Origin of the sequence: Coraliomargarita parva (assembly GCF_027257905.1) — a bacterium.
Lineage (GTDB): Bacteria > Verrucomicrobiota > Verrucomicrobiia > Opitutales > Coraliomargaritaceae > Coraliomargarita_A > Coraliomargarita_A parva.
On record NZ_JAPZEI010000015.1, the window covers coordinates 1 to 57,671 of the forward strand.

Annotated in this window: 45 protein-coding genes; 28 read left to right on the plus strand and 17 right to left on the minus strand. The window is 55.8% G+C overall.

Translation table 11 applies throughout. The features are described from left to right. The first annotated feature begins 478 nt into the window (after positions 1 to 478). A complete protein-coding gene (locus O2597_RS17610) occupies positions 479 to 3,217 on the plus strand; it encodes a valine--tRNA ligase (RefSeq protein ID WP_269526945.1) in 2,739 nt (912 codons plus the stop codon). Between the two features lie 676 nt (positions 3,218 to 3,893). Here the strand turns inward: O2597_RS17610 and O2597_RS17615 are convergent. The 6 genes from O2597_RS17615 to O2597_RS17640 form a co-directional block, all read right to left on the minus strand. Beyond that, on the minus strand, positions 3,894 to 5,330 hold the full coding sequence (locus O2597_RS17615; protein WP_269526947.1) for a SpoIIE family protein phosphatase: 1,437 nt from the start codon (positions 5,328 to 5,330) through the stop codon (positions 3,894 to 3,896). An 11-nt stretch (positions 5,331 to 5,341) separates the two neighbouring features. Then, on the minus strand, positions 5,342 to 5,857 hold the full coding sequence (locus O2597_RS17620; protein WP_269526949.1) for an STAS domain-containing protein: 516 nt from the start codon (positions 5,855 to 5,857) through the stop codon (positions 5,342 to 5,344). 21 nt (positions 5,858 to 5,878) lie between these two features. Continuing rightward, a complete protein-coding gene (locus tag O2597_RS17625) occupies positions 5,879 to 8,698 on the minus strand; it encodes an aconitate hydratase (RefSeq protein ID WP_269526951.1) in 2,820 nt (939 codons plus the stop codon). Positions 8,699 to 8,743: 45 nt separating this feature from the next. Further along, positions 8,744 to 9,217 carry a redoxin domain-containing protein gene (locus O2597_RS17630; RefSeq protein WP_269526952.1) on the minus strand — a complete coding sequence of 158 codons (474 nt, stop codon included), beginning with the start codon at positions 9,215 to 9,217 and terminating at the stop codon, positions 8,744 to 8,746. Positions 9,218 to 9,626: 409 nt separating this feature from the next. Then, complete coding sequence (locus tag O2597_RS17635) at positions 9,627 to 10,493, minus strand: EamA family transporter (RefSeq protein WP_269526954.1); 867 nt, start codon at positions 10,491 to 10,493, stop codon at positions 9,627 to 9,629. Positions 10,494 to 10,554: 61 nt separating this feature from the next. Further along, on the minus strand, positions 10,555 to 11,382 hold the full coding sequence (locus tag O2597_RS17640) for a FecR family protein (RefSeq protein ID WP_269526956.1): 828 nt from the start codon (positions 11,380 to 11,382) through the stop codon (positions 10,555 to 10,557). Between the two features lie 690 nt (positions 11,383 to 12,072). Here O2597_RS17640 and O2597_RS17645 point away from each other — a divergent pair. Beyond that, positions 12,073 to 12,345, plus strand: coding sequence for a hypothetical protein (locus O2597_RS17645; protein WP_269526957.1), 273 nt, complete (start codon positions 12,073 to 12,075; stop codon positions 12,343 to 12,345). Between the two features lie 1,032 nt (positions 12,346 to 13,377). Here the strand turns inward: O2597_RS17645 and hisA are convergent. After that, a complete protein-coding gene (gene hisA / locus O2597_RS17650; protein WP_269526958.1) occupies positions 13,378 to 14,163 on the minus strand; it encodes a phosphoribosylformimino-5-aminoimidazole carboxamide ribotide isomerase in 786 nt (261 codons plus the stop codon). Positions 14,164 to 14,682: 519 nt separating this feature from the next. On the opposite strand from hisA, the gene O2597_RS17655 reads away from it, so the two are divergent. Continuing rightward, the gene (locus O2597_RS17655; RefSeq protein ID WP_269526960.1) at positions 14,683 to 15,681 is read left to right on the plus strand and encodes a GDP-mannose 4,6-dehydratase; all 999 of its coding nucleotides are present in this window, start codon (positions 14,683 to 14,685) and stop codon (positions 15,679 to 15,681) included. A 1,812-nt stretch (positions 15,682 to 17,493) separates the two neighbouring features. Further along, a complete protein-coding gene (locus tag O2597_RS17660; protein ID WP_269526962.1) occupies positions 17,494 to 19,362 on the plus strand; it encodes a TonB-dependent receptor plug domain-containing protein in 1,869 nt (622 codons plus the stop codon). A gap of 904 nt (positions 19,363 to 20,266) precedes the next feature. Here the strand turns inward: O2597_RS17660 and O2597_RS17665 are convergent. Next, positions 20,267 to 20,605 (minus strand): HepT-like ribonuclease domain-containing protein, encoded by a 339-nt coding sequence (locus O2597_RS17665; RefSeq protein WP_269526964.1) that lies wholly within the window; start codon positions 20,603 to 20,605, stop codon positions 20,267 to 20,269. Then, entirely contained in the window at positions 20,595 to 20,885 is a 291-nt protein-coding gene (locus O2597_RS17670; protein WP_269526966.1) for a nucleotidyltransferase family protein, read from the minus strand. Before O2597_RS17670 ends, O2597_RS17665 begins: the two co-directional genes overlap by 11 nt. A gap of 1,234 nt (positions 20,886 to 22,119) precedes the next feature. Between O2597_RS17670 and O2597_RS17675 the strand changes: the two genes are divergently transcribed. Beyond that, the gene (locus O2597_RS17675) at positions 22,120 to 22,668 is read left to right on the plus strand and encodes a GbsR/MarR family transcriptional regulator (protein WP_269526968.1); all 549 of its coding nucleotides are present in this window, start codon (positions 22,120 to 22,122) and stop codon (positions 22,666 to 22,668) included. 875 nt (positions 22,669 to 23,543) lie between these two features. On the opposite strand, the gene O2597_RS17680 is transcribed toward O2597_RS17675, so the two are convergent. The 4 genes from O2597_RS17680 to rfbB form a co-directional block, all read right to left on the minus strand. Next, complete coding sequence (locus O2597_RS17680; RefSeq protein ID WP_269526969.1) at positions 23,544 to 25,055, minus strand: MraY family glycosyltransferase; 1,512 nt, start codon at positions 25,053 to 25,055, stop codon at positions 23,544 to 23,546. A gap of 1,548 nt (positions 25,056 to 26,603) precedes the next feature. Then, positions 26,604 to 26,990, minus strand: coding sequence for a type II toxin-antitoxin system VapC family toxin (locus O2597_RS17685; protein WP_269526971.1), 387 nt, complete (start codon positions 26,988 to 26,990; stop codon positions 26,604 to 26,606). After that, positions 26,987 to 27,235 carry a type II toxin-antitoxin system Phd/YefM family antitoxin gene (locus O2597_RS17690; protein WP_269526973.1) on the minus strand — a complete coding sequence of 83 codons (249 nt, stop codon included), beginning with the start codon at positions 27,233 to 27,235 and terminating at the stop codon, positions 26,987 to 26,989. The genes O2597_RS17685 and O2597_RS17690 overlap by 4 nt, the downstream gene beginning before the upstream one ends. Before the next feature lie 147 nt (positions 27,236 to 27,382). After that, the gene (rfbB, locus tag O2597_RS17695; protein WP_269526975.1) at positions 27,383 to 28,567 is read right to left on the minus strand and encodes a dTDP-glucose 4,6-dehydratase; all 1,185 of its coding nucleotides are present in this window, start codon (positions 28,565 to 28,567) and stop codon (positions 27,383 to 27,385) included. A gap of 749 nt (positions 28,568 to 29,316) precedes the next feature. Here rfbB and O2597_RS17700 point away from each other — a divergent pair. From O2597_RS17700 to O2597_RS17725, 6 genes are all read left to right on the plus strand, one after another. Further along, positions 29,317 to 29,529, plus strand: coding sequence for a hypothetical protein (locus tag O2597_RS17700; protein WP_269526977.1), 213 nt, complete (start codon positions 29,317 to 29,319; stop codon positions 29,527 to 29,529). Positions 29,530 to 29,572: 43 nt separating this feature from the next. Next, the gene (locus O2597_RS17705; protein ID WP_269526979.1) at positions 29,573 to 29,770 is read left to right on the plus strand and encodes a hypothetical protein; all 198 of its coding nucleotides are present in this window, start codon (positions 29,573 to 29,575) and stop codon (positions 29,768 to 29,770) included. 857 nt (positions 29,771 to 30,627) lie between these two features. After that, complete coding sequence (locus O2597_RS17710) at positions 30,628 to 32,226, plus strand: O-antigen ligase family protein (protein WP_269526980.1); 1,599 nt, start codon at positions 30,628 to 30,630, stop codon at positions 32,224 to 32,226. A 51-nt stretch (positions 32,227 to 32,277) separates the two neighbouring features. Continuing rightward, positions 32,278 to 32,406 (plus strand): hypothetical protein, encoded by a 129-nt coding sequence (locus O2597_RS17715; RefSeq protein ID WP_269526981.1) that lies wholly within the window; start codon positions 32,278 to 32,280, stop codon positions 32,404 to 32,406. An 854-nt stretch (positions 32,407 to 33,260) separates the two neighbouring features. Continuing rightward, positions 33,261 to 33,473, plus strand: a complete 213-nt coding sequence (locus tag O2597_RS17720; RefSeq protein ID WP_269526982.1) for an addiction module protein — start codon at positions 33,261 to 33,263, stop codon at positions 33,471 to 33,473. Beyond that, entirely contained in the window at positions 33,473 to 33,763 is a 291-nt protein-coding gene (locus O2597_RS17725) for a type II toxin-antitoxin system RelE/ParE family toxin (RefSeq protein ID WP_269526984.1), read from the plus strand. Before O2597_RS17720 ends, O2597_RS17725 begins: the two co-directional genes overlap by 1 nt. A 493-nt stretch (positions 33,764 to 34,256) precedes the next feature. Here the strand turns inward: O2597_RS17725 and O2597_RS17730 are convergent, their stop codons facing one another. Further along, positions 34,257 to 34,682, minus strand: a complete 426-nt coding sequence (locus tag O2597_RS17730) for a type II toxin-antitoxin system VapC family toxin (protein ID WP_269526986.1) — start codon at positions 34,680 to 34,682, stop codon at positions 34,257 to 34,259. Continuing rightward, positions 34,679 to 34,966 (minus strand): AbrB/MazE/SpoVT family DNA-binding domain-containing protein, encoded by a 288-nt coding sequence (locus O2597_RS17735; RefSeq protein WP_425603765.1) that lies wholly within the window; start codon positions 34,964 to 34,966, stop codon positions 34,679 to 34,681. The genes O2597_RS17730 and O2597_RS17735 overlap by 4 nt, the downstream gene beginning before the upstream one ends. Before the next feature lie 453 nt (positions 34,967 to 35,419). Between O2597_RS17735 and O2597_RS17740 the strand changes: the two genes are divergently transcribed. The 17 genes from O2597_RS17740 (at position 35,420) to O2597_RS17820 (ending at position 53,978) form a co-directional block, all read left to right on the plus strand. Beyond that, positions 35,420 to 36,556 (plus strand): glycosyltransferase, encoded by a 1,137-nt coding sequence (locus tag O2597_RS17740; RefSeq protein WP_269526990.1) that lies wholly within the window; start codon positions 35,420 to 35,422, stop codon positions 36,554 to 36,556. 14 nt (positions 36,557 to 36,570) lie between these two features. Continuing rightward, the gene (locus O2597_RS17745; RefSeq protein WP_269526992.1) at positions 36,571 to 37,638 is read left to right on the plus strand and encodes a glycosyltransferase family 4 protein; all 1,068 of its coding nucleotides are present in this window, start codon (positions 36,571 to 36,573) and stop codon (positions 37,636 to 37,638) included. After that, positions 37,635 to 38,819: a glycosyltransferase gene (locus O2597_RS17750; protein ID WP_269526994.1), complete on the plus strand. Its 1,185-nt coding sequence runs from the start codon at positions 37,635 to 37,637 to the stop codon at positions 38,817 to 38,819. The genes O2597_RS17745 and O2597_RS17750 overlap by 4 nt, the downstream gene beginning before the upstream one ends. A 222-nt stretch (positions 38,820 to 39,041) precedes the next feature. Next, the gene (locus O2597_RS17755) at positions 39,042 to 40,082 is read left to right on the plus strand and encodes a glycosyltransferase family 2 protein (protein ID WP_269526996.1); all 1,041 of its coding nucleotides are present in this window, start codon (positions 39,042 to 39,044) and stop codon (positions 40,080 to 40,082) included. A gap of 148 nt (positions 40,083 to 40,230) precedes the next feature. Next, positions 40,231 to 41,544 (plus strand): lipopolysaccharide biosynthesis protein, encoded by a 1,314-nt coding sequence (locus O2597_RS17760; protein ID WP_269526998.1) that lies wholly within the window; start codon positions 40,231 to 40,233, stop codon positions 41,542 to 41,544. Continuing rightward, positions 41,541 to 42,194, plus strand: coding sequence for a class I SAM-dependent methyltransferase (locus tag O2597_RS17765; protein WP_269527000.1), 654 nt, complete (start codon positions 41,541 to 41,543; stop codon positions 42,192 to 42,194). Before O2597_RS17760 ends, O2597_RS17765 begins: the two co-directional genes overlap by 4 nt. Beyond that, on the plus strand, positions 42,194 to 43,570 hold the full coding sequence (locus O2597_RS17770) for a flippase (protein ID WP_269527002.1): 1,377 nt from the start codon (positions 42,194 to 42,196) through the stop codon (positions 43,568 to 43,570). The genes O2597_RS17765 and O2597_RS17770 overlap by 1 nt, the downstream gene beginning before the upstream one ends. 5 nt (positions 43,571 to 43,575) lie before the next feature. Next, positions 43,576 to 44,391, plus strand: a complete 816-nt coding sequence (locus O2597_RS17775) for a sulfotransferase domain-containing protein (protein ID WP_269527004.1) — start codon at positions 43,576 to 43,578, stop codon at positions 44,389 to 44,391. A gap of 32 nt (positions 44,392 to 44,423) precedes the next feature. Next, positions 44,424 to 45,611, plus strand: a complete 1,188-nt coding sequence (locus O2597_RS17780; protein WP_269527006.1) for a glycosyltransferase family protein — start codon at positions 44,424 to 44,426, stop codon at positions 45,609 to 45,611. A gap of 155 nt (positions 45,612 to 45,766) precedes the next feature. Further along, positions 45,767 to 46,855, plus strand: coding sequence for a glycosyltransferase family 4 protein (locus O2597_RS17785; RefSeq protein ID WP_269527008.1), 1,089 nt, complete (start codon positions 45,767 to 45,769; stop codon positions 46,853 to 46,855). A gap of 84 nt (positions 46,856 to 46,939) precedes the next feature. Next, positions 46,940 to 48,421, plus strand: a complete 1,482-nt coding sequence (locus O2597_RS17790; protein WP_269527010.1) for an O-antigen ligase family protein — start codon at positions 46,940 to 46,942, stop codon at positions 48,419 to 48,421. A 47-nt stretch (positions 48,422 to 48,468) separates the two neighbouring features. Further along, complete coding sequence (locus tag O2597_RS17795; RefSeq protein ID WP_269527012.1) at positions 48,469 to 49,578, plus strand: glycosyltransferase; 1,110 nt, start codon at positions 48,469 to 48,471, stop codon at positions 49,576 to 49,578. 134 nt (positions 49,579 to 49,712) lie between these two features. After that, on the plus strand, positions 49,713 to 50,135 hold the full coding sequence (locus O2597_RS17800; protein WP_269527013.1) for an LbetaH domain-containing protein: 423 nt from the start codon (positions 49,713 to 49,715) through the stop codon (positions 50,133 to 50,135). Next, positions 50,122 to 51,108: a sulfotransferase family protein gene (locus O2597_RS17805; RefSeq protein WP_269527015.1), complete on the plus strand. Its 987-nt coding sequence runs from the start codon at positions 50,122 to 50,124 to the stop codon at positions 51,106 to 51,108. The genes O2597_RS17800 and O2597_RS17805 overlap by 14 nt, the downstream gene beginning before the upstream one ends. Next, positions 51,105 to 51,932 carry a glycosyltransferase family 2 protein gene (locus O2597_RS17810; protein WP_269527017.1) on the plus strand — a complete coding sequence of 276 codons (828 nt, stop codon included), beginning with the start codon at positions 51,105 to 51,107 and terminating at the stop codon, positions 51,930 to 51,932. The genes O2597_RS17805 and O2597_RS17810 overlap by 4 nt, the downstream gene beginning before the upstream one ends. Before the next feature lie 21 nt (positions 51,933 to 51,953). Then, positions 51,954 to 53,189: a glycosyltransferase family 4 protein gene (locus tag O2597_RS17815; protein ID WP_269527019.1), complete on the plus strand. Its 1,236-nt coding sequence runs from the start codon at positions 51,954 to 51,956 to the stop codon at positions 53,187 to 53,189. Positions 53,190 to 53,210: 21 nt separating this feature from the next. Further along, entirely contained in the window at positions 53,211 to 53,978 is a 768-nt protein-coding gene (locus tag O2597_RS17820; protein WP_269527021.1) for a glycosyltransferase family 2 protein, read from the plus strand. A gap of 28 nt (positions 53,979 to 54,006) precedes the next feature. Here O2597_RS17820 and O2597_RS17825 read toward each other — a convergent pair whose 3' ends face one another. Both O2597_RS17825 and O2597_RS17830 read right to left on the minus strand, forming a co-directional pair. Next, positions 54,007 to 54,939 carry a glycosyltransferase family 2 protein gene (locus O2597_RS17825; RefSeq protein ID WP_269527022.1) on the minus strand — a complete coding sequence of 311 codons (933 nt, stop codon included), beginning with the start codon at positions 54,937 to 54,939 and terminating at the stop codon, positions 54,007 to 54,009. Between the two features lie 1,156 nt (positions 54,940 to 56,095). Beyond that, positions 56,096 to 56,698 (minus strand): hypothetical protein, encoded by a 603-nt coding sequence (locus O2597_RS17830; protein ID WP_269527024.1) that lies wholly within the window; start codon positions 56,696 to 56,698, stop codon positions 56,096 to 56,098. Between the last annotated feature and the right edge of the window lie 973 nt (positions 56,699 to 57,671).

Genomic DNA, 57,671 nt, shown 5'->3' on the forward strand with positions numbered 1-57,671 from the left:
GCTCTTTAAGGCAAAATTCATGCGTTCTTCTATCATTTTGGTTTCTCTCCATGGCATCACCCTTTCTGGCCGAAAGTGTTACCCATGTCCTGAACCTTTTTTGGTACCTATGTCCTGAACCTGTACCGGCGGGGTTCTTGACGATCATCCGGCTGACGCGCTTCTGCGCGTCCATTGCGGGGAGTGTTAAGGGACAGGCTATACGTCTCCTTTTTTTGGGCCTGAAGGCGTTTGGGGGATACGGGATGCGAGATACCGGATGTTGTACCTGTCAGATATAAGCTCCTCCTCTGCTTGCAGGGGAGGGGGACCGCGAAGCGGTGGAGGGGTTCAAGGGAATTCTCAGGTCTCAAGTTTCAGCCCTCCTGAGGCCTTCCCTTAGACAAGCTGAGGACAGGCCGGCCTCCGGCCTCTACCTTTCTGGCTTGAAACCAGCGCCGGGGGCGGCACGGTAGGCAGCTTTCCCGATTTTTCTGCCATGTCTGAGATCGCAAAAGCCTACGAACCGAAAGAAGTCGAACAACGCTGGTACGCCAACTGGCTTGAAGCCGGATGCTTCAAGGGGCAGGTGGATGATGCCCGCGAGCCCTATGCGATCATGATCCCGCCGCCCAATGTGACCGGCATGCTGCACATGGGCCACGTTCTGGACAACACCCTGCAGGACATCTTCATCCGCCGCGCCCGCCTCGAAGGCAAGGCGGTGCTCTGGCAGCCCGGCACCGACCACGCCGGCATTGCCACCCAGACGAAGGTGGAAAAGCAGCTGCGTGCCTCGGAAGGCAAGTCGAAGTACGATCTTGGCCGTGAGGCATTTGTCGAGAAGGTCTGGGAATTTCGCGAAGAGTCGGGGGGCGTGATACTCAAGCAGCTGCAAAAGCTTGGCGCTTCCTGCGACTGGGACCGCACCAGCTTCACCCTGGACGATCACTACTCCAAGGCGGTGCTCACCGCATTTGTCGACTTCTACAAGCGCGGCTACATCTACCGCGGCAAGCGGATGGTTAACTGGTGCCCGGCCACGCACACCGCGATCTCCGACGAGGAGGTCAACATGAAGCCGCAGAAGGGCTACTTCTACAAGATGCGCTACGAGCTGGTCGAGCCGGACGGCGAGCGCACCCATCTGGAAATTTCCACGACCCGCCCTGAGACCCTGATGGGGGATACTGCGGTTGCGGTGCACCCGGAAGATGAGCGCTACAAGCATCTGATCGGCAAGACGGTCTGGCGTCCCTTCCCCAAGGCTCCGATTCCGATCATCGGCGACGAATATGTCGACCGCGAGTTTGGTACGGGTTGCCTCAAGGTGACGCCCGCCCACGACAAGAATGACTTTGAAATCGGCCAGCGTCACGGGCTGGAGGTCATCGAGGTGATCGACCACGACGGTAAGCTGAATGCCCTGGCGGGCGAAGACTTTGACGGCATGGAGCGCTTCGAGGCCCGCAAGGTGGCGGCGCAGAAGCTTGAGGACATGGGTCTGCTGATCGAACGCGAACCCTACGAAAACACCGTCGGTTTCTCCGAGCGGGGCGATGTGCCGATCGAGCCGCGTTTGTCCGAGCAATGGTTCCTTAAGTACCCGAAGGTCGAGGAAGCCAAGCGCGCGGTGGAGAGCGGCATCATCAAGTTCCACCCGGACCGCTGGAAGAAGACCTATCTGCACTGGCTCAACGGCATTCAGGACTGGTGCATCAGCCGCCAGCTTTGGTGGGGCCACCGTATCCCGGTCTGGTACAAGAAGGGGCTCGAGCGCAGCACCCTCGATTTCAACGATCCGGAGCAGGTCCACGTCTCGGTCGAAGGGCCCGCCGATCCTGAGAACTGGGAGCAGGAGGAAGACGTTCTCGATACCTGGGCCTCTTCCTACCTCTGGCCCATGGCCAACCTGGGCTGGCCGGAGCCGACTGAAGCGCAGCAGAAGGAACTCGATTTCTGGTACCCGACTTCCACCCTGGTCACTGGCTTCGATATTATCTTCTTCTGGGTCGCCCGTATGATCATGGCCGGGCTCGAGCTCTACGGCGAAGATAAGGCAGAGCTGACCGACGCGGAGATCGCCGCCCGTATCCCCTTCAAGAATATTTATATCCACGGCCTGATCCGCGACGAAAAGGGCCGCAAAATGTCCAAGTCGCTGGGCAATTCCCCGGATCCCCTCGACCTGATCGAGAAATTCGGGGCCGACGGCCTGCGCTTCGGTATCTGCAACATCGCGCCGACCGGTTCCGATATTCTTTTCTCCGAGGACCGTATCCAGATCGGACGTAATTTCTGCAACAAGCTGTGGAATGCCGCCCGTTTCCGGCAAATGTCCGGCGAAATGGCCGACAACTCCGGCCTCGAGGCCATCCTTGGACGTATCGATCCGGCCAAGTGTGACGACTACGACCACTGGATCCTGGGCCGTCTGGCCCAAGTCACGGAGGACGTCGAGAAGTGCTTCACCGGCTACGAGCTCGCGCCGCTGACCCACAACATCTACGCATTCTTCTGGAGCGATTTCTGCGACTGGTATGTGGAGGCCTCGAAGGGCAAACTGAAGGACGCCTCGCTGCGTGACAACTGCCTGGCGATCCAGGACCTGGTCCTGCGTCAAGTCCTGCAACTGGCCAACCCGGTCATGCCGCACATCACGGAAGAGCTGTGGAAGGGCTTGGGCTACGATGCCTCGCAGGCCTTTATCCAGAACGCACGGATTCCGCATGCCAGCGAAGTCGTGGCCGGGATCGAGGTGGATGCCGGCGCGGTCGAGCGTGTGGCCAACCTGCAGGAGCTGATTTCCCAGGCCCGCGCACTCAAGGCCCAGTACAATCTGGCCAACAAGCGAGACGTCGAGGTGTTCTACGGAGCCGAAGGCGAGGCCGCCCAGGTCATCGCCGACAATTCCGCCCTGATCCAGACCCTCGCCGGTATCGGCAGCCTGAATACGATCGGCGGGAAATCCACCGACGGGCTTCCCGCAGTGGTGACGCCGCTCGGGCCGCTCTATCTCGACCTCAGCAGTGCGATTGACGTCGACGCGGAAAAGGCCCGCCTGAGCAAGGAGCTCGAAAAGCTCAACAAGCTCGTGGCAGTCGGTGAAAACAAGCTGAAGAACCCGAAATTCGTCGATGGTGCTCCGGCCCAGGTCGTCGAAGGCGCCCGCAAGCAACTCGCCGAAACCACCGAGAAGCGTGACGAGACCCAACGCATCCTGAACAGTTTGGGGTAGGCAAGCCCAGAGGGCTTGCTGGAGGGCTGAAACTTGAAAGCTGAAACCTGAAGGTTTTTTGAGGCCTGACGAAGCGCGGCAGCCCTGAGCTTTGCCTGCCATGAGCTTGTCGAATGGTCGAAGCGGTTGCGGCGTTGTAGGTCGAAATCGCATCCCTCCAGGGCATCACGCCTGTCTTCATGGCTCGCGAGCAGTGTGGGTAGGGACGGATATCCCTATCCGTCCGCTGCGGAGTTGTACGTCTTCCACCGTCGAAATCGCTGTCGCGCTTTCGCTACACCGGTATCGTGCACGATCCACCTCTCGCCGTAGGAACGAAAGCGAAAGCGGTAATAAGCGGTTTAAAGAAACGGGGAATTCTAAGGGACAGGCTATAGGATAGGCTATAGGATCTTTCCCATGTCACCGGTATGGGTTCCGCATTAGCCCTCGGCGGACGCGCGGAAGCGTGTCCGTTGCGGCGTTGTAAGTCGAAATCGCATCCCTCCAGGGCATCACGCCTGTCTTCATGGCTCGCGAGCAGTGGGTAGGGACGGATATCCTTATCCGTCCGCTGAGGAGTTGTACGTCTTCCACCGTCGAAATCGCTGTCGCGCTTTCGCTACCGGGGAATTATGCGAGCTTCAGGTCTCAGGTCTCCGCCTTCATCCTTCCAGGCGGCACAGCCGCCTGCCGCCTACGCGTGCTTGATCGCGATAAGGGTGAGGTCGTCGGGCTGGCCGACATCGCCGCAGAAGCGGCCGACGCCTTCGAGGACGCCGTCCACGATATCCTGGGCGGTGCCTTCGCCGAGGTTGCGAAGGGTGTGGGTCAGGCGCTTGCCGGAGTATTCCTCGCCTTCGGCATTCACGCTTTCCGTGACTCCGTCGGTATAGAGCAGGAGGGCGTCTTTCACGCCGAACTCGATTTCGGTGTCCTGGATGGTCAGGTCGAAAATTTCCGGTGGCACCATGCCGACGGCCATGCCCTGCGAGCGCACGGGGATGACTTCGACGCGGCCGTCTTCCTGGGTGTCGTAGAAGAGTGGTAGTTCATGGCCGGCCCGCGCGATCGTGACCTTTTCGGTTTCCAGGTCGATGATGGCGTACACGATGGTGATGAACATGTCCTTGCGCATGGACTCGGACATGGCGGCATTGATCGCGCTCAGGACTTTGGAAGGGGAACGGTGCAGCTTGGAAAAATGCCTCAGGTTGGTCTGGCAGATGGCCATGAGGATGGAGGCCGAAATCCCCTTGCCGGACACGTCGGCCACCGCGACCCCGATGGTCTTCGAATTCAGGGCGAAGACATCGTAGAGGTCCCCGCCGATCTTTTGAGCCGGCGTGCAGTGGGCGGCGAAAGCCAGCTTTTCGGACGGGGGGAAGGCTTTCGGCAGGAGCAGGCCCTGGATGTTGCTGGCCAGCTCGATATCCAGATCGAGCTTGTTCTTCTCGATCTGCAGCTGCATGGCATCGCTGTTGTGCACCGCCAGCCCGACCTGTTCGGCCAGCGACTCGACCAGCGAGAAATCGGTTTCCGTGAAGGACAGGCCGTCCACCGGGTTGGTCACCGCGAGCACCGCGATCAGTTCGCCCTGGAAGAGTACCGGTGCGACGATGATGGAGCGGATCTGCAGGGAGCGGTCCTTATGCTGGATCACGCGCGGGTCTTTTTGGGCGTCCGCGATGAGCAGGGCGCGTCCGGACTTGGCCACCTGGCCAATGAGGCCCTCGCCCATCTTGTAGCTTTCCGCCTTGAGAATGTTTTCCAAGAACTGGGTGCGGGTGGCCAGTTTCGAGCTGATTTCGTCCGGCAGTTTCCGCTGGGGCGGGAACAGCCCCTCCACCGCGATGCCCTTCAATGTGTTGTCCGGCCGCTTCTCGAAGATACAGGCACTCATCGCGCCGGTACTGAGGATGGCGGCGTGGATGATGCGCTGGAACATGGCCTGCCGGTCGCCGCCTGTGGCCACGGCCTCGACCATGTTGTGCATGAACTCGACGACGATCTGCTTCTCCTGTTGCAGCAGTTGCTTCTCTTCCTCGATCAGGGTCCGCTTGCGGCGCTGGCGCGCATAGACCGCCCACATGCCGAGTAGCCCCAGTACGACGCCAATGAAGAACGACATCATAGGCAACCGGGTCAGGACCCGTTTTCGTCTTCGACCTGGTTGCGGAGGAAGGCGATCACGTCCTGGAACTTGGCGGCGTTCTGGTCGTCCGCTTTGACCAGGTTTTCATGTGCCTTCAAGACGTTGCGGGCGTCCGACACCTCGACGTTCTGGAGGCCGGAGAATTCAGTGGTTGATTTGTTGGATCCCTCCGGCAGGTCTTCTGCGATGGTCAGGAGGTTTTGCAGTCCCAGATTGCAGATGAGCTCGTAATTCCGCTCGCTCAACTGGCAGAGCACCAGTACCCCCGGCGTGGGCTGCTTGCGCAGCTCCAGCGCCGTCCCGGCCAGAATGCCGAGAAAGGTACTGTCCATCCCCGTGCAGCCTTCGAAGTCCAGTACGAACTGGCTACTGCCGTCCCTGAGCATGGTTTCGATGAACTCCCTGAAATCATTGCAGTTCAGGTAATTCGCCTTGCCGTTGATGCGAACCACGACGGGCTCGCTATAAGCACTCACCAAGAAGGTCGGCTGTTTCGGGGGATTCATGCAGTGGGTCGTGCGGGCAAATCAAGAAGCATTCAGGATGTCACGCAGCACATATTGCAGGATGCCGCCGTGACGGTAATAGTCGACTTCAATCTCTGTATCGATCCGCAGCGTGACGTCAACCGTCTGGCTGCTGCCGTCCGTCTTCGTGATCGTCAACGGCAGCGACTGGCCGGGCTTGACCGCGTCGGAGAGGCCGGTGATGGAGAACGTCTCCGTGCCGTCCAGACCGAGGCTTTCGTCGCTCATCCCTTCATTGAACTGCAGGGGAAGCACGCCCATGCCGATCAGGTTGCTGCGGTGGATCCGTTCGAAGCTCTTGGCCACGACGGCTTTCACGCCGAGCAGGGCGGTGCCCTTGGCGGCCCAGTCGCGCGAGCTGCCCATGCCGTAGTCTTCGCCCGCGATCACAATCAGCCCGTCACCGCGCTGTTTGTAGGTCTGGCAGGCATCATAGATGTCCATCGGCGTGTTTTCCGGCATCAGCTTAGTGTAGCCGCCTTCCTTGCCTTCCGCCATCTTGTTCTTGAAGCGGACATTGGCAAAGGTGCCGCGGGTCATGATCCGGTCGTTGCCGCGGCGCGAGCCGAAGCTGTTGAAGTCCTTCTTTTCCACCCCGTTGTCCTTCAGGTAGCGGCCGGCCGGGCCGTCTTCCTTTATCGCACCGGCCGGGGAGATGTGGTCGGTGGTGATGGAGTCGCCCACGATGGCCAGCGGGCGCAGGTCCGTGAGGTCGCCGATCGTGCCGGCTTCCATCCCGAAGCCTTCGAAGAAGGGCGGGTTCTGGATGTAGGTGGACTTGGCGTCCCACTCGTAGATGCTGCCGGTGGAGGAGGTCACGGCGTTCCACTCCGGATTTGCGGAGGTCAGGTCGCCGTACTTGGACTGGAACATCTCGGGCTTGAGGCCGGAGAGCACCAGGCTTTCGATCTCTTCATTGCTCGGCCAGATGTCCTTTAGATAGACCGGTTCGCCGTCGCTGCCGGTGCCGATCGGGTCGGAGCTCAGGTCGATGTTGACTGTGCCGGCGAGGGCGTAGGCCACGACCAGCGGCGGGGACATGAGGAAGTTCGACTTGATCGCACCGTGGACACGGGCTTCGAAGTTACGGTTGCCGGAGAGCACGGAGGCCCCGACGATGTCACCTTCCTTGAGGGCTTCCTCGATGGCCGGGTCGAGCGGGCCGGAGTTGCCGATACAAGTGGTGCAGCCGTAGCCCACGAGCTGGAAGCCGAGGGCGTCGAGATCCTTTTGCAGGTCGGTTTCCTCGAGATACTCGGTCACCACGCGGGAGCCCGGTCCGAGGGAGGTCTTGACCAGCGGGTTGACCTTGAGGCCCTTTTCGAGGGCCTTGCGGGCCACCAGGCCGGCGGCGATCATGACAGAAGGGTTGGACGTGTTGGTGCAGCTGGTGATCGCCGCGATCAGCACCTGGCCGTGTGCGAGTTCGGGCAGGTCGGTCAAGTTGTGGATTTCGCCCATGCTCGGTGTGGCCGGGCGGTTGGCGACCATTTCGGCCTCATCCATCGGGGCATCCCCGTGACCGTTGAGGTTGGCGATCCCGCCGGCCGGCTCGTCGCGGCCTCCGGCTGCGACCGGTGCCTTGACGCGCACGGTCTTGCTTTGGGCGTCCTGGGCCACGCCGAAGCCGCCTTCGGCCACCGGCATGTCCATGAGCTGCTTGAAACGTGTCTTGAGCGAAGGCACCTCGATGCGGTCCTGCGGACGCTTTGGGCCGGCCACGCAGGGCACGATCCCGCTGATGTCCAGTTCCAGGCTCTTGGTGTACTCGATCTCGCCCTTGCGCGGGATGCCGAACATGCCCTGGGCTTCGTAGTAATCCTTCACGCGCTGGATCTCGGCTTCGCTGCGGCCGGTCAGGCGGAGGTAGTCGAGGGACTTTTCGTCGACCGGGAAGAAGCCCATGGTGGCACCGTATTCGGGGGCCATGTTGGCAACCGTCGCACGGTCGGCCAGGCTCAGCTTGGCCGCGCCTTCACCGTAGAACTCGACGAACTTGCCGACCACCTTCTCGGCGCGGAGCATTTCCGTGATGCGGAGGGTCAGGTCGGTGGCGGTGGCGCCTTCCGGCAGCTCTCCGCTCAGGTGCACCCCGATCACTTCGGGGGTCTTGAAATAAACCGGTTGGCCCAGCATGCCGGATTCGGCTTCAATGCCGCCCACGCCCCAGCCCACGATGCCGAGACCGTTGATCATGGTGGTGTGGGAGTCGGTGCCGACCAAAGTATCCGGATAGAGGATACCGTCCTTTTCGAAGACCACGCGGGCCAGGTACTCAAGGTTCACCTGGTGCACGATCCCGATGGCCGGAGGCACCACGCTGAAGGTTTCAAAGGCCTGCTGGCCCCACTTGAGGAACTGGTAGCGCTCCTTGTTGCGGGAAAACTCGATCTTCAGGTTTTCCAGGAAGGCGTTGGCCGAGCCGGAGCGGTCCACTTGTACGGAGTGGTCCACCACGAGGTCGACCGGTACCAGCGGTTCGATCACCGAAGGATCCTTGCCCAGTCCCTTGACCGCATCGCGCATGGCGGCGAGGTCCACCAGCAGCGGCACACCGGTGAAGTCCTGCAGGACCACGCGGGAGACCACGAAGGGGATTTCCTTGTTGCTTTCCTCGGTCGGGCTCCAGGCGGCGAGCGCCTTGACATCGTCTTCCACGATCCGTTTGCCGTCGCAGTTCCGGAGCACGGACTCCAGCACGATGCGGATACTGACCGGAAGCTTCGAGATGCCGCTGAGGCCGGCTTCGCTTTCAAGGGCGGGAAGGCTGTAGTATTTGCAGCCGTTGAGTTCTTTGATGACGTTAAACGGATCGTTCATGAGAATGTGTTGCGTAGTACGGGATGCGGGATGCGTGATGCGGGCTTAGCCCTTCAGGGCCGCCTTGATGGCTTCGAAGTCCGGCAGTTGCTTCGGGTCGTCCGAAGATTCGCTGTAAACAATGCTGCCGTTTTCATCGATCACGAAGGCCGAGCGCTTGGATACGCCCTTGAAGCCTAACAGGTCTTCGAACAGCACATCGTATGCCTTCGAGACCTCCTTGTTGAAGTCGCTCAGCAGTGGGAATTTCAACCCGTCGACCTGCGCCATCTTCTCCTGCGAGAAGGGGCTGTCCACCGAGATCCCGTACACCGCCGCGTTCAGGCTGGTGTAGTCCTGGATGCCCGAGCTGACCGAGCACATTTCTTCCATGCAGACACTGGTAAAAGCGAGGGGGAAAAAGAGAAGAACAGTCTTCTGCTTGCCGTAGTTGTCACTCAGGGTGACGTCCTGGAGGCCGTCGGCGTTTTTGGTCTTCAGTGTGAAATCGGGTGCTTGGGTGCCGGTTGCAAGTGCCATAGTGCGTTTCGATTGGTTGTGATTGGTAGTCGTAAATCGAGTAAGGGAGTAGAGTTAAGCCGCACCCGTGTGGCTTGTAAAGAGCCGGATTCCGTTTTTAGAGGGCGCCACCGCAGGCGGCGGGTGTTGCTTGTTGAACGTGCTGACAGCGACGTTTCTTTTGGGAGTGCTGGCAACGCTGGTGATTTGGAACCACGAATGCACACGAATTGACACGAATGCTGACAACCCTGCATTCTATTTTGATGTTTAGATACTGCTGAGCACACAACCCTCGCAAAATAAACCGGCGTGCTCGCGCCCCGCCTCGGGGGGGGGGGCGCGTCCGTTGCGGTGTAGTCAGTCGAATCGCTTTCAACAAACAACCTTCAACAAACAACGCTTCGTCAGCCTTCAGCCCTCCGGAGGCCTATGGCCTCCGTCCGCCGCGTTCTGCCAGCCAGACGGCGACGCCGATGAGGACGGTGCCGAGGGCGAGGCGCAGGAGGTCGGTGAGGGTAATGCTGTGCCATTCGCCGAAGACGAAGAGCGAGCAGAACATGCCGATCGGGATGACGGCGTTGTTGAAGGCGGCCAGCGTGCCGGCGCGGCTCAGGCTGGCGCCCTTGTTCCAGAGGAAGAAGCCGAGTCCGGAGGCAATCACGCCGAGATAGAGCAGCACGACGACTTGCTCCGGGCTGGGGGCGAAGCTGCTCCAGTCGCTGGCGAAGAAGCTGTAGCCGAAGGCGGCGGCGCAACCACCGGCATAGGGCAGGGCAAAGATCCGGGCGTCCTGGATCCTTGGATGTGCTTGCTTCCAGTCGCGGTAGTACACCTGCCCGAAGGCAAAGGCGATGCCCGAGAGCTGCATGAGCAGGAATCCGGTCCACAGGTCCTCGTAGCTGCCGGCCTCGATCTTGATCACGGCGGCACCGGCGATGGAAAGCAGGGCGGCGGCGAAATGGCGGCTCTGGAAGCGAAGCGAGCGCAGTTCATGGATGATCACCACGTAGAGCGGGGTGGTGATGGAAAACAGGGCCACGAGGTGTGAGGGCAGGTAGCGGAAGGCCTGTATGTAACACAGGTACATACAGCCGAACTGGATGCTGCCGCAAAGCAGGAGGCGGAGCGTGTCGCCGGTGCGCAGTCCCCGTGGGCGAAAAAAGGGCAGAAAGACCAGCAGGGCCAGGAGCAGGCGCAGGCATGTGATCTGGACGGAATCCATCCCGGCCAGACGGTTGCCGATCAGGCCGAAAGAGAAAGCCCAGAACAGTGAAACAAGCGCGAGATAGTACATACCGGTCAAAGAAAAACCCCGGAGCGAGTCCGGGGTTTTGTCAAATTGCTGGAGCCTCCGCTTAATCGGGGGTCGGTAGCTCGATTTCCGGGCTGACCACGATCACGCCGGGATCTTCCGGAGTGAGTTCCGGGGTCGGCAGGGTGATGATTCTCGGAGCACGCCCGCCGGTCGGGAAGTAGTTTGTCAGGACATCCACGATCTCATCATAGTTCGGATCCTCCTTGGAGAGATGCATGATGATGATGTGCTGGTTGGGGATGTTGGAGACTCGGGTGGTTTCGGCACGCGAGTCGTAGCCCATGCTGGCTGCGCCGCCCTTGAATTCCATGGCACCGGCAAACTTGGTCATGAGGTCGACTTCACCCTTAATGTTCATCACGCGGAGCTCAAGTTGGCCAGCCTCGGCGTTGTAGATCAGTTCGATCCAGAACACGGTGCCGCGGATGGCGGCGGTACCCAGCGGGGTTTCGACGTTGAAATTGGAACCGTTGGCCAGCTTCTTGACCTCGCCCTTCACCTTGCCGTAGTTGAGCTCCAGCATGGTTTGCGACTGGCTCGGATCTGCTTCGAGCTCTTCGTAGCTCTTGCCGCCGGCGAAGCTTTCCTGCTTCATTTCGCGGAGGGTCAGGCTGGTGTTCGGCTCGACCGTAATGATCGAACCGTTGGAGAAGACCAGCTTCGCGCCGCTGAGTTGGGAGGAACTGACGGAGTCGCCCTGATGTAGAATGTCGCCTGCCTGCAGGGGGCGTTCGGCATCACCCGAATAGAGAGTCACCGAGCCGGATACGGACAGGACTTTGGCGGAGGCGAGTTCAGCTGCTTGCAGGGTAAGGGCACCGATTAAGAAGAAACCAATGAGTGCGACGCGTAGAGAAAGATGTTTCATAACAGAAGCTTTGTTTAGTAGTCGAATGCCCTAACTTATTCAGACACAGCGCAGATTCAAGCTTTTTCACGCCCGGGCTTTATTACAAGTATGTGAAAATTCCGCCGCCGGAGGCGGCCTTTTGAGGGAGGAGGGCGTCTCGAGGGCTGAGGGGCGCTGGCCCTCGGCCAGCGGAAGGATGAAGGCGGAGACCTGAAACCTGAAGGGGGGGGGGCGGGGGTCGAGGCCTAAAGTATGGTCCGGTCATCGACGTGACCGCCGATGCTACACCGCAGGCATCCAGTGTAGCATCCGGCGTAAGGCGGATGATTCCTATATCTTGTATACGGGTTCGATGTATGGATAGGTGCAAGTATCCAAGTTTGTTGGCTTGCATGAGGCCTCTAGGCGTCCGCAAGCGGGACACGCCACGCCGTAGGTACGAAGGCGGGACACGCCACGCCGTAGGTACGAAGGCGGGACACGCCACGCCGTAGGTACGAAGGCGGGACACGCCACGCCGTAGGTACGAAGGCGGGACACGCTTCCGTCTATCCTGAGCTTAAGCCGAAGGGCGCGTCCTTAAAAAAGTCCTTCAGGTTTCAGGTCTCATCCTTCCAGAGGCCTCCTTCCAGTTGCCTCCGGCCTCTGTTTTTTTCATTGGCAAGCATGGACGAAGCCGCCATGCACTCAGGCTTCCCTAATCAGCCCATGGAATTACTGAACATCGGTTTCGCTATCCTACTCGTAAAAATCGCCATCTCCGTCCTCCCGGGCGTGATTGGTATATATCTGATCGCCGCGCCGGAAGAGAAGAAGCGCGAGCTGCGTAATTCGGTCTGCAACAAGCTGTTTGAGGTCAGCAATGCGATCCCGTATCCGAAATTTGCCCGTTTCCTCGCCATCTGCGGCTCCGGCCTGATCCTGTTTTCCCTCGTCGCCAGCTGGTTCCTGCTGCTCCGCGATTTGATCCCGGAAGGGTAAGAGGCCGGAGGCCTCTTATGAAGGCTGAGGGCGGAGACCTGACGGAGCGTAGCGGAGGGTGACTGAAGGGGTGCCCTCCGGGCGCTGAAGGAACAAACCTGAAGGAGCGGAGGAGGGGTTCGAGGCAGGGCTTGGCGCAAGTGTTGAGCTTTTGGCCCTGCATCAGTGCTCTGTAGACGCGCGGAAGCGCATCCCTCCAGGTCATCACGCCTGTCTTCATGGCTCGCGAGCAGTGGGTAGGGACGGATATCCCTATCCGTCCGCTACGGAGTTGTACGTCTTCCACTGTCGAAATCGCTGTCGCGCTTTCGCTACCAGGGAATTCTAAGGGACAGGCTATAGGGCTATAGGATCTTTCCCGTGTTACCGGTATGGGTTCCGCATCGGGCCTCGGTGGACGCGCGGAAGCGCGTCCCTCCAGGGATCACGCCTGTCTTTATGGCTCGCTAGCAGTGGGTAGGGACGGGATATCCCTATTCGTCCGCTGCGGAGTTGTACGTCTTCCACTGTCGAAATCGCTGTCGCGCTTTCGCTACCAGGGAATTCTAAGGGACAGGCTATCGGATCTTTCCCGTGTTACCGGTATGGGTTCCGCATTATGCCTCGGTGGACGCGCGGAAGCGCATCCCTCCAGGTCATCACGCCTGTCTTCATGGCTCGCTAGCAGTGGGTAGGGACGGGATATCCCTATTCGTCCGCTACGGAGTTGTATGTCTTCCACTGTCGAAATCGCTGTCGCGCTTTCGCTACCAGGGAATTCTAAGGGACAGGCTATAGGGCTATAGGATCTTTCCCGTGTTACCGGTATGGGTTCCGCATCGGGCCTCGGGCGGACGCGCGGAAGCGCATCCCTCCAGGTCATCACGCCTGTCTTCATGGCTCGCTAGCAGTGGGTAGGGACGGATATCCCTATCCGTCCGCTACGGAGTTGTACGTCTTCCACTGTCGAAATCGCTTTCGCTACACGGGATTTCGCACACCTCCAGATAACTCTCAACAAACAACCATCAACGAACAACGCTCCGTCAAGTCTCAGCCCTCCAGGCGGCCTTGCCGCCTCCGGTTCCAGGCGACGCAGTCCTCGTAGGCGATGCGCTGGCCGCCGAAGAGATCGAGGGCGCTGCCGATGGTCAGGTCGACCCGGCCGCCGCTGAGGGATTCGACCAGGGCGAGGTCGTCAAAGGCCTGGGCGCCGCCGGCGTAAGTGACGGGGATCGGGCAATGCGCGCCGAGCATCCGCACGAGGGCTTCATCGATCCCCTCGCACTTGCCCTCCACATCGGCCGCATGGATGAGAAATTCGGCGCAGCTGTGTGAGAGTTCCTCGAGTGTTGGGGCATCCACCATCAGGTCGGTCGGGGTCTGCCAGCGGTTCATCGCCACCACCCATTGCCCCTCACGGGCGCGGCAGCTCAGGTCCACCACCAGGTGCTCACGTCCGACTTCCGCCACCAGGGCGTCCAGATGCCCGGGCAGAAAATGTCCCTCGGCGTCAAAGAGCCAGGAGGTCACGATCACATGGCTGGCGCCGGCCTGCAGCCACTCCACCGCATTTTCACGGCGGATCCCGCCGCCGATCTGCAAGCCGCGCGGATAGGCCGCCAGCGCCTGCCGTGCGGCCGCGGCATTTCCGGGCCCCAGTTGGATCACATGTCCGCCGGTCAATCCGTCCTCCTTGTAGCGCCGCGCAAAATACCCCGCCGGCTGCTCGCTCTCGAAATTTGTGCGCAGCGTGCGGTCGTCGTCGCTCAGGCTGCCGCCGACGATTTGCTTCACCTTGCCGGCGTGCAGGTCAATACAGGGACGGAATTGTGTCATGCCGCCATCAAGTGTCGGCCGCGAGCGCTTGTCAATGGAGCGCGCAGCGCTGCGCGCTGGAGGGCTGAGGGCTGTTCCGAGCGAAGCGACAACCCGCCTTCGTTCCTTGGGGCTCCGTTGCTCTACGCCCGCACGAGCCGGCGTGGCGTGCCGGATCCCGCAGCGTGGGAGACCGGACCAACTTGAAACCTGAAGGGGGGCGAAGCGCAGGCGCGCTTCTGGAGGGCTGAGGGCTGAAACCTGTTCCGAGCGAAGCGACAAGACCGGGCGCAACGCGAACCGGACCAACCTGAAACCTGAAGTTTTATTTTTTCTCAGGTCTGTTCCTTCAGTTGCCCAAAGGGCACCCCTTCGACAAGCTCAGGACAGGCCACTTCAGTCACCCTCCGCTTCGCTCCGGGCGAAATGCTCCGCATTTCACCATCTCCGCGCTGCCGCGCTTCGTCCGCCCTCATCCCTCAAAGGGTATCCCTTCAAACAACGCTTGCCTCCGCACGGGATTCGCTGACTTTCTTCAATATGAACATTCTGCTGACCGGCTGTGCCGGATTTATTGGATCCCATACACTGGACCGACTGCTGGCCGAGGGCCATCAGGTCATCGGGGTGGACAACTTCGATCCCTTCTACAGCCGTTCGCTCAAGCAGGCGAACCTGGGGAAGCATCTGGACGCGGAAGCCCATGAAGGACGCTTCGAGCTGATTGAAGGCGACCTGGCCGATCCCGCGACCTACACCAAGATCCGCTTTATGGCGGAAGGGATGTTTGGTGAAGCCGGTTTCGACGCCATCATCCACCTTGCCGCCAAGGCCGGGGTGCGCCCTTCCATCCAGGACCCGGTCGGTTACCAGCGGGCCAACGTGGTGGCGACCCAGAACCTGCTCGAGTTTGCGCGCGAGGCGGGCGTGCAGCAGTTCGTCTTTGCCTCCTCCTCCTCGGTCTACGGTATCAGCCCGAATGTGCCCTGGCATGAGGACGACGTCGTCCTGCGCCCGATCAGCCCCTACGCCAGTTCGAAGGTGAGTTGCGAGCTGCTGGGCCATGTCTACAGCCACCTCTACGGCATCCGCTTCCTCGGTCTGCGTTTCTTCACCGTTTACGGCCCCCGCCAGCGGCCCGACCTGGCGATCAACAAATTTGTCAGCCGGATCGAAGCCGGCGAGCCGATCCCGGTCTTCGGCGACGGCAGCACCCGGCGCGACTACACCTTCGTCATGGATATCGTGGACGGGGTCATGGCAGCCCTGAACTACACGGACAGCACCTACGAAGTGATCAATCTGGGCAACAACCGGACCGTCAGCCTGAGCGAAATGATCGCCACGATCGAATCCGTGCTGGGCAAGCAGGCGCAAATCGACCGCCAGCCCGAACAGCCCGGCGACGTGCCCCAGACCTGGGCCGATGTCGCCAAGGCCGGCCGCCTCCTCAATTACCACCCAACCACCTCCTTCCGCGACGGCATCCAGGCCTTCGTCGACTGGTGGAGGGGAAAAGAGGCCACCGGCCTCTTTTGAGGGCTGAAGGCTGTTCCGAGCGAAGCGACAAGACCGGGCGCAACGCGAACCGGACCAAGCTGAGACCTGAAGGTGGACGAAGCGGAGTTGTTTGTTGAAGGTAGTTGGGGACAACCTGAGCTCCTCCTCCCCCGGCACGGCGTAGCTACTTGCGGAGACGGCTGCTCGCAGGGGAGGTGGCTGCGCTAGCCGCAGACGGAGGGGTTCTTCTCCTCCAGTGACATCACGCCTGTCTTAATGGATCGCGCGCCCTAGTGGAGGGCCATGCTTCCGTCTCTCCTGAGCTGAAGCCGAAGGGCGCGTCCGCTGCGGTGTTGTCAGCCATTTTAAGGCAAAATTCATGCGTTCTTCTATCATTTTGGTTTCTCTCCATGGCATCACCCTTTCTGGCCGAAAGTGTTACCCATGTCCTGAACCTTTTTTGTTACCTATGTCCTGAACCTGTACCGTTGTTTGTTGAAGGTAGTTGGGGACAACCTGAGCTCCTCCTCTGCTCGCAGGGGAGGTGGCTGCGCTAGCCGCAGACGGAGGGGTTCTTCTCCTCCAGTGACATCACGCCTGCCTTAATGGATCGCGCGCCCTAATGGAGGGCCATGCTTCCGTCTCTCCTGAGCTTAAGCCGAAGGGCGCGTCCGCTGTGGTGTTGTCAGCCATTTTAAGGCAAAATTCATGCGTTCTTCTATCATTTTGGTTTCTCTCCATGGCATCACCCTTTCTGGCCGAAAGTGTTACCCATGTCCTGAACCTTTTTTGTTACCTATGTCCTGAACCTGTACCGTTGTTTGTTGAAGGTAGTTGGGGACAACCTGAGCTCCTCCTCTGCTCGCAGGGGAGGTGGCTGCGCTTGCCGCAGACGGAGGGGTTCTTCTCCTCCAGTGACATCACGCCTGCCTTTATGGATCGCACGCCCTAATGGAGGGCCATGCTTCCGTCTCTCCTGAGCTGAAGCCGAAGGGCGCGTCCGCTGCGGTGTTGTAAGCATCCCAAAAGAGTATGCGGGGTCTTGATTGCCACGGCGTATTAACAGAAGCCGGGAGCGGGCGTAAAGGAATGTAGCCCCTTGTAAGCATTCACGTAAATTAACGGCATCTAGCCCTGCGTAGCCTTTAGGCGTAGCGGGGTTCCAAATCACCAGCGTTGTAAGCCATTCGTGTCCATCAGTGCGTATCCATCCAGCAGGCCTCGGCGGACGGATAGGGATATCCGTCCCTACCTCCCTGAGTGTATGCGGCGCTGTAGGCATTAACATTAACGCGCGTGCGTCCCGCCTCCATTCCTCTACGGCGTGGCGTGTCCCGCCTTAGCGGGGTCCATTAACGGCGCCTGTCTCGCCGTAGGAACGAAGGCGGATTAACGGCGCCTAGCCCGAATGGCACTACTTTAAGCTTCTTATCGTAGTGGCGACTTCAGTCGCCATCGAGCCGAGGTGGCTTAGGATGCTGAATATGGCAGCTAAAGCAGCCACTACGAGCGACGCTTTGTTGCAATAGGAACCCTTCAATTTGTCCTTAAAGTAGTGCCATTCGAGCCTAGCCCTGCGTAGCCTTCAGGCGTAGCGGGGTTCAAAATCAACAGAGTTGTAAGCCATTCGTGCACATTCGTGCCCATGGTCCGGTCTTCCGCAAAGCGGAATCCGGTCATGTCGTCGCGATGCTCCTCGGAACGTGGTTCAAAAACTCACACCGTTGTCAGCTCGTTCAACAAACAACTTTCAACAAACAACGTCAGCCGCCAGAGGCGGCTGTATTGTTAACCAGAAAATATTTAAAATTATCAATTGCACTTTGAGCGGGGGCTTGTTTTGGCTCTGGCATGCAAAACATCGAAAATCGTGCATACCGGAACCTGATGGTGCTGGGCTTGGCGGCGGGCCTTGGCTCCGCCGGGGCCTCGGCGGAGGACGTGGCGGGCAGCTACAGTCTGCCCACGCTCTATGTGCAGGGGCAGCAGACGGCCAACGTCCTGCCGGTCTCGACCTATGCCGCGCCGGTCTCGAACCTCGAGTTTGAGCCGCGGGTGGACCTGCAGTCGCGCAACATGGCGGAGGCGCAGGGCGACGTCAGCATTCGTGGCGGGATTTTCGAAAACACCGGATTCCGTTTGGGGGCGGCCACGCTGCTGGACCCGCAGACCGGTCACTACTTTGCCGAGCTGCCGGTGGCGCCGGAGATGTTGAGCCGTCCGGCCGTCCTGACCGGTGCGGACAATGCACTGCTCGGCTTCAACAGCACCGCAGGCACGCTGGACTACGGCTGGACCGAGATCCGCACGGGGGGCAGCCTGACCGTCGGCTTCGGGGACCACGATTTAAACACCCAGCGCCTGCACAGCGGCTTCACCGGCGCGCTGGGCGATTCCGGCGACTGGAGCTGGGGCGTGGAGGGCGAGTATTCCCGCTCCGAGAGCGACGGCACGGTCCGCTACGGCGACCATGATTTCTACCGGGCCAATGCCCGCGTCCAGCTGCTCGGCCCGAACTCGCAGACCGATTTCTTTGCCGGCTACCAGGAAAAGTTCTTCGGCTGGCCCGAGCTCTACGCCGCCCCCTACGGCGCGATGGAGACCGACAACCTGAAGAACCGCCTCTTCCTCTTCAACCACAAGCAGTCCTACGGCGACGCCAGCACGGTCGAGTTCACCGCCTACACCCGCCGTCTCTCGGACCACTACATCTTCAACCGATTTGCCCCGAACAAGGCCTTCGTGCATGAGACCCAGGTCCATGCCGCCGCGCTCTCCGGGCGTCATGCCTTTAGCGAGCGCAGCGCCCTGAACTACAACGCCCAGCTCACGGCCGACGAAATCGATTCCACCACCCTGGAAAACAACTTCACCTCCCGCAGCTACCTGAAGCTCGCCCTTCTGCCGGAATACAATCTGCCGCTCAACGATGCCGAGCGCCTGCGCTTCCGCGCCGGCCTCGCCTACGACGACAGCAACCGCGACGACGATGCCGTCTCGCCCATCGCCGACCTCGCCTGGTTCCGCGACCGTGCCGACGGCGGCAGCGACAAGCTCTACCTGTCCTATGCCGAAGCCAGCCAGGTGCCCGGCTACACCGCCACCGGCGGGGGCAGCGCCGGCCTCTTTGCCAGCGATCCGGACCTCGACCGCGAGACCAGCCGCAACGTCGAGCTCGGCGGCCGCCTCGAGCGCCTCGACTGGTCCTTCGAAGCCGCGGTCTTCTACCGCTGGGACGACGACCTGGTCGACTGGACCTATTCCGACGCCAACACCTCCGCCCGTTCCGCCAGCAACGTCGATATCGAGACCCTCGGGGTCGAGCTCATCGCCAGCTACCGCTGGGGCGACCTCGAAGCCATCGCCAGCTACGGCTACCTGCACAAGGACGAGGACTACGGCGACGCCTCCGTCGATGCCAGCTTCTACGCCCTCAACTTTCCCGAGCACCGCGTCACCCTCGGCGCGATCTGGCGTCCCATCGACCTGCTGGAGGTCCGCATCGACAACGAGTGGCGTCAACAGGAAGCCAGCGACCTGCGCGAGGGCAGCGACTGCGCCTTTTTCACCCACCTGCGCCTGAGCGTCTTTCCCCCGCAAATCAAGCAGCTCGAACTCTTCGTCGCGGTGGACAACCTCTGGGACGACGACTTCCAGGACGTCCCCGGCACCCCCGGCCGCGGCGACCAGTACTCCGCCGGCGCCACCTGGCGCTGGTAAGCCGCCTGTGGCGGCTTACCAGAGTGGGAAAGTGACCCAGCTATGGCTGGGAGTGGGAATGTATGAAAGTAGGAACCGTCTTCGCTGAAGCTACGACGGTCGAAAGGTGGGAAAGTGGGATGCTGGCGTGATGCGTGATACGGACCTTCTTGTAGCGAAAGCGCGATAGCGATTTCGACCGACAACAACGCACGCGGACGCGCCCTTCGACACGCTCAGAAAGTTCCCCTCCTAGCTTAGGAGGGGTGTCTCCGCTTGTCGGGGACGGGGTGGTCGAAGCGGTGGAGGGGTTCGATGGATAGATACGATGCAAATATCAAAGTTTGTGGCCTTGCATGAGTCCTCTTCGGACACGCCCTTCGGCTTCAGCTCAGGATAGACGGAAGCGCGTCCCTCCTGGGCATTGCGCGGTCTTTATTGGATTGCTGGAAGAATGGAGGGACATGCTTCTGCATGTCCGCTGCGGTGTTGCACTGTGCTTCGACAAACCACCCCGTCTGCCGCTTCTGCGTCATCCACCCCTCCTTAGCCAAGGAGGGGAACATAGAAGCGGGAATCTACACCCTTCACCCCTAAAAGCTCCTCCTCTTTCAAGGGGAGGGGGACCGCGAAGCGGCCTGCCCTGAGCTTTGCCTGCCATGAGCTTGTCGAATGGTCGAATGGTCGAATGGTCGAAGCGGTGGAGGGGTTCGATGGATAGATACGATGCAAATATCAAAGTTTGTGGCCTTGCATGAGGCCTCTTCGGACGCGCCCTTCGGCTTCAGCTCAGGATAGACGGAAGCGCGTCCCTCCTGGGCATTGCGCGGTCTTTATTGGATTGCTGGAAGAATGGAGGGACATGCTTCTGCATGTCCGCTGCGGTGTTGTAAGTTAGGCCTTTCGGTGCTCGGCGATAGTCGTATCAAGCTTGCTTGAGTAAGGCTTGAATTGCGGGTTTCAAGGCCTGGACACCTTGTGTTGCCGCATCCCAAATAATGGAGTCTTCGGCGCGAAAATAACTGTGGGCGAGGACATCGCGGAAGCCACTAATCGCGCGCCAGGGGATCTCGGGATGTTGTGCGGTCCATGTGCTTGGTAGATGTTTCGATGCCTCACCGACGACCTCGAGACAGCGAGTGACTGCATCAATGGTTTTACGATCGCCGGCAAAGCGTTCGTAGTCATAGCCCTCAATATGAGATTCGATCCACTCGATCGATTCCAGCATGTCCTCCAAGCGTAGTATCGGATCACGCGACATGCTTTAAATCTTCCCGGATCCGGTCATAAAATCGTTGTGGGCAAGAATTTTTAGTATGCAGGTCCACAGGCAAACCGAAGCTTTCTTCGAGAAAGAATTTGAGCTCCATGAAGTTGACCAGTCCGGGGGGCTCGGAAAATTCGACGAGAAAATCAAGGTCATGTACCTCGGTTTCCTGCCTGGCCGCAGATCCGAATAAATAAAGCCCGGCAACATGATAACCAGCCAATACCTCAGCGTTGTCGGCAAGACGTGCACGTATGGCTTCAATGGTAATCATTGTATGGATAATTAGGGCGTTCTGAGGCTTGTTGCAAGTGTTGTTCGAGATACGGGATACGAGATACGGGAGCGTGCAGCCGCACCTAAAACTCTTCCTCCCTGGCTCGGCGTAGTCCTAGACGAAGACGGGTGCTTGCAGGGGAGGGGGACCGCGAAGCGGCCTGCCCTGAGCTTTGCCTGCCCTGAGCTTGTCGAATGGTCGAAGCGGTGGAGGGGTTCGATGTATTGATACGATGCAAATATCAAAGTTTGTGGCCTTGCATGAGGCCTCTTCGGACAGCGCCCTTCGGCTTATGCTCAGGATAGACAGAAGCGCGTCCCTCCTGGGCATTGCGCGGTCTTTATTGGATTGCTGGAAGAATGGAGGGACATGCTTCTGCATGTCCGCTGCGGTGTTGCACTGTGCTTCGACAAACCACCCCGTCTGCCGCTTCTGCGTCATCCACCCCTCCTTAGCCAAGGAGGGGAACATAGAAGCGGGAATCTACACCCTTCACCCTCTAAAAGCTCCTCCTCTTTCAAGGGGAGGGGGACCGCGAAGCGGCCTGCCCTGAGCTGGTCGAATGGTCGAATGGTCGAATGGTCGAAGCGGTGGAGGGGTTCGATGTATTGATACGATGCAAATATCAAAGTTTGTGGCCTTGCATGAGGCCTCTTCGGACAGCGCCCTTCGGCTTATGCTCAGGATAGACAGAAGCGCGTCCCTCCTGGGCATTGCGCGGTCTTTATTGGATTGCTGGAAGAATGGAGGGACATGCTTCTGCATGTCCGCTGCGGTGTTGCACTGTGCTTCGACAAACCACCCCGTCTGCCGCTTCTGCGTCATCCACCCCTCCTTAGCCAAGGAGGGGAACATAGAAGCTGGAATCTACACCCTTCACCCTCTAAAAGCTCCTCCTCTTTCAAGGGGAGGGGGACCGCGAAGCGGCCTGCCCTGAGCTGGTCGAAGCGGTGGAGGGGTTCGATGTATTGATACGATGCAAGCATCAAAGTTTGTAGCCTTGCATGAGGCCTCGGCGGACGCGTCCTTCTGTGCGTCCGTTGCGGTGTTGTCAGTCGAAATCGCTGTCGCGCTTTTGCTACACCGAGTTTGTTGCAACTCCAGATGACTCTCAACAAACAACCATCAACAAACAACGCGCTTCGTCCGCCTTCATCCCTCCAAGAAGCCTCCGGCTTCTCTGTTCAATCTTTCTTGAACAAACTGAGACTTTGCTTATGAGGGAAGGCGTATGGCATCGGAAACGGCCCAATCCAGCAGCTCCGCACCGGCCCTTTCGGCCTGGGAGACGGCAATGATCGAGGTTTTCGTCCGGGCGGCGGGTTTGATCGGCCTGCCGCGCTCGGTCGGGGAAATCTACGGCTGCCTCTATTGCGCGACGGAGGCCCTGACCTTTGACGGGCTCTGCGACCGTCTGGACATCAGCCGGGGCTCGGTCAGCCAGGGGCTGAAGTTGCTGCGTCAGCTCGGCGCGGTCAATCTGCACTACGTCCCCGGTAGCCGGAAGGACCACTATGTTCCGGAGCTCTCGATGAAACGTCTGGTGCGTGGTTTCCTGCGCGACCAGTTTGCCCCGCATCTGGAATCCGGCGAAGACCGCCTGGATCAGATCGAGGACCTGATCGGCAGCGACGTCGACCCGGCCCGCCGCAGCCATGCGCAAAAGCGTCTCCAGACCCTCCGCACCTGGAAAGACCGCACCCGCAAGCTCATGCCCGTGGTCCTCTCCGTCCTCGGCGGCGCCAGCTTCCTCGAAGACGACGCCGGCGAAGTGGTGTAGGATTAGATATCTTACGATGCCTGTTGGGTAGGCAGTTCCGAGGCGCGCAGCGAACCGGACCATTATTCTTACAGCGACGTGTGTTTTGGAACCACGAATTTACACGAATGGGCACGAATGCTTACAACGACGTTGGTTTTGAACCGTTAATGAACGTTAATTAACGTGAATGGCTTACAACGACGGATTCATTCTTTTGGGGAAGTATTCTGCCCCGCAGTATCTAAAGCCCAATAAAGTATGCGGGGTCTTGAGCGGGCGTAAAGGAATGTAGCCCCTTGTAGGCATCCACGCCACGCCGTAAGGAACGAAGGCGGGAGCGTGCCATGAGCGGTCATAAGAGGTCCACCTGCCCTGAGCATTGGTCGAAGGGCCCGACAGCGGAAATCCACCCCAAAAAGTATGCGGTGCTGTGAGCATTCACGCGCTCGCGTCCCGCCTCCATTCCTCTACGGCGTGGCGTGTCCCGCCTTAGCGGGGTCAATTAACGTTCACCTGTCTCGCCGTAGGCACGAAGGCGGATTAACGGCATTAAGCCCTGCGTAGCCTTCAGGCGTAGCGGGGTTCAAAACTGCAGCGCTGTAAGCCATTCGGGTTCATTAGCGTTGTAAGCATCTCCAAAATACAACCGTCGTTGTAAGCACGTAGTCCCGCGAAGTATTACGAAGCGGGATTCGTGCCCATCCGTGTGCATTCGTGGTTTCAAAAACACGGCGTTGTAAGCCGTTCACTGTTCTTCAAGCGTCCGCAAGCGGGACACGCCACGCCGGCTCGTGCGGGCGTAGAGCAACGGAGCCCCAAGGCACGAAGGCGGGACACGCCACCTTCCCACCTTAATACTTTCCCACTTTCATACTCCTCGCCGCCTCCGGCTGCTAGTACGTCGGCCTATACAGGCTGCGGGCTTTTTGGGCGCGGTAGCTTTCGGCGGCTTTGGCTTTGGCTTCGAAGTGGAGCGGGCCGTCGTTGACCACTTCCCAGCGGGCGGCGGCTTTGCCCCAGGCCTCGGTGGCGATGTCGGCGAGGATGGCGAACTGGCGCTCGGAGAAGAAGTTCTTTTCCGCGTAGAGCACGAGCTGGCCGGGATACTCGCCGCGGAGGGTGTGGACGTATTGCCAGAGCTCCTCCGGTTGGTCGTGCGCGGTGTTGGGCACGTAGAAGTTGCGTGCTTTCTCGCCCAGCTGGAGCTCCGCCCGGATGAAGCCCATTTTTTTGAGGATGAAGCGGTAGTCGGACCAGAGGTGCTGCCCGCTGTCGGCCCGTTCGGACTCCACGATGAACCAGTCCTTCAGGTGCAGGGCGTTGCGGGTGTCCTGCCGCGCCTGGATCGAGTCGTTCACCACATTGCGCAGGGCGTCGGCGGTGAATTTCTGCCCGCGCAGGGTGATGAGCAGGACCACGAAGGCGAAGCCGAGAAAGATGGGCAGGTAGCGTCCCTGGTTGGCAAAGGCAAGCAGGCCGCCGACGAGGGCGAAGAGCGAGACCGCATAGAGCACCAGCACGGTGTTGCGGTGGGACAGGCCGGTGCCGAGCAGGCGGTGGTGGATGTGCAGACGGTCGGGGCGGAAGAGGGGCAGGCCGCGGATGCCGCGGCGGAGGATGGCGAAGCCCACGTCCACGATGGGCAGGGCGAGGGCCAGCACCGGCGCGATCAGCGCCGCGATCACCGTCCCCTTGTGCGAGTTCATCAGTGAGAGCGCCGCGATCACATAGCCGATCAAATAGGCCCCCGAGTCGCCCATGTAGACCTTGGCCGGCGGGAAATTATGAAAGAGAAAGCCGAGGATCGCGCCCACCATGCCGAGCGCGAGGATGGTCGAGATCACCACCCCGCCCTCATAGCCGAGGTAGGCCAGCAGGGCCATCAGCATGAGCCCGATCCCCCCGGCCAGGCCGTCCAGCCCGTCGATCAGGTTGATCAGGTTCATCATGGCCACAAACCAGGCCACGGTCAGGAAAATGCTGAAGAAACCGAGGTCGAAGGTGACCTCAAAAAATGGCACCTTGAACTTTTCAACCGAGAGCCCGCACTCGTGGGCCAGTAGGGCGATGATGATCTGGGCCAGCAGTTTCACCTTCGCGCCCATCGGCTTCATGTCGTCCAGGAAGCCGAGGAGGAAGGCACCGGCTGCCCCCGCAAACACGCCGTAGTGCATGAGCGAGGCGTTGTCCTGGTCGTCCAGATTGAAGAAGCAGAGCAGGTAGGTCACGGTAAAGCCGAGCACGATGCCGGCCCCCCCGATCCGCGGAATCACCCCCGTGTGCGTGTGGTGGTGCTGGATCGTGGTCGAACTCGTCTGCCCCAGCCCCGCGTGCAGCAGCAAGAAGATCGACAGCCAGGAAACAAAGCAGCCGAGTAAGAGGAAGAATAGGACGGGGAAAAACATGACGGGTTGTCAGCGCCTTTATGAGGGATGCCTCGATCAGGTCAAGTACGACACCGTATCTTAACTAAGGAAAATGCCCCAGTCGGCGCAGGGACTGCGCCGACTGGAAGGAATGGCTTACAACGCCGTGTTTTTGAAACCACTAATGCACACGGATGGGCACGAATGGCTTACAGCGACGTATTTAGCATTACTCAAGTTCCCCGCCTAGGTTAAGGCGGGGTGGCTGCCGCGCAGCGGCCCGCCCTGAGCTTTGCCTGCCCTGAGCATGTCGAATGGTCGAATGGTCGCAGCGGCAGACGGGGCGGTTCGTCGTACCGGTCAAGAATGGCTTACAACACTGATGGTTTTGGACCCCGCTACGCCTGAAGGCTACGCAGGGCTTAACGCGAATGGCACTACTTTAAGCTTCTGATCGTAGTGGCGACTTCAGTCGCCATCGAGCCGAGGTGGCTTAGGATGCTGAATATGGCAGCTAAAGCAGCCACTACGAGCGACGCTTTGTTGCAATAGGAACCCTTCAATTTGTCATTAAAGTAGTGCCATTCGGGCTTAACGCCACGGATGCACACGGATAAACACGAATCCCGCTACGTAATACTTCGCGGGACTACGTACTTGCAACCATGTGTTTTCTTGAACCCCGCTACGCCTGAAGGCTACGCAGGGCTAGGCGCCGTTAATTCACGTTAATTCACGTTAATGCTTACAACGACGGTTGTATTTTGGAGATGCTTACAACGCGGATGAACCCGAATGGCTTACCGCGCCGTATTTTTCTTAGGGTTGTGTGTAGCGAAGCGATGAGAATCGCTTCGACCCGTCTCCTCGATGATACGCCGAGGCAGGCCGAGGACTGCCGTAGCTGCTCTCCCCAACCTCGCCCGACAGGGCTCTCTAGCGGAGCGGTTGTGAAAAAGAAATGGAGTGTATGAGACTTCACGTAAATCCTTTGAATCATCAAGGATCACTGTTGATGCAGTCGTGGGGTGGTCCCCGCTCGTAAACACGAAAACGAGTAACGACGTTTTTTGAACTACGGAAAGCGCGGAAGACACGAAAACGAGCACACCGCATTCATTTTAGGGTTTGTGTGTAGCGAAGCGATGAGAGTCGCTTCGACCCGTCTCCTCGCTGATTGGGGCTACGTAGCCCCAAGAGCAACGAAGCCCCAAGGAACGAAGGCGGAAGCGGTGATAAGTGGTGATAAGCGGTGTCCGCGTCAGCGGAAATTCTTCCCTTCAGGTCTCAGGTTTGTTCCTTCAGCTGCCCAAAGGGCACCCCTTCGACCATTCGACCATTCGACAAGCTCATGGCAGGCAAAGCTCATGGCCGGCAAAGCTCAGGACAGGCCACTTCAGTCACCCTCCGCGTTGCTCCGGGCAAAATGCTCCGCATTTGCTCCTTCGGCCGCCCTGGGGGCACCCGCCTCAGTCTCCCTCCGCCATGCTACGGGCGAAATGCTTGCATTTCACCATCTACGCGCTGTCGCGCTCCGTCAGGTCTCAGGTCTCCGCCTTCCGCCTTCCAGAGGCCTCCGGCCTCTGCTTACCAGATCAGTTTGACCGGATAGTCCGCAAACGCGCGGTCCTTGCTGATGATGGGGACCTTCAAGCGGCGGGCGGTGGCGAGGAGGAGCCAGTCGAAAGGATCCTTGTGCGATTCTGGCAGCTGTGTGATGCCGAAAATGTCGGCATCGGTCAAGGGCAGGTAGGACAGGCTGAAGCGTTCGATACGCGAAGGCAGGTAAAGCTCGGGGGGCTCGGGAAGGGGCAGTTTGCCCAACTTGTATTTCAAGGTGATCTCAAAGACCGATGCCTGGCTGAAATATAATTGGTTCGCCGGATTGCGGATCACTTGCTGCGCGCGATCAGAGAGCCGTTCCGGTGCAATCCAGGCGTACAAGGCCGCATGCGTGTCGAGGAGCGCTCTCATTCCCGGTCAAACAAGTCCGTGATCGCGGCATTCGTTTCCGCGCTGTCCCAGCCCTCGGTCAGCGTCACTTTGCCGGCGTCCAGTCCCAGTGGACGCTCCCGCGCGCCGCTGTCCGCTTGCCGTAAGGGCCGCAGCTCGGCAAAGGGCACATTGCGTTCGCACAGCAGGATGGTTTCCCCCGCCTTCACCCGCTTCGCATACCGTGATAGCTGGGTCTTCGCTTCATGGATGTTCACCTTTAACATACATGACTTAGTCTAGTTTGGATTTAAACTAAGTCAAGTCTGGCGGCTGCGCCGCCAGGAAGGATGAGGGCTGAAACTTGAAACCTGAAGGCTTTTTGAGGGCTGAAACCTGAAGTTTTATTTTTCTCAGGTCTCAGGTCTCAGGTCTCAGGTCTCAGGTTTCATCCCTCCGCCCTCCAGCAGGCCTACCGCTGCTGCCACGGTTTCGCGGAGGCCGGTTTCGAAGGGGATGCGGGCTTGCCAGTTCAGGCTTTGCCGGGCGTGGCGGCTGTCCAGGGCGTAGCGGAAATCGTGGCCGGGACGGTCGTCGACATGCCGGATCAGGGCCTCGGAGGGTGCTTTGCCGGGCCGGAACTCGTCCACCAGTCGGCAGATCCGGCGGATCAGGTCGAGGTTGCGGCATTCCTCGCCGCTGCCCAGGTTGTAGCTCTCCCCGGGCTGTCCCTGACGCAGCACCGCATCGAGTCCCTCGACGTGGTCGCGCACATGGATCCATTCCCGCAGCTGTTCGCCGCTGCCGTAAACCGGGATCGGCGTCCCGTTCAGGCAGCATTCGATCACCCGCGGGATCAGTTTTTCCGGGTGCTGCCCGGGACCGTAGTTGTTCCCGCAATGCGTGCGCAGTACCGGGAGTCCATAGGTCTGTGCCCAGGCGCGCGCCAAGTGGTCCGCCGCGGCCTTGGAGGCGGAGTAGGGCGAATTCGGCCGGAAGGCGTCCGCTTCGGTGAAGGCGGGCTCCCCGGGTTGCAGCGCGCCATACACTTCATCGGTCGAGACCTGAAGAAAGCGGAAGGTGCTGGCGGCTGTGCCGCCAGGAAGGCTGAGGGCTGAAAGCTGAGACCTGAGATGCGGGATGCGGGATCCGGGATACGGGATACGAGAAGCGGCCTGCCCTGAGCCTGCCTGCGGTGAGCTCGTCGAACCCGTCGAAGGGGTGGAGGGGTCGGAGGAGGGATTAGTAGGGTCCCCCAATTGCTGCCAGTACGCGAGGGCGGCTTCGAGCAGCTCGTAACTCCCCACGATATTGCTCTGAATAAAGGGTGCCGGGCCGGCGATGGAGCGGTCCACATGGCTCTCGGCTGCGAGATGGCAAATCGCATCAGGTTGGAATTCCTCCAGCAGCTGTAAGAGACTGCCGGCAGGCTTCGAACCGCCGAGCTCCCACTGGATGAAGCGATACCGGGGATGCGTTTCCAGGTCGGCCAGCGCCTCCGGCTGGGCCGCATAGCTCAGCTTGTCCAAATTCAGCACCGTGTCGCCCCGCTCCTTGAGCAGGTAACGCACGAAATGTGAGCCGATAAAGCCGGAACCGCCTGTGACCAGGATACGCATGGAGATTCGTCTATTGTCATGAGTCCGCCGCATTTGGCAAGCGAGCAGGCGGCTGAGCCGCCTGCGAAGGACGGTTAATGGCTTACAACGCTGCATGTTTTGAACCACGAATGGACACGAATGTGCACGAATGGCTTACAACGACGTGATTTTTGAAACCACGAATGCACACGGATGGGCACGAATCCCGCTTCGTAATACTTCGCGGGACTACGTGCTTACAACGACGGTTGTATATTGGAGATGCTTACAACGCTAATGAACCCGAATGGCTTACAGCGACGTGATTTTTATGGAGAATTTTCGCTGCCGGGCCCTTCGACAGGCTCAGGGCAGGTAGACCGCTTATGACCGCTAATGTACGCGTCCGCCTTCGTTCCTTGGGGCTACGTTGCTCTTGGGGCTACGTTGCTCTACGCCCGCACAAGACGGCGTGACGTGAATGCTTACAACCCCGCATCCATTTTATGGTTTTGATGCTGCGGGACACACAACCCTCACAAACATAAACCAGTATGCACGATAAGCGGTAATAAGCGGTAATGAGCGGTCTAAAAAAGCATCGTTGTAAGTCATTAACGTAAATTAACGTCCATTAACGGCGCCTAGCCCTGCGTAGCCTTCAGGCGTAGCGGGGTTCAAAATCACCAGCGTTGTAAGTGTTTCAGCGTTTTGATACTGCCGAGGCGGTCCGTACACAAGAGAGAGGTCGATTGACAAATCCTGGATTTTCGACAAATCATCCGGATATGAAGCCTGAATTAAAAGCGGCCTTGTCGGCTTGCTCGCCGCAGGAGCGGAGCGAGGCCAGTGTTTATTTGAAAATGTTGGAACGCGTTCAGGATCCATCCTATCACCGGGAAATGCGTGATCGGGCTCAAGCGGTTCGCGAGGGACGTCAGGTGTTGAGCAGTCAGGAGATCCAGCAAATTGATCAAGCTTTAAGCGAAGGTGGCCTCTGAACGCTATCATTGGGTAGGGCATCAGGCGGCAATTGAGCGACTGGTGCATCTAACGTCACAGGAGCGTCGTAGTATCTTGAATGCTTTGGAGCAGTTGACCGCCGATCCGACGCGAATCGAAGGAGAGGTGTTTCAATTGGAGAATGAAGCACCTTTTTATCTCTATCCACTGGGACGGCATGTGTTGACTCTGCAGATGGACCACGCTGTCAAAGAACTCCGTTTTCTGGCTCTGGAGTAATTCGAAGCGCTCGTGGCGTGTCCCGCCTACGTTTCTCTACGGCGTGGCGTGTCCCACCTTCGTTCCTACGGCGTGGCGTGTCCCGCCTTCGTTCCTACGGCGTGGCGTGTCCCGCCTTCGTTCCTACGGCGTGGCGTGTCCCGCCTTCGTTCCTACGGCGTGGCGTGTCCCGCCTTCGTTCCTACGGCGTGGCGTGTCCCGCCTTCGTTCCTACGGCGTGGCGTGTCCGCTTGCGGACGCTTGAAGAACACGTGAACGGCTTACAACGCCGTGTTTTTGAAACCACTAATGCACACGGATGGGCACGAATGGCTTACAACGACGCTGATTTGGAACCGTTAATGGACGTTAATTTACGTGAATCGTGCACGACGGTTGATTTTTTGGAATGCTCACAACGCCGTGTTTTTGAACCACGAATGGACACGAATGTGCACGAATGCTTACAACGACGGTTGTATTTTGGAGATGCTTACAACGCTAATGAACCCGAATGGTTTACAGCGACGTATTATTTAGGGGGGGGGGGGCAGTGCACAAGTTCCCCGCATTGGTTAAGGCGGGGTGGATGACGCGTAGCGGCAGACGGGGTGGTTCGTTGAATCGATCTGGCATGGCCTACAACGCCGTGGCGTGCCGGATCCCGCAGCGTGGGAGACCGGACCATGTGCACGAATGGCTTACAACGCTGTTTATTTTGGGAATGCTTACAACCGTACTCTTTTTTGGGGTGAGGATCCTGTACTGCAGTCTAAACTTTCCCACCTTCATACTTTAGTACTTTCCTACTCCAAAGGCCTCCGTCCTCTGCCGCCTCCGTCCTCGACAACAGGCGACCGCATCGCTAGCCATCCATCATGCCTCGTACTCGTATTCGTCGCCCTGTGGGTCCGCCGCCGATCGCGCCGCGGGAGTGGGCCGTTGCCCTGACCGGCGCGGCCACCCTGGCCTTCAGCGCCTGGGGCTTCGGCGGTGTCATCGCCTGGTCCCTCCACGTCCTGCTCGTGGGAGGAGTGGCCACGCTCCTGCTCGCCGTTTTTCCCGTTCCGGGGCACCGCAGTTCTGAAGTTTCCAGTTCTCCAGCTCCCAGTTTGGATACGAACGGTACACCTTCCCACTTTTCCACTTTCCCACTTTCCCACTCCCGTTCCAGCGGGATCCGCTGGAACGGGGCAGACGGCGAACACTCCAACCTCAAGAACATCCTGCGGCTGATCAAATCCCCGGTTTTCTGGTTCGGGGGGGCCTTCCTCCTCTACCTGCTGATCGGGGCGCTCAATCCGGGCATCGTGCAGCTGCGGGACGAGCGGGGCTGGTGGGTCGAGGCGGTCGAGCCGCCCTTCGGGGTCCATCTGCCCACTTCGGTGCAGTCGGACTACGAGCCGATGAATGCCTGGCGGGTCTTCAACATGCACCTCGCCGCCATCAGTCTGGTCTGGGGATTCTGGGCCGGGCTGCGGCGGCGCAAGACCGTCCTCCTCGTGCTCTGGGTCTTCGTGCTCAGCGGGGTTGGCATGGCCGGGGTCGCCATCTACCAGCATGTCAGCCAGGCGAAAGAGGTGCTCTGGACCTATGAGTCGTCCAATCCCCAGTTCTGGGGCAGTTTCTTTTACCGCAACCAGGGCGCCGCCTATTTGAACTGGGTGCTGGTCACGACGGGCTGCCTCTACTTCTACCTGGCCAAGCGCAGCCGGGAGGAGGGGCAGAGCGGGGGACCGCACTTCCTCTGTGTCTGCTTCATCGGGATCCTGGCGGTCTCGGTTGGGCTGGCCCTCTCCCGCGGGGGCATCCTCTTTGCGGCCCTGCTCTCGACTGCCTTTCTGGGGCTGGCCGTCTTGCAGTTCATCGGTTCCGGTTTCGGCCTGGGGCGGCTCTTGACGATTGGCTTGCTCCTCGCGGCGCTATTGGGCGCCGGCGGGGTGCTGGCCTACCGGGCCATCGATTGGGCTGCGATCGAGAAGCGCTTCGGTGATATCTCGGAAACCATCGAGAACGCCGGCGACGACGCGCGGGCGCTGTCCAGCCAGGCCACCTGGGACATGGCGCAGGATCGTCTCTGGCTGGGCTGGGGCGCGGGTTCCTTTCGCTATGTTTTCCCCATGTACCAGCGGAACTATCCGGAGATTTATTACCGCTATTTCCATAAAAAGAAGCAGCAGTGGATGGGTCGGAAAGCTTACCGCTACGCCCACAACGACCTGCTTCAGTTTGTGGCGGAGTACGGGGTGATCGGCACCGGTCTGGTTGGACTGACGATTCTGAGTCTATTGGGCGCAGGGGTCCGGGTGATCCGTGATGCACCACTGAGCGTACTCTGTTTGACGCTTGGCTGTGTCGCCGCCGTGGCCCACGCGGGCCTCGACTTCATCTTCAATAGCCCTGCCTACTGGTTCGCCTTTCTCGGCGGCATCGCGCTGGTTGCCCGGCTCAGTGTGCTTGACGCGGAACGGAGCTGACAACGCCGCATCTTTTGAAACCCCGCTACGCCTAAAGGCTACGCGGGGCTAATGCCACGTTCCGAGGAGCATCGCGACGACATGACCCGTCTCCTCTACGATACGCCGAGGCATGCCGGATTCCGCATTGCGGAAGACCGGACCATTCACACGGATGGGCACGAATGCTTACAACGCTAATGAACCCGAATGGCTTACCGCGCCGTATTTTTCTTAGGGTTGTGTGTAGCGAAGCGATGAGAATCGCTTCGACCCGTCTCCTCGATGATACGCCGAGGCAGGCCGAGGACTGCCGTAGCTGCTCTCCCCAACCTCGCCCGACAGGGCTCTCTAGCGACCTGCCCTGCGAAGCTCGAAGAGCGAAGAAGGGAGCGGTTGTGAAAAAGAAATGGAGTGTATGAGACTTCACGTAAATCCTTTGAATCATCAAGGATCACTGTTGATGCAGCGGTGGGGTGGTCCCCGCTCGTAAACACGAAAACGAGTAACGACGTTTTTTGAACTACGGAAAGCGCGGAAGACACGAAAACGAGCACACCGCATTCATTTTAGGGTTTGTGTGTAGCGAAGCGATGAGAGTCGCTTCGACCCGTCTCCTCGCTGACTGGGGCTTCGCTGCTCTTGGGGCTACGTTGCTCTACGCCCGCACAAGACGCCCGCTCAAGACGCCGGCACCCGTCTTCTCGATGTTACGCCGGGGCAGGCAAGACGCCGAGGCATGCCGAGGCCCCATGATTCTTACAACCCCGCGAAGGCGGGACACGCCACGCCGTAGAGGGACGGAGGCGGGACACGCCACGCCGTAGAGGAACGAAGGAGGGACACGCCACGCCGTAGAGGAACGGAGGCGGGACACGCCACGCCGCACCTTTGTTAACCCCGCTACGCCGGAGGCTTCGCAGGGCGAAAGGCCGCAGAGATCAGAGACCTCGGAGGCAACCCCACACAGCAATGGGGGAATTCGTCACTCAGGCATCTCTCCTACGATACGGTGCCGGATTGACTTGTCCGAAACTTCCCAATTTATTGTAGCGATGACTTCCCGGCAAATACTGGACTCTATTCTCGGCTTGCCCGAAAACGAACGAGCCGAGATCGCGAGTGCGCTGATTGACAGTCTGGATACGGATCGGTGGACTGATGGCGATCTGGTGGCGGAGGCAAAACGCCGGGAACGGGCGGTTGAAGAGGGCTCGGCACGCTACTTGGACGAATCTGAATTCCACGTCGGCATCCGTCGCGGATAATGCGGTTGTTGTACCACCAAGACGTCCAATCCGACGTCAATCAAGCGCTCAAGCGTTACGAAAGCATTTCGCCCAAACTGGCGGATGCCCTCTGGCACGAGTTGCAGTCTCACTTTCGTCGGATTCAATCGAATCCGCTTACCTGCCATTTTGAAACACCGCCATTTCGCCGGGTTAATCTGAAACGCTTTCCATATGCGATTCTTTACCGCGTTTTCGATGACCATGTGAAAATCATGGTCGTCAAGCATGTGAAACGCCGGGTCGACTTCGGATTCAAGCGCCGTTAAGCGGAGCTCATTGCCACCAATATCCTGACTTTGGTCCCCGCTCGTAAACACGAAAACGAGTAACGACGTTTTTTGAACTACGGAAAGCGCGGAAGGCACGAAAACGAGCACACCGCATTCGTTTTGAACCCCGCTACGCCTGAAGGCTACGCAGGGCTTAACGCCACGGATGCACACGGATAAACACGGATCCCGCTACGTCTGACTTCGCGGGACTACGTACTGACAACGACGTGTTTTCTTAGGGTTGTTTGTAGCGAAGCGATGAGAATCGCTTCGACCCGTCATCCTCGATGATATGCCGAGGCTTCCGCCTCTGCGCAAGGCTACGGCGGACCGGACGGCTTGGCAGGCGATCGTGATTTCGACCCGGACCTTCGTTTCTTCCTGCCATGAACTGGCCTGCCCTGAGCTTGCCCTGCCCTGAGCCTGGCCTGCCCTGAGCCTGCCGAATGGTCGAAGGGCGAAGGGCGAAGGGCGAAGGGCCCTACCCTCACGCCGAAGATGTGCCGGGCACGACCAATTCAAGCTTCGGGAACCATGGCTTAAAATCCTTAGGATTCCGGGTAATCAAGCCATCAAAACGCAAGGCAAACGCACCAATCATTATATCCGCAACCGGACGCTTCCCGACAGCCTTCAAGCGTTTCTTCTGGATATAAGTGTTCCAGGCACGGTGCGCCTGGATTAGGTTGGCTTCCTCCCAATTCATGTCGAAATGAACCCCACACAGACGCAAAAACTCTTTTTGCGCGGAGAGATCGCCCTTAAAAGCCGGACTGAGCTCGATCATGGTGACGGGCGCAATGTGCAGCCCCGCATTCAGGTGTTTATGCAAACATAAGGCCGAAGCGCGGCCGAAGTCCGGGTCCGCCTCCAGGATATCGATCAATACACAGGTATCGACGACCCAACTCATTCGCCCGCCCGAAGCTCTGCCATCCAGTCAGCGGTCCGCTTCGGCACCCCTTTTCGATGTCTCGCCCCGAAGCCCAAAGCTGCCATCGGATCCGGAGCATCGGGTTCCGCCGCTTCGACCACAACGCGCACCTCCGTCTCGGAAACAGGCTCCCAGCGCAAACGCTGCCCGGGCTTCAGATGCATCTGCCGCCGTAATGCAGCCGGCATCGAAACCTGCCCACGCTCTGTCAATGTGCATACTTGGCCGTTCATAGGAAACAAGCTATCATGTAAGCTTATCATGTCAAGCCGACGACACCCGGCGGTGCGCGATCCAGCCAATCAGGCATGTCTTTAGATCTTGCCTGCCCTGAGCCTGGCCTGCCGTGAGCCTGGCCTGCCATGAGCCTGCCGAATGGTCGAAGGGCGAAGGGGCGAAAGGGCCAAACCGTTCGGCCAACCCAACTGAAAACGGAGCCGCTGGCGTAGCGCGGCAGCGCGGAAATGCTCCAAACCTTCTTACTTTCATACCTTCAGACCGGCGTCGCTACAGCGAAGACGGCTGTACCTTCCCACTCCTCGAAGCCTCCGTCTTCGAGTCCGCTTCAGTTTGTTCATTTTTTCTTGAACAAAACGAAACTTGAGGGCATATCTCACTCTGCGCAATGCGCTCTAATCCCAGTTTGTTTCATCTTTTTTCGTCCAATTACCCAGTTGGACCAATGGCGGTAGCGTGTAAAATTTGAGGATCTAGATTTGCTTAAAATCGATATCTATTGGGATCTTCGATCGACTATCCCTTCACGGCATACCGGTGTCGGTAAGCATGTGATTGAGGTCATCCGTGGATTGAGGGCCTCAGGGCAAGTCAACCTGCGAGTGCTGCTGGCTAAAGATCAGATGCACCTGTGGGAAGATCAGTCGAAAGCCAACCAGTGGGAGGAACTAGCGAAGGTGACCTTGCCTTGGAGCCTGCGGGCGATCCGACTTCGCGCAGCTGTGGGTTTAACAGGAGCATTGAATCGGTTGTGTCGGGGGCGTGATCTGGTCTACTCGCCGATGGAGCTATTGCTCGTTTTAAAGACTGTACCCTTTATCAATACGGTCCATGGGATGCCCTGTTTCGAAGTGTCTTTGCCCGATAAAGTATATCGTAGCCTGATTTACCGTTGGGAACGCCTGAGACAGGCTAACTTCTTTCGTCTTAGTCGTCGGCATTGTGCATGCAGCTTTGTGGTCTCTGATTACCTCAAAGATCGCATGGTCAAGCGTATTGGTTTTGCCTCCAACTTTCTTCATACGGTTTACAACGGGGCGGAGGATTTCTTTTTCCAGCCCGACGAAGTCACTCCGGATCGTGCCCGACGGGAGCGGTTGCGGTTATTGCAGGTTGGTGGCGCAAATATTTTCGACGGGGCACCGGCGCTCTTGCAGGTCGCCCGTTATCTTGAAAAGCACTATCCCACGGCAAAGATCTGGATTGCGGGGGACCGGCACGAAGCGCCCTGGGAACACCGCTTGCAGGCCATGTCTAATGTCGTCTGGCATGGATTTCTGGACAGCCGTCGGTTGTTGGAAGAGATGCGGCGTGCCACGGCCTTGCTCTATGTGCCCGCAGTCGAATCTTTCGGAATCATTGGTGTCGAAGCGATGGCAGCGGGATTGCCGATTCTGGCGTCGCGCTCAACTGCGCTCCCTGAGGTGCTTGGCGATGCCGCCTGCTGGATCGACCCGGCCGATGAGGCTTCGATCGAGGACGGTCTTCACCGGCTATGCTTGGAACCGGAGAATCGTCGGTTATATATAGAGGCGGGGCGTCGGCAGGCGGCACAATACACATGGGCATCTGTTGTCGAGCGTGTCTTATGTGGATTCCGTAAAGCCGTCGGTTAAGAAATTCGTCAGGTATGCATCTAGTTTTCTGGCAGCCGATTCCCAGCTTTCATCAGGAAGGCTTTCTCGTCGACTTGGCAAAGTCTGGTTGGGTTACATCGGTCACCTTGAAGTTTGAATCGGAATTGCCGGTCGAACGTCGTGCGACAGGCTGGCGGGAAGGGTGCTTTGAGGGAGTTCAGCTCGAGCCGATCCGCCTGGATGAGGTTCCCGAGTCATCGGCGGATCATGTGCATATCTTCACCGGCTTCCTTACCCACCGAAATGTTTGGTCGGCCTACAGAAGGCTTCCGAAGGATGCGCCCTGCCGCTGTCTTGCGTATGCGGAAGCGCCGGAGTGTATCGGATTCAAGGGCCTTCTGCGCCGCTTGAAGTATGCAGTCAATGCCCGTCGACTGTCAGGAAACTTGGATGCGGTTTTGGCAATTGGTGACTTGGGGGCTCGCTTTTATCGAGGGATTCTTCCCAGTTCGGTCAAGGTGTGTGAGTTTGCCTACTATGATGTCAGGAAAGCGGACATCGAAGCCCAGCGATGTTCACTGGAAGCACTCCGGGGAGTCACGCCATTTCGTTTCCTCTATGTTGGACAGTTGATATGGCGAAAAGGACTGGACCGTCTATTCAAGGCCTTGGCACAAGTGCCATCGCGCTTGGAGTGGCAGTTGGTAATTGTGGGCGATGGTGCGGCACGTGCCGAGTTGAAGAAGCTTGCGGATGACCTTGGGATTTCGTCTCGGTTGCAATGGTCCGGTGTCGTGCCCAGCAAAGAGGTAGCCGGTTACTATCGGCGGGCCGATTGTGCGGTCCTTCCCAGCCGTTGGGACGGTTGGGGCATGGCGGTCAACGAAGCCTTGCTGACCGGGTGTCCGATATTGGTATCCCCAAGCTGTGGTGCGGCATCGGCCGTTTCCAGCGAGTATCATTTGTCGGCGCAGGTGTCGAGTTGGTCGGCACTCTTGGCGCAGCGAATTGAAAAGGGCGCTACCTCACAGATTGAACGCGAGCATCTAAGGAAATTAGCCAGCCAGTTGACCGCCGAAGTCGGAACTATCCGACTTCTCAACTTGCTCCGGACCTTATGAAAATCCTTTGCTGCATCGAATCGTTTCTGCCGGGCAACCAGGGCGGCGGGCCCGTTCGGGCACTCGCCAACCTTGTGCAGTGGTTAGCGTCGGCGCATGGTTTCAACATCCTTACGAGGAACCATGATTATCTGGACTCTCAACCCTATCCTGATCTGCCGGTGGGCCAGTGGGTCGAACGGGAGGGTGCGTCCATTCTTTACGCTCAGGATGACAAAATCAAAAAAGCCTTTCTGGAGGCGGTTGAAGCCCTTCAGCCGGACTGGATCTATTTGCATGGTGCATTGCCGCCCTTGACCCGGATGGTGCTTCAGTTGCGCCGGAAGCAGGTGCAGCTGTCTAGAATCCCCATCTTGTTGGCACCGCACGGCAACTTCGGTCCGGGGTCTCTTCGGCACCACCGCTTACGTAAGCGAGCATGGTTGACTTATGCCAAGGCTCGCGGGCTGTATCATGATGTCGTGTGGCATGCTGCCTCGGAGCGTGAGGCGGATCAAATTCGGCAGCTGTTCGGCAGCTCAGCTCAAGTCCGTATCGTGCCGATGACTCCTGCGTCTGCGCCGTATGCGGCGCAGAGTGAAGAGTGCATAGTCAAGTGTGACGAGAGTGCTTCGTTGAACAATCCGCTTCGCCTCGTCTACTTTGGCCGTCTTTCCAGAGAAAAGAATCTGGCCTTTGCATGTGACTTGCTCGGACGTTTCGCCCAGCGACATCCAGAAATACCGGTAGTCTATGATCTCTTTTATCTGGGGGAGGAAGACCCTGAATTGCAACAATTGGCCAAAGGCCTCCCCGGGACCGTTCAGGTCAATTTCATTGCCGGCCTGAGTTACGATGAGCTTATGGACCGACTTGGTCCGTCGCCATCCACGGGCAAAGCCTCCTACGACGCCTTGCTTATGCCATCTTTGACGGAGAACTTCAGTTATACCGTGCTGGAGTCTATGCAGGCGGGAATCCCTGTGCTGATTTCGGATCAAACTCCCTGGCGTAATTTGCAGCGGGATGGTGTGGGGTGGGATCTCAAGTTAAATGATTTAAACACTTGGTTGCAATGCCTTGAGGCAGTACAACAAACAACAGAGCGTGATGTGTCTGCACGTGCCAAGTGTTGTCGAGTATATGCTGAAACTTGGGTAGATGTATATCGAAAGGAGTCCGGTCATTTGTTTGAACTGTAGTCCGCGCTTCGTTCGATTTCTGTGCGGCTATCTTTTACCTAATTCATTAAATATCCAAGCCAGCGCTTTGTAGAGTGAAGGGGCGGGCGCGGTAACTGACCTTGTTGCTTGAAAGTGTCGCCGCGACTAGCTGGTAAAGTCGACCGATGAAATCTACTTTATCAAGTCTAAATCATGGTGGTCGTCATCGATTGAAACTCAGAATTTTATTAAATTCCATCTGTGGATGCTAAATTAGTAGGTATTTATAGGGATTCTAATCTTGTTCCTGCCACTTGTCATGGTGCCTGGGATCTATCTTCAGGAGTTCCGGATTTGGTCAGCGTGATCATTCCAGCTTACAACCGCTCAGAACTGCTAGTGCGGGCGATACAGTCTGTTCGCGATCAAGTTTACAGGCCTATCGAAATCATTATTGTTGATGATGGTTCTATTGATGAGATTGAAGTGCATGTAGCTGTTGTAACTGAGTCTCTTAAGTCGGATCATGGGCTAAGTCTTACTTTCCGGAAACAAGAGCATTGTGGTGCGGCTGCCGCGAGAAATCTTGGGGTCTTGTGTTCTCGGGGTGCTTATATCCAATTTTTGGATTCGGATGATTGCTTGCTACCAAGTAAGATATCGGCAGGGGTGGCGATACTTCGCGAAAGTTTCTCGGATTATACTTATTGCCGGGCGCAATTTGTTGATCATTCTGGTGCTTTGCTGGAGCATTACTTCGGTTCACTGGGGACGGGAACAGCTAGAGATGTTACGGATTTTATATGGCAGACAATGTGCCCACTGTTTCGAAGGGCGACGATTGAAGCTTTGGGCCCATGGCGTGAAGACTTAGTTAATTTTCAAGATTGGGAATATGGAGCCCGTTTGGAGTTACTTGGGTTTACTCGTGAGTATGACCCCACGGTTCGTGCCATCTTTAGTCAGCATGCCGTTGGGGCGATGGGGGCGGGTGCGCTTACTGAGGACAAATTGAGAAGTATTTGGTGTGCGTATCGTGAAATTTCGCTGCTTGCTCGGGCAATCAAGCGGTTGGGGCCCCATTTGAAGTACCGTCTGACCCGACGAATGATTTTTCTAGCAGTGCAATGCGGGGCTCGTTCGAATTGGGGGCTTCTGCAACAAATAGAAGCCGAGATAAAACAGCTGAAATTGAACTATTTTATCGTCACTTTGGTAGTGACTTTACTCGGGCTTTTTCGGGCATCATCTGTGTGTCGGATGTTGGAGGCTTGGGGGGATCGACGTATGGCGAATGATTGATCGGATGCCGCTGGTGTGGCAAAGATTGCTTAGAGTCTAGCCGCCATAGGCGCATGTGACAATTGTGGGTCGCGGAGCAGTTTTGCAGCTCAAGGTGTGTAATATCTGGATGAAATATTAGCATGTATCTATCGGAAAATGAAAGCTGGTGTTCAAGTTGGTTGAGCGCGGTGATGCCTTAATGCAGGTGATGTACAAACGGATCAAATCACTGACGCAAAGCCCATTTCTTCGTAATGTTGGCAAACTAGCGGGGGGCAGTGTGCTTACACAGGTAATTGCTTTGGCTTGCGCGCCGGTACTCTCTCGGCTGTATGCTCCGGAGGACTTCGGAATATTAGGCATATTCATGGCTATTTCAGGTGTCGCCTGCACAATTTCGACATTACGCTACGATCTTGCGCTGGTGCTGCCTAACGAGGACGTAAGCGCCTGGAGTCTGCTGCAATTAGCCGGGAAATGGTCAATGATCGCAGTCTTGGTGGTCTTCTTTTTGCTTTATCCCTTTCGCGTGAGTTTGGCTGGGTTGCTGGGCGCTCCTGACTTGGCTTCTTACTTTGTCTGGTTTCCGCTGCTTGTTCTCAGTGGTGGATGGTTGAGCTTAGCTTCACATTGGGCGATTCGAAAGAAACGCTTTGGAACCCTTTCATCCACCTCAGTCGGTAGTTGTATTTGTGGAAATAGTTTTAAGATCGGCGGTGGTTTGTTAGGTTTTGGCGGTGGCTTCTTAATTGCCTCAACTTTCGTGCAGCAAACGATACAACTTGTTACGCTCTCACTTCATTTGAGGAATGAGGTTCCGTCTTCTCTCGCAGAACGCACGGAGGGATGGCGGATGGCGAAAAGCTATAGCGATTTTCCGCGCTATCGGATGCCACAAGATGCGATGGCTGCATTCTCAGGAAATCTTCCGAACCTCTTGCTCGCCGCCTATTTCAGTCCTGCGGCTGTCGGTTTCTACCTTTTGGCCACACGGGTCCTGTTTGCCCCGGTGAGCTTGATCCGGGAGGCGGTCCGAAATGTCTTCTACCAGAGGGCGACCGAGCTCCACCAGGAAGGGGGAGACCTTTATCACGTGGTGCTCAAGGCGACTGCCGGGTTCTTCGTGCTTTGCTTGCCGCTTACGCTTCTAATCTTCTTCGTTGGCGAGCCTCTGTTTACTTGGGTATTTGGGGCGGAGTGGCAAATTGCCGGACGTTATGCCAAATATATTGGCATTCTGATGCTGGCTTCTGTCTGTAATACCCCGAGTGTCGTGGTGGTGCCCATTTTGGGCAAAAATGCCGGCTTACTGCTTTATGAGATCTTTTCGACGGGGTTGCGTGTCGGTGCCTTGGTGCTCGGTGGCTTGTGGCTTTCTGCCGAAAATACAGTGAAGCTGTTCTGCCTGACGAGTGCCTTGGGGAATATCTGTTTAATTGCTTGGATTTGCCTGAGTTTGAAACCATTGAAGTCCTCATGAGTACACCCCAAGTCGATCGGTCGCATTACGAGTTTTCGAAGTATATGACTCTGGAGCGGTGGGGGAGTCTATGGCACCAATTGGATCTGAGTCTGAAATTGCAGCCGGATACTATTCTTGAGGTCGGCGCCGGACTCGGAGCCTACCGCAAGGTGATTGAAAGCTATGGACCGAAGGTGACGACCGTCGATGTCGCCGAAGACCTGAAGCCCGATGTCGTGGCTTCGGTTCTGGAGCTGCCTTTCGATGATGGCAGTTTTGATGTGGCCTGCGCCTTTCAAGTGCTTGAGCACCTACCCTACGAGAACTTCATTCCCGCGGTGAAGGAGTTGGCCCGTGTGGCGAGAAAAGCTGTTTTAATTTCCCTCCCGGATGCCAAGCCGGTCTATCCCTTCCGGATTTCAATCCCGGGCGTGGGCATTCGAGACTTCATGATCCCGCGCCCTTATGTCAGAAAGAAGCATGTCTTTGATGGGCAGCATTATTGGGAAATGAATAAGAAGGATACGCCTGTGAGTTTGGTTGTGGCCGATATCATTCGGGCAGGTTTTCCCGATGTGCATCATGGCCGATATGTAGAGAATTTATATCATCACTTTCTTTCGTTTGGAGTCCGTTCGCATGAGTCTGGATCGAAGCAATGTCTCTAATGAGTGCGGATTTTTTACATCTATTGCTTGGGATTGCAGCTCGAGTTCCGTTTCTAGGTAATAGGCTAAATAAATATATCCAGAAATTGGATACGCATACGCTGGAGGTCTATCGAAAGTCTTTTGTTTCCTTGGTCTTGAAGGTTTTTGGAATGGTCGCGATGCTGATAATCAGTATTATTCTTGGGCGAACGCTAGGGCCAGAAGGTTTGGGCATTATCAATCTTAGCAATCGAATCGTAGGAATTACTCTGATTCTTTGTATGCTAGGGTTGAACACCGTAGTCTTGAAGGAAGTTGCGATCGCATTCGAGGCCCAGGATTGGCAGAGGGTCACGGATGCTATCTATACGGCCAAAAGGATAATCCTACCGTATTCATTCGTCCTCAGCTTATGCTTGATCGCTGCGACTCCATGGCTCTCGGGGGTGGTTTTTCGGGAGCCATCCTTGTTATGGCCTGTTGTTATTGCCCTATCGGTGGTTGTTTTTCAAGTGAGTTCCAGAATTTCTGCTTCAGCGATAAACGGGTTCCGCAAGGTCTGGCAGAGTAATTTGGTGAATGAGACCTTGAGTAGCTATCTGGTGCTTCTAAGTCTTATGCTAGGCCTAGTTTTTGGAAAAGATATCGGTGTACTTGAAGTAGCACTCATATACGCAGTTGCCCGCGTTATCGTATCTTTCGTAGTCGGCATCTATTGGTCGAAGCTTTTTAAGGTAAGGCTCAAGCCCAATTTTCGGGGGAAATCGATGATGAAGGTCGGATTGCCTTTATTGCTAGTCTCTGCGACGTCGATGATTGCTAGTAATGCGGATACCATAATGCTTGGCTGGCTGAGTTCTAGTTCCCAGGTAGGGTTCTATAGCGTTGCGGCTCGACTTGGCTTTATGACGAGTATCCTACATATGCTGACAGTTTCCGCTGTTACGCCAAAGATTGCCGCTTTGTATGGCGCCGATAAAATCAAGGAACTGGAGTTGATGGTGCGGCGGATTACGCTCGTGCTTTCATCCTCCGGTCTCTTTTTCGTGGCGTTCTTTGTTTTCGGAGGCAGTACTTTGCTCCAGCTTTGGGGGGCGGGCTTTGCTGATGCATATCCTAGTCTAATCTGTATTGCAATTGCTCAATTCTTTAATGTGTCTACAGGGCCCTCGGGTATTATACTAATTATGTCAGGGCATGAGCGACTTGTCGGCCTCGTTTCATCTGGATCAATGGTATTGAATCTTGCGCTGAACTACATATTGATTCCTCGGTTCGGCGCCTTCGGTGCTTCACTGGCGACTGCATCCGTATTGGTGATAGAAAATATCATAAAAGTGATTTTGGTCTATCTTCGGACTGGTATCGTTACGGTTTCTTTTTGTCGTATGTAATTAATATGAGAAGTTTTAAATATTATACTAAACTCGCAGTAAAGCAGGCTTTGAATTTTAGAGTTCCAGGAGAATATACCAAAGTCCGTGATGATGACGTGTTTTTGGCTTCATATCCGAAGTCGGGTAATACATGGCTGCGCTTTCTTGTTGGTAATCTGATTCGCCCAGAGGGTGTTGATTTTATTAATGTAGACCGTATTATACCTGATATGCATAGCCTGTATAAGGCAGAATTAGACGGGTTTCCTAGTCCTCGTTTTATAAAGACGCATTGTCCGGTTCGAGCCAAGTTTGCGCGTGTGATTTATGTTTATAGGGATCCGCGTGATGTGGTTGTCTCGTATTATCATTGGCACCTGAAGTACACTAGTGGCTTTAGTTGTACTTTGCCAGAATATATTGATCGATTTATATTAGGAAAAAACTCAATCTATGGCCCTTGGTGGGAGCATGTAAATGGATGGCTAGCATCGGAGCAGATGCATGATGGGCGTATGCTGCTGCTTAAATATGAGGATATGCGTAGGGACGATTTTGACTCAGTGTCTAAGATAGCAGCTTTTTTGGGGTTGAGCGTATCCAATGCGTCGATACGGAGTGCTGTTGAAAATTCTTGTTTTGAGCGGATGCAGAAGTTGGAAGTAAAGCAGTCGGGGGCTTCATCATATTTGAAAGAATCTAAGCAAGAGTTGCGTTTCGTCCGATCTGGTAAAAGCGAATGGAGGGATCATTTTACGAGTGATCTTAAGTCTAGGTTTAAGCAGCGATTTGGTGAAATCTTGATTGATTTATCTTATGAGGAAAACCTAGATTGGTGATGTTTGCGTTAAATTGCTCTCCGGATTTGGATATGAATGTCGAACCTGATTACTTGTGTAAAATGATACTTGTCGAGTTTCATTCAAGGGGGCATTATCCAGAATACATCAATAATATTCTGGAAGATCGCGCTGCAGGAGGCGATGGGACTAGCTGTGTTTTTTATCTTAGCTATAAGATGCAGGGCTTATTGTCTGCGACTTCTATGTCGCTTGTTGGCAAGAGCGTTCATTTTGTCGGACCTGACATTATTGCACGCTACGAAGCAATCTCCTCGGTGCGAGGCAAGGCTGATTATTATTTAGAGTACGTGCAGGAGATGGCTCTCTATGAGCGGGCTAATCATGTGATATTCTTATGTTTAAATGCGGTGGCTCGTTCGCGGCGACTGTGGCTTGGAGCTAAAAGGTTTAGGTTTTCGGGCATATTTTTGCAGTCTCCGTACCGGTTGCGCGTGTCTAGGTCTTGGGGGCTTCGATTGTTTCGCCGGGAATTTGCTTTGTGGCTCTTGGCTAAGAATCGTCTATGTAAATCAATTCTTCTTCTTAATGACGATGAAGGCGCATGTTATTATCAGAAGTGGTCAAAGAAGATTCGATACTTGGCGGATCCTGTACGAATTTGTGAACCTTCGCAATTATCTGTGAGGGAGTATCATGCATTGCCTGAGCGCATTGTGACATTTTTGCATATTGGTGTGTTGGGAAGATATAAGGGGACCGATCTAGTTTTGGATGTCATTCAGGGCTTGGAGGCATCAGTAATGCAAAAGGCTCGATTCCTATTTATCGGAAGGTTGGATGCGGAGCTTCAACGCCAGGTTTGTTTATTGAATAAGAAAGTTGGTTTCGATTTGGTTCTTACTCGTAGTGAATTTATTACGGACGCAGATTTCTCTGCCTATATGCAGCAGGCCGATGTTCTTTTGGTCGCGAACCGCAATGTTGAATCTTCGAGTGGTATATTGAATCATTGTTTGGCGCGTTGTAAGGTGGTTATCGCTCCTAATGCTATGTATTACTCGGAGAGGTTGTCTAGTTATGGTGGTGCTTTGTTGTTCTCGGATGAAGTGCAATTGGCAAGGTGCATTGAGAAGGCTTTAGGGGGGGGGAGTGAATATAAAGCGCGGGCAAGCGCTTTTGATTCGAAGGTGTTTCGAGAAGAGTATTCTGTTTTGCGTTTTGTTGAGACTATTTTTAATGAAGATATTGTCGGTTAGATGGATTTCAGTATATTATATTGTAATATAAATATATTATAAAGTGTAGGGTGTTCCGTGGTGGTTGTAGTGTCTTTTTTTTGTCGTGGTTTTGGCCTGTCTGGAATTTTGATTGATGTGTAGAGTGTAAGAATTTTAATTGATAAAATTGTTTTATGGGTGGTGTGTCTTCAGAGGAATTGCATGTGTTAGTTTTGTACACTCGTTTGTCGGGTTATGTTGCTTCTTGCTTGCAGGAATTAAGGTCGAAAGGAGTTGAGTTGCTAGTTTATGCATATCCGGCGCAGCATAATGCACCTTTTGACCCTAGCCTATTTGTTAATTGTGGTGTAGTATGTAACCGATTCGAATTTAATGATCACGAGATTATTAATGAAGCGACTAAGTTCCGCCCAGACCTCGTGCTGGTTAGTGGTTGGAGCGACAAGGGATATTTGTCTATATGTAAAGCTCTTTGTCGCCTTAAGAACCCGCCGCTTGTCGTTTGTGGAATGGATACGCAGTGGAAGGGATCGTTTCGCCAACGAATCGCTGCTCTGTTGTCTCCGTTTTATCTGAAAAAGTTTTTTAATGTCTTGTGGGTGGCTGGTGAACGTCAGCGACAGTTTGCGAGGCGATTGGGTTTTTATGGTTTTGGTTGCTGGGATGGTTACTATTCGTGTGACTACCGTAAGTTTAGCGCTAAGACAGAAAGGACTAGTGTATGCGATCGGGGGGTAAAAAAGTTTTTATTTGTTGGTAGATATGTTCGCGAGAAGGGAGTCGATATTTTGTCGGAGGCCTATGAGTTATATCGCAATCGTGTGGACAACCCTTGGCAGATGGTCTGTGCTGGGCGGGGGCCGATGGTAAGTGATATCAGAGCTGCAAGTTTGACTGATGTTGGTTTTGTCTCGCCTGAAGACTTGCCTACGCTGATGTCGGAGGTGGATTGTTTTGTTCTGCCGAGCTTATATGAACCGTGGGGGGTCGTGTTGCATGAGGCGGTCACTTCATCTCTGCCTGTAATTGCTACTGATGCATGTGGTTCAGCTGTCCATCTTGTGCGTGATGGATGGAATGGTCACTTAATTGAAGCTGGGGATGTACATGCGCTTTACGAGTCTATGCTGTCCATTCACTACGCATGCCAAGATCAACTGGATGATATGGGGCGAAACTCTGCTATCCTAGCGAAGCAATACACTCCCGATCGTTGGTCGCGTCAAATTATCAATGGTATTGATGCTTGGAAGATGCATTAGATGAGCACAATATACCATAACCATCGTCTTCTGGTACAAGCATCGTTTTGCCATAGCATTCACTTCTCCTATCATTGATTCATAATGGCTCCATTTTCACATACTCAAATGCGCGCTGGTTGTGGCCAGCTTCCTTCTTTTGTCGCAAGCAATCGCGATTCAAAGGTGTTTAAGCGTAGTGCTTTTACTATAACGAATCTTTGTCTCAATTTTATTGTTATAGCTTGCTTGTTTTTGGTGAATGGACTTGGGGAGTTTGGCAATACGATCTTCTTCATTTGTTTGGCTATAATGGCACTCAGAAGTGTGTCTGGGGCGTTGAAAGCGGTTAGTATTTTAGGGATATCGATAATGGGGAATCCTTATATTGTGGACCAAACTATCGTTGTCGCATATCTTCGTTTTCCTCTCATTGCGCTGGCGGGGATGCGGATTCTGTATGAAATTTTACTTAAACGTCGAGATCTCCTGCGATTGTCTCATTTAAACGCTTTAATATTATTTGGTCTGGTTTGTGTTGTCTTGGCTCCAATAAATGGGTATTTCATGCAGATTGCGGTTTTGAAGGCGGGCTTGTTCACCTATGGAGCATATGTTATTTTGGCTGGTACTGAACTCAATCGGTCTCGTATGTCGGATTTGACAGTTTGGTTCACTGCTTTGGTTGCATTTGTTTCGATTGGTACCTATATTACAATTCCTTTGGGTATCTCCCATGTGTTTCGTGGAGAGCTGCTCTTGCTAGGTGGGGTTGGAGGGTTGAGTGGCATTACGATACACCAGCAGACTCTTGGTTCCTTTGCGGCGATCAGTGCTGTCTTTTGCTTTGCTTTAGGTGTGTTTTCTAAGTTACCTAAGCGAGGTCTCTTTATTCTTTTGTTTGTTTCTTTTTTGCCGATTTTGGTGATGACGAAGTCGCGAACTGCCGTTGGAACTCTTATTCTATCTCTTGCTATGATAATTGTGGTAGCTCCCTTTTATCTCAGAGGGCAAAAGGCACATTTTAATAAGTTTAATTTCTGGCGTTGGTTTGCCGGCATGTGCGCGGTTTTGGTTGTTGGCATTTTTGCTGATTTTGCCACTGGTGGACGCATCTCAACTCGTGTCTTTGAATTTGCACTGAAGGGAATGGCGGGGCGGAGCTATTACGATGTACAGGTAACCGATGTGGCGATCAGTCGCATGGGGCTTATTGAGCAGTCATGGCAGATATTTTTAGATCATCCGTTATCCGGGATTAATTTCGGGACTTCAACGTCACGTTATTTTATAGAAAATGCTAGTACGTTCAGCGCACCGACAGAAAAAGGCTTTCTTCCCACTGCACTTCTGGAAGAAGTTGGATTAGTAGGGACATCTTTTTTTTGTATTTTCGTGTTCATGATTTTTAGGAAATTTTACCAGGACGAGAATATTATAGGTTTTGCGGTGTTTTCAGGTTTTTTGATCCAGAACTTGGGCGAGATGATGTTTTTCTCATTTGGGGGAGCAGGCATGTATTGCTGGACAGTTGTTGGTGCTGGTATTGCTATCGGGTACCGGCATCAGTTTGTGCGTAAATTTTAACAGAGTAATTAGATCTAAACACTGTGTTGCTTGTGTTTGAAGCTGATATGAAGATTGCACACTTTGTTTCTAGCTTATCTGTACAGACTGGTGGTCCGGCGCGTTCTGTATCGGCCTTGGCGAGTGAGTTGGCGCGGCGAAGCGACGCCTCGGTTTCACTTGTTCGCTCGTCGATGCTGCCTCCAGATGAGCTCAAGATCGCATCGGGCCTCGAACTCGGTATACTTAAGGGTAAATACGTAAGGTTTGACGAAAGGAAATTATACGGAAGTGATTTTGATGTTATGCACTCACATGGACTGTGGCTGCCTTTCAATCATGCTGTGGCAAAACTTGCGGGGCAACATCATGTGTTGTCTCCCCGCGGCATGTTGGAGCCTTGGGCATTGAATAATTCTAGAATGAAAAAAAAGCTAGCTTGGTTGCTTTACGAGAAATGTGATCTGAGGCGTGTGTGGGCCTTTCATGCGACTGCTCATTCCGAAGCGGAAAGTATTCGTCGATTGGGTTTTGTGCAGCCGATAGCCGTGATTCCAAATGGAGTCGAATTGCCCGAAGCTAGAAAACTAAAGCCGGCAAAAAGAAGTCAGAAAAAGACCGCGCTTTTTTTGTCACGGATTCACCCTAAGAAAGGAATTCTTATGTTATTAGACGCGTGGGCTAAATTGGCTCCAGAGGGCTGGCGTTTGGTAATTGCAGGTAATGACGATTGTAATCATTTGCGGGTAGTCGGGGCGAGGATTCGATCTCTTGACCTTCTGGAAACAGTAGAGCTTGCGGGCCCGTTGTTTGGGGAAGATAAGGAGGCGGCCTACAGGGGGGCTGATTTATTTGTCCTGCCATCATATTCTGAGAATTTCGGAATCGTAGTGGCTGAGGCCTTGGGGTATGGTCTACCTGTTCTGACGACCACAGGTTGCCCTTGGCAAGAGTTGTCGACTGAAGGCTGCGGTTGGTGGGTCGAACCGAATCCCACGGGGGTTTTTGAAGGGCTATCTGGGGCTTTGTCTACTTCGTCTGAGACGCTCATGGCCATGGGCGCGCGCGGTCGTCGTCTTGTCGAGGAGAAATATCAGTGGCCTGGTATCGCCGAACGGATGGCTCAGTTTTATGATTGGCTCTTGAATGGAGGGAAGCAGCCGGACTTTGTGGTATAATGACACTTGATATTCATACGAATCGTGCGGCTCGAAAGTATTCCAAAAAGGAGCTACTTTGCAGAGTCTTATGGGGGGTGGGTAAGGTTTTATTTAGGCTTAGTCCCCGTCCATGTTTCGCCTTTCGGCGGGGGATGCTTCGTATCTATGGCGCTAAGATCGGGGCGCGGACAAATATTTATCCTTCTGCGTGTATCTACTTCCCTTGGAATCTTGAGATCGGAGAAGATTCATCCATTGGTGAGTGGGCGTTGATTTATAATCTCGGTCCTATTTATATAGGAGATCGTTCCACGGTGTCTCAGCGTGTTCACCTGTGTGCGGGAACGCACGACTTCCGAGATCCATCGTTGCCTTTGTTGAAGCCGCCAATCCAGATTGGTGACGAGGTGTGGGTCTGTGCGGATGTGTTTGTAGGCCCTGGTGTTGTAGTTGGCAATCGAGCGGTTTTGGGGGCTAGGGCAGTCGTAGTAAAAGATGTGACTAACGGTAGTATTGTTGCGGGAAATCCTGCTGTATCAATCGGTCAGAGGGAAGTGTTCAATGGAGCAGGTTAAGAGTTTACATAATTTTATCTGTGGCATGTCTCGAGGGGGGACGACATGGTTAGGCTATTGTCTAAATGAGCATCCGGATATTGCGGTTTTTGGTGAGTCTCTTTTTTGGGGGAGGTATTATGTTAACCCTAGCTCTGGCGGGCGATACTCAACGGATGATATTGAGCGCATAATTAAATTTCAAAAGTCAAGCAGTCGCGCCTACTTTGGTAATGATATTGGATGTTTGAAGCATATCGATCGGGACCGTTGGGCTGAGATAGTTCTATCTTTGCGTGGTAAGAAATGTACACCAGGGGAGTTGTATCAGATTCTAGCGGAACGAGTTTCACAGTTAGAGTTGAAGTCTGTTGTCGTTGAGAAAACGCCACATCATGTGAATCACGTTGCGAGAATTTCTGAATTTTTTCCAGATAGTCGATTTATTGTGATGGTCCGCAATCCGTACTCATTTATGCTTTCCTATAAGAATCAGGGGTTACAGAAGAGCAGGGAGCAGCAGTTGAGCTTGTCTAAATATTTCCACCCAATTGGCTGTGCCTTGATTTGGAAAGCATACGCGCGTCAAGCACTCATAGTGAGTGGCAGTTTATCTAACCGTGTCCTCTTAATTCGATTTGAGGATATGCTAGTAGACCCGCAGGATATCTGGAGGCGTGTATTAACATTTCTTGGCGTTACAAGTTGCGAGCTGCCAGTTATAGAAGACCGTAATTCTAGTTTTACGAAACATGATCGACCAACCTTGAGTAAGTCAGACGTTTTTTGGATGAACTTAATATCGGGGCAACTTATCCGCGAACTGGGCTATGGCCGGGAGCCTGCTGGATATCCTTTGAAGTCGATTATTGCATCGCTATTCCAGCTGCTGCCGTGGGCATTGTACTTGTGTCGCGATATTTCAGGTAGAACGAGTAGTGGGATTATCAGATACGCCTTTCATTGGTTTAAAAAGGGATTGAATCGGGGATGAAAGTTTCGATCCTAATCCTTACATACAACGAGACGGTGAACATCGTTGATTGCCTTGAATCGGTTGCTTTCTCAGATGATGTAGTGGTTTTGGATTCTGAAAGTTCGGATTCAACAGCCGAGATTGCTCGTGACTTTGGTGCGACGGTATTGACCCGTGCTTTCGACAATTATGCAGCGCAGAGGAATTATGGTTTAGCCCATAATTTCAAGTATGAGTGGGTTTTGATGTTGGATGCGGATGAGCGGGTTCCAGACGATTTTTTCGCAGAGCTGGAGTGTGTGTCAGAGCTAGAGAATAATCCGGTGACACTCTACCGCATGCGGCGGAAAGATATGTTCATGGGCCGATGGTTAAAACGGTCCAGTGGTTATCCCACTTGGTTCGGACGTCTCTTCCGCAAGGGGAAAGTCCGTGTCGAACGCGAGATCAATGAGGAGTATTATACTGATGGTGAGATCGGCCTGCTGGAGGGGCACTTGATCCATTATCCCTTTAACAAGGGAATCGCTTACTGGTTAGAGCGGCACAACCGATACTCCTCAATGGAGGCCGTCAAATTAAGTGACGAGCGGAAAGAGCCGGTAGTATGGACGAATTTCCTAAGCAAGGATCCGATGCTACGACGCAAGGCATTTAAAGCCTTTGCCTACCGGATGCCTTTCAGGCCGTTTCTGACTTTTTGTTTCTTGTATTTCGTAAAACTTGGATTCCTCGACGGCAAAGCCGGATTTCATTTCAGTCTTATGCGGGCCTTCTACGAATACATGATTTCACTGAAAATCCGTGAATTGCACAGAAAGCACTCAGAGCTTCCAGTGTAGGTAACTGAGCAATTCTGGCTGATGCGAATCTGGATTTTCAACCCGTACGATGACATTCCCGGAGAGGGCAAGTCGCAGCGGTTTTGGGCCTTGGCTCAGGTCGCGGCGGAGATGGGGCATGAAGTGGTCTGGTGGAGCTCTGATTTTTCGCACCGTCGAAAAGTCCAGAGAGCAGAGCAGTCAGTTCAACATGTTGCCAAAGAACCGAGCTCTATGAACTTCGCCCTTCGTCTTGTAAAGACGCCTGCCTATTCAAAAAACATTTCACTGGCGCGGGTCTGGAATCACCGGGCTTACGGCAAGGGCCTATATCATGACGCTGTACGAGCGATCGATGCGGGTGAACTCGCAAAGCCGGATGTCATCCTTGCAAGTCTGCCGCCAATGGAGGGAGCGATTTCTGCGCTTCGATTGCGTCAACGGTACGGCTGTAAAGTCGTTACGGATATCATGGATGCGTGGCCGGAGACGCTGCTTCAGGCTTTTCCGAGAGGGCTTCGACCATTGGGGCGTATTCTGCTGTGGCCGTATTGGCGTATGCTTCGCACTGCCTGTGTGGAGTCGGATGGACTCAGTGCGCAGTCGCACACCTTTGCGGATTTTGCCATGCAACATGGAGCTGAGGCTCGTCCGTATGTTTGCTATCTGGGAGCTGAAAAGCCAAAGGGCTGCGGCAACGAAGAAGCCGTCCGGGACTCAAAAGCCTTGCGTCTGCTTTATCTCGGCGCAATGGGGCGCAGTTATGACCTGGAAACAATTTTGGAAGCTGTGCGCTTAGCCCGTGAAGCGGGAGTTCAGGTTGAATGTGTCTTTGTCGGAGATGGCGAAAAGCGCGCTGCACTGGAGGCGAGCGCGGTTGAAGGAGTGCGGTTCACCGGCTATCTTCAGGGGGATGCGTTGGCTTCGGAGATGTCTGCTGCGGATGTGGGGCTGGTTCCCTTTTTTCCTGAGTCGGGTGTCGCAGTGCCTTACAAGGCGGGGGATTATTTGGCTTATGGCATGCCTTTATTGAGTACAATCGACGGGGAGCTGGGGGCGCTGATTCGCAAATATGCTTGTGGGGGCGTTTATCAGGCAGGAAGTCCCGAGGCTTTATCCGGCTTGATCTGTCGTTTCGCGAAGGACCGTGAAACTCTGCTTGCCGCGAAGCAAGGTGCACGGGCATGTTTCGATGGACATTTTGACCGCAGTCAAATTTATCCTGCTTTTGCCAAATGGATTGTCAGCTTGGTTGACTCGAGCCCGAATGACGCCTGAAGGCTCCAATTTAGACCCCCGATGAAGTTTACCGTTATCACCGTCACCTTTAACAGCGCAGCGACGATTGTGGACACCGTTCATTCGGTGCTCGGTCAGAGTCATCGACCCTTGGAATATATCATTGTAGACGGGGGCTCGACTGACGACACCCTGGAAAAGCTGGCGCCCTACCGCGACCAGATCGCGAGTCTTGTCAGTGAGCCGGATGATGGCATCTACGATGCGATGAACAAGGGAGTCGCCCGTGCACGGGGCGAGGTGGTCGGCATCCTGAACAGTGATGATTTTTACGCGGACACCCGGGTGCTGGCACGGGTGGCCGAAGCGTTCTCGGATCCGGCGGTGGACTGCGTCTATGGTGACCTGGACTATGTGGATGCGATTGACACGGATCGTGTGGTGCGGGCCTGGCGATCGCAGTCCTACGTGCCCGGGGCGTTTCGTCGGGGTTGGCATCCGGCGCATCCGAGCTTTTTCGTCCGACGTTCGGTTTATGAGCGCTTCGGTTGTTTTGATACCAAGTTACGCATCGCAGCCGATTATGAATTCATGTTGCGCGTGCTGAAGCGTCACCAGCTGAAGTCGGTCCATGTGCCGGAAGTGTTTGTGAAGATGCGCACCGGCGGCGCAAGCAACGCGTCCCTTAAAAATATCGCCAAGGCGAACCTGCAGTGCTGGAAGGCATGGCGGCAGAATGGGCTGGGCTGGTCGCCGCTGCCCGTGATCCGGAAACCGTTTACGAAGCTGAAGCAGTTGAGAAGAGGCGGGGCCTCTTCTGAGGGCTGAGACCTGAGACCTGAGAAAAAATAAAACTTCAGCTTTCAGCCTTCCGCCCTCCAGAGGCCTGCGGCCTCTGCGCTTCTCGGATCTTCAGTCGGATCTGGTAGAAATAGACGGCCTTGCAAAAGGCGAAGTGGAAGCCGACGGCGCCGTCGAGGCAGCCGCCCTTAAAGATGTATCCACGGATGAAATACACCGGCGCGGCCCACCACTTGGCGATGTGGCGATACTTTTTTCTCTGACGTTCTGTCAGAGAATTGAAGGATGAAACCTGAGGCTTGAGGCTTGAGGTTTTTTCATCTTCAGGTCTCAGGTTTCCGCCCTCATCCTTCCAGGCGGCGCAGCCGTCTCGATCCTTCATGAGCTGCAAATAGCGCGCTGCTTCCCAGGAGGCGTACTCGTTATGTTTGGCGAGGTAGTGGTGGAGGCCGCGGTATTCGTTGTGTTCGATGGGGGAGCCGAGCTCGCCGAGGCTGCCTTGGAGGACGGGGTGTTCGTGGATCTCCATGTCGAGCTGGCTCCACTGGTTTTCCTCGATGCGCTCGTACTCGCCGGCGCCGACGCGGAAGAGGGCGAGCTTGTTGAACTCGTCCCCATGGCGGAGCTGTCGGCCGAGGAACCAGCGCTCGTAGTTGAGCCAGTAGCCGGCGTGCGGGCTGTCCGGCAGGACGCGGGCGAGCTCCTGCTTGAAGGCCTCGGTCACAAATTCGTCGGCGTCGAGGAAGAGCACCCAGGTGGTCTTGAAATCGTAGTGGCGCAGCACCCAGTTCCGCTTTTTGGGGAAACGGCCGTCCCATGCAAACTGAAGGACCTCCGCGCCGGCTCCGGACGCGATCCGGCAGGTGTCGTCGCTGCTCCCGGAGTCGACCACGAGGACGGGCCCAAAACCGTCGAGCCGCTCAAGACAGCGAGGCAGGTTCCTGGCCTCGTTCTTCACCGGAATGACCACTGTCACGTCGTCCAACATGGGCCTAGCCTTACGTTTCCGCCGACCGTTGCAAGGACGAAGAAAGAGGCCGGTGGCCTCTTTCTGAGGGCTGAGGGCTGACGAAGCGTAACAGCGATTCTGGAGGGCTGAGGCCGGTGACTTACAGCGACGTGGTTTTGTAACCACGCTACGCCTAAAGGCTACGCAGGGCTAGGCGCCGTTAATCCGCCTTCGTTCCTACGGCGTGACGTGTTCCGCCTTCGTTCCTTGGGGCTACGTTGCTCTACGCCCGCACAAGACGGCGTGGCGTGGATGCCTACAAGGGGCTTCGTTTCTCTACGCCCGCTCAAGCCGCCGCATCTTATTTAAGGTTTTGATACAGCAGTGTAATGAACCCTCCCCGAAATAATACGTCGTTGTAAGATAAGCGGTGATAAGTGGTAATAAGCGGCGTCGAGCCCTGCGTAGCCTTCAGGCGTAGCGGGGTTAAAAAAATCCGTAGCTGTACGCCTAGTTGTAAGCGTTTCAGCGTTTTGTTTTCCGCTGCCGGGCCCTTCGACTTGCTCAGGGCAGGTAGACCGCTTATGACCGCTCATGTGACGCTTCCGCCTTCGTTCCTACGGCGTGACGTGAATGCCTACAAGGGGCTTCGTTTCTCTACGCCCGCTCAAGCCGTCGCACTTATATTTTTGGTTTTGATACAGCAGTGCAATGAACCCTCCCCAATGTAAACCGGTGTGCACGATAAGCGGTAATAAGTGGTAATAAGCGGTTCAAAAAAAGCATCGTTGTACGAACCAGTGTTGTAAGCGGATCACATACATACTTTTCCGCTGCCGGGCCCTTCGACTTGCTCAGGGCAGGTAGACCGCTTATGACCGCTTATGTACGCTTATGCTTACAACCCCGCATACTTTTAGGGTTTAGATACTGCCGGGCAGAGTACTTCCCAAAAAATAAACCGTCGTTGTAGGATAAGCGGTAATGAGCGGACATAAGCGGTTTCCGGCTGAGCCGGACTTTACGAATAGAGAGGTCCACGTAGCTGACTAACAAAATCCGTTGTAGGCCTCCGCGCCCTCCGCGTGCTCGGCGGCGTTAAGCCCTGCGTAGCCTCTAGGCGTAGCGGGGTTAAGTCCACGTCGTTGTAAGCGCATCAGCCGTATCATCTGGCATGCATGACTCATGCGGCGTACTAGGATTGGAAGTTCAGTTTGCAGCTGCCGACCTGCCTGCCCTTCGGGTAGCGGCGGGTGGCGGATTTGCGTTGCTCGCGTGCCTTGGGGCCGGGGGGGACCTGACTTTGAGTGAAGCTGCGGCTCAGCTTGAGCGGGATCTCCAGGCTGGCGGGCAGGCCGGCTACGGGGTCGAGGTCGATGCTGCCTTCGAGGAGGGGCTCGAGGGAGCGCGCTTCGAAGCGTTCGGCCAGGGCGTCAAAGGGCTCGCGCAGCAGGGGACGCAGGGCGGTGGGGGACAGGCCGGCGGCCAGCAGGTCGCCGATGCTTTCGATGCCGGTGCCGGCGAGCAGGCGTACGAGCGAGGCGAGCTCGGGAAAGCGCTGCGGCCGTGTCAGGCTGAGGTGGAGCCCGAAGGGGCCTTCCACTTTTTCCTTGAGCAGGAGCCGTTGCACCAGGGGCGCCTTGGTCAGGCGGACGCGTCCCTTCTTCAAGCTGAGCGTCAGCACGGCGCTGCGTGCCGCGATGCCGGGTCGCGGCCAGTGTGCGGTCACTTGCAGCAGGCAGTCGCCGCTCAAGTCCAAAGGCGCTTCAAGCCGAAGCGAGTCCAGTAACAGCTCCATGGTTTGCATGGAGACAAGTAAGCAAACCGTTAGGAGAAGAGCAAATACTTTTAAGATTAGCGAAGTATGGATGCCTGTGTGGCTCCACAGAATTATTCTTACAACCGCGGATGGTTTGGGACCCCGCTACGCCTGAAGGCTACGCAGGGCTAGGTGCCGTTAATGAACGTTAATGAACGTTAATTCTAACAACACCGCATACTTTTTAGGGGTTGGGATGTTGAGTGGCACACAACCCTCCCCCAAATAAACCGGTGTGCAAGATTCACGTAAATTAACGTTCATTAACGGTTAAAAAAAGTATCGTTGTACGCTTTGTTGTAAGCGGATGAAGCGTTTTGGTATCCGCTGACGGGCCCTTCGACAGGCTCAGGACAGGTGAACCGCTTATGACCGCTTATGTACGCTCCCGCCTTCGTTCCTTACGGCGTGGCGTGGATGCCTACAACGCCGCACTTATATTTTTTGGTTTTGATACTGCACGGTAAATGGACCTCCCCAAGTTGAATCCGTCGTTGTAAGATAAGTGGTAATAAGTGGTAATAAGCGGTTTCCGGCTGAGCCGGACTTTACGAATAGGGAGGTCCACATAGCTGACTAAAGAAGCATCGTTGTACGAATCAGTGTTGTAAGCGGATCACACACATACTCTTCCGCTGACGGGCCCTTCGACAGGCTCAGGGCAGGTGAACCGCTTATGTACGCTCCCGCCTTCGTTCCTTGGGGCTCCGTTGCTCTACGCCCGCACGAGCCGGCGTGACGTGGATGCCTACAACGCCGCACTCTTTATTGGGCTTTAGATACTGCGGGGCAGAATACTTCCCCAAAAGTATGAACCCGTGGCTGTAAGTATTCGTGCACATCCGTGTCCATTCGTGGTTTCAAAAGTCACGCGTTGTAAGCCATTCACGCGCTCGCGTCCCGCCTCCGTTCCTCTACGGCGTGGCATGTCCCGCCTTAGCGGGGTCAATTA

Coding starts and splice junctions, on each gene's coding strand:
- O2597_RS17610 (WP_269526945.1), top strand. CDS start 479: ATGTCTGAGATCGCAAAAGCCTACGAACCGAAAGAAGTCGAACAACGC.
- O2597_RS17615 (WP_269526947.1), bottom strand. CDS start 5,330: ATGATGTCGTTCTTCATTGGCGTCGTACTGGGGCTACTCGGCATGTGG.
- O2597_RS17620 (WP_269526949.1), bottom strand. CDS start 5,857: ATGAATCCCCCGAAACAGCCGACCTTCTTGGTGAGTGCTTATAGCGAG.
- O2597_RS17625 (WP_269526951.1), bottom strand. CDS start 8,698: ATGAACGATCCGTTTAACGTCATCAAAGAACTCAACGGCTGCAAATAC.
- O2597_RS17630 (WP_269526952.1), bottom strand. CDS start 9,217: ATGGCACTTGCAACCGGCACCCAAGCACCCGATTTCACACTGAAGACC.
- O2597_RS17635 (WP_269526954.1), bottom strand. CDS start 10,493: ATGTACTATCTCGCGCTTGTTTCACTGTTCTGGGCTTTCTCTTTCGGC.
- O2597_RS17640 (WP_269526956.1), bottom strand. CDS start 11,382: ATGAAACATCTTTCTCTACGCGTCGCACTCATTGGTTTCTTCTTAATC.
- O2597_RS17645 (WP_269526957.1), top strand. CDS start 12,073: ATGGAATTACTGAACATCGGTTTCGCTATCCTACTCGTAAAAATCGCC.
- hisA (WP_269526958.1), bottom strand. CDS start 14,163: ATGACACAATTCCGTCCCTGTATTGACCTGCACGCCGGCAAGGTGAAG.
- O2597_RS17655 (WP_269526960.1), top strand. CDS start 14,683: ATGAACATTCTGCTGACCGGCTGTGCCGGATTTATTGGATCCCATACA.
- O2597_RS17660 (WP_269526962.1), top strand. CDS start 17,494: ATGCAAAACATCGAAAATCGTGCATACCGGAACCTGATGGTGCTGGGC.
- O2597_RS17665 (WP_269526964.1), bottom strand. CDS start 20,605: ATGTCGCGTGATCCGATACTACGCTTGGAGGACATGCTGGAATCGATC.
- O2597_RS17670 (WP_269526966.1), bottom strand. CDS start 20,885: ATGATTACCATTGAAGCCATACGTGCACGTCTTGCCGACAACGCTGAG.
- O2597_RS17675 (WP_269526968.1), top strand. CDS start 22,120: ATGGCATCGGAAACGGCCCAATCCAGCAGCTCCGCACCGGCCCTTTCG.
- O2597_RS17680 (WP_269526969.1), bottom strand. CDS start 25,055: ATGTTTTTCCCCGTCCTATTCTTCCTCTTACTCGGCTGCTTTGTTTCC.
- O2597_RS17685 (WP_269526971.1), bottom strand. CDS start 26,990: ATGAGAGCGCTCCTCGACACGCATGCGGCCTTGTACGCCTGGATTGCA.
- O2597_RS17690 (WP_269526973.1), bottom strand. CDS start 27,235: ATGTTAAAGGTGAACATCCATGAAGCGAAGACCCAGCTATCACGGTAT.
- rfbB (WP_269526975.1), bottom strand. CDS start 28,567: ATGCGTATCCTGGTCACAGGCGGTTCCGGCTTTATCGGCTCACATTTC.
- O2597_RS17700 (WP_269526977.1), top strand. CDS start 29,317: ATGAAGCCTGAATTAAAAGCGGCCTTGTCGGCTTGCTCGCCGCAGGAG.
- O2597_RS17710 (WP_269526980.1), top strand. CDS start 30,628: ATGCCTCGTACTCGTATTCGTCGCCCTGTGGGTCCGCCGCCGATCGCG.
- O2597_RS17715 (WP_269526981.1), top strand. CDS start 32,278: ATGCCACGTTCCGAGGAGCATCGCGACGACATGACCCGTCTCCTCTAC.
- O2597_RS17720 (WP_269526982.1), top strand. CDS start 33,261: ATGACTTCCCGGCAAATACTGGACTCTATTCTCGGCTTGCCCGAAAAC.
- O2597_RS17725 (WP_269526984.1), top strand. CDS start 33,473: ATGCGGTTGTTGTACCACCAAGACGTCCAATCCGACGTCAATCAAGCG.
- O2597_RS17730 (WP_269526986.1), bottom strand. CDS start 34,682: ATGAGTTGGGTCGTCGATACCTGTGTATTGATCGATATCCTGGAGGCG.
- O2597_RS17735 (WP_425603765.1), bottom strand. CDS start 34,966: ATGATAAGCTTACATGATAGCTTGTTTCCTATGAACGGCCAAGTATGC.
- O2597_RS17745 (WP_269526992.1), top strand. CDS start 36,571: ATGCATCTAGTTTTCTGGCAGCCGATTCCCAGCTTTCATCAGGAAGGC.
- O2597_RS17750 (WP_269526994.1), top strand. CDS start 37,635: ATGAAAATCCTTTGCTGCATCGAATCGTTTCTGCCGGGCAACCAGGGC.
- O2597_RS17765 (WP_269527000.1), top strand. CDS start 41,541: ATGAGTACACCCCAAGTCGATCGGTCGCATTACGAGTTTTCGAAGTAT.
- O2597_RS17770 (WP_269527002.1), top strand. CDS start 42,194: ATGAGTGCGGATTTTTTACATCTATTGCTTGGGATTGCAGCTCGAGTT.
- O2597_RS17775 (WP_269527004.1), top strand. CDS start 43,576: ATGAGAAGTTTTAAATATTATACTAAACTCGCAGTAAAGCAGGCTTTG.
- O2597_RS17780 (WP_269527006.1), top strand. CDS start 44,424: ATGAATGTCGAACCTGATTACTTGTGTAAAATGATACTTGTCGAGTTT.
- O2597_RS17785 (WP_269527008.1), top strand. CDS start 45,767: ATGGGTGGTGTGTCTTCAGAGGAATTGCATGTGTTAGTTTTGTACACT.
- O2597_RS17790 (WP_269527010.1), top strand. CDS start 46,940: ATGGCTCCATTTTCACATACTCAAATGCGCGCTGGTTGTGGCCAGCTT.
- O2597_RS17795 (WP_269527012.1), top strand. CDS start 48,469: ATGAAGATTGCACACTTTGTTTCTAGCTTATCTGTACAGACTGGTGGT.
- O2597_RS17800 (WP_269527013.1), top strand. CDS start 49,713: ATGCTTCGTATCTATGGCGCTAAGATCGGGGCGCGGACAAATATTTAT.
- O2597_RS17805 (WP_269527015.1), top strand. CDS start 50,122: ATGGAGCAGGTTAAGAGTTTACATAATTTTATCTGTGGCATGTCTCGA.
- O2597_RS17810 (WP_269527017.1), top strand. CDS start 51,105: ATGAAAGTTTCGATCCTAATCCTTACATACAACGAGACGGTGAACATC.
- O2597_RS17815 (WP_269527019.1), top strand. CDS start 51,954: ATGCGAATCTGGATTTTCAACCCGTACGATGACATTCCCGGAGAGGGC.
- O2597_RS17820 (WP_269527021.1), top strand. CDS start 53,211: ATGAAGTTTACCGTTATCACCGTCACCTTTAACAGCGCAGCGACGATT.
- O2597_RS17825 (WP_269527022.1), bottom strand. CDS start 54,939: ATGTTGGACGACGTGACAGTGGTCATTCCGGTGAAGAACGAGGCCAGG.
- O2597_RS17830 (WP_269527024.1), bottom strand. CDS start 56,698: ATGGAGCTGTTACTGGACTCGCTTCGGCTTGAAGCGCCTTTGGACTTG.